The 44,147-nt window shown below is 72.8% G+C and carries 44 protein-coding genes (1 of these 44 only partly in view); 18 read left to right on the top strand and 26 right to left on the bottom strand.

From position 1 onward, the window contains the following. Positions 1-331: the 5' portion of a hypothetical protein gene (locus tag ACFE76_RS05680; protein WP_375430778.1), read on the bottom strand. Its footprint begins 317 nt before the window's first position; only the first 331 of its 648 coding nucleotides appear in the window; the start codon lies at positions 329-331; its stop codon lies off the left edge, out of view. Between the two features lie 340 nt (positions 332-671). On the opposite strand from ACFE76_RS05680, the gene ACFE76_RS05685 reads away from it, so the two are divergent. After that, the gene (locus ACFE76_RS05685) at positions 672-1,151 is read left to right on the top strand and encodes a DUF309 domain-containing protein (protein ID WP_375430779.1); all 480 of its coding nucleotides are present in this window, start codon (positions 672-674) and stop codon (positions 1,149-1,151) included. A 20-nt stretch (positions 1,152-1,171) separates the two neighbouring features. Here ACFE76_RS05685 and ACFE76_RS05690 read toward each other — a convergent pair whose 3' ends face one another. Continuing rightward, positions 1,172-1,645 (bottom strand): GNAT family N-acetyltransferase, encoded by a 474-nt coding sequence (locus ACFE76_RS05690; protein WP_375430780.1) that lies wholly within the window; start codon positions 1,643-1,645, stop codon positions 1,172-1,174. A gap of 175 nt (positions 1,646-1,820) precedes the next feature. Between ACFE76_RS05690 and ACFE76_RS05695 the strand changes: the two genes are divergently transcribed. After that, positions 1,821-3,623, top strand: coding sequence for an alkaline phosphatase D family protein (locus ACFE76_RS05695; RefSeq protein ID WP_375430781.1), 1,803 nt, complete (start codon positions 1,821-1,823; stop codon positions 3,621-3,623). Between the two features lie 18 nt (positions 3,624-3,641). Here ACFE76_RS05695 and ACFE76_RS05700 read toward each other — a convergent pair whose 3' ends face one another. After that, positions 3,642-4,565: an NlpC/P60 family protein gene (locus ACFE76_RS05700; RefSeq protein ID WP_375430782.1), complete on the bottom strand. Its 924-nt coding sequence runs from the start codon at positions 4,563-4,565 to the stop codon at positions 3,642-3,644. A 363-nt stretch (positions 4,566-4,928) separates the two neighbouring features. Here ACFE76_RS05700 and ACFE76_RS05705 point away from each other — a divergent pair, with 363 nt between their 5' ends. Further along, complete coding sequence (locus tag ACFE76_RS05705; protein ID WP_375430783.1) at positions 4,929-6,149, top strand: GAF domain-containing protein; 1,221 nt, start codon at positions 4,929-4,931, stop codon at positions 6,147-6,149. Here the strand turns inward: ACFE76_RS05705 and ACFE76_RS05710 are convergent. After that, a complete protein-coding gene (locus ACFE76_RS05710; protein WP_375430784.1) occupies positions 6,123-6,716 on the bottom strand; it encodes a dihydrofolate reductase family protein in 594 nt (197 codons plus the stop codon). The two genes, ACFE76_RS05705 and ACFE76_RS05710, sit on opposite strands and share 27 nt — an antisense overlap. A 105-nt stretch (positions 6,717-6,821) precedes the next feature. Here ACFE76_RS05710 and ACFE76_RS05715 point away from each other — a divergent pair, with 105 nt between their 5' ends. Further along, complete coding sequence (locus tag ACFE76_RS05715; RefSeq protein ID WP_375430785.1) at positions 6,822-7,673, top strand: SMP-30/gluconolactonase/LRE family protein; 852 nt, start codon at positions 6,822-6,824, stop codon at positions 7,671-7,673. Positions 7,674-7,909: 236 nt separating this feature from the next. On the opposite strand, the gene ACFE76_RS05720 is transcribed toward ACFE76_RS05715, so the two are convergent. Both ACFE76_RS05720 and ACFE76_RS05725 read right to left on the bottom strand, forming a co-directional pair. Beyond that, entirely contained in the window at positions 7,910-8,818 is a 909-nt protein-coding gene (locus ACFE76_RS05720; protein ID WP_375430786.1) for a TIGR03619 family F420-dependent LLM class oxidoreductase, read from the bottom strand. 130 nt (positions 8,819-8,948) lie between these two features. Next, the gene (locus ACFE76_RS05725; RefSeq protein WP_375430787.1) at positions 8,949-9,944 is read right to left on the bottom strand and encodes an NAD-dependent epimerase/dehydratase family protein; all 996 of its coding nucleotides are present in this window, start codon (positions 9,942-9,944) and stop codon (positions 8,949-8,951) included. A gap of 59 nt (positions 9,945-10,003) precedes the next feature. Here ACFE76_RS05725 and ACFE76_RS05730 point away from each other — a divergent pair, with 59 nt between their 5' ends. Then, positions 10,004-11,395 (top strand): hypothetical protein, encoded by a 1,392-nt coding sequence (locus tag ACFE76_RS05730; protein WP_375430788.1) that lies wholly within the window; start codon positions 10,004-10,006, stop codon positions 11,393-11,395. On the opposite strand, the gene ACFE76_RS05735 is transcribed toward ACFE76_RS05730, so the two are convergent. The 4 genes from ACFE76_RS05735 to ACFE76_RS05750 are packed head-to-tail and all read right to left on the bottom strand — an operon-like array spanning position 11,380 to position 14,946. Beyond that, positions 11,380-11,796, bottom strand: a complete 417-nt coding sequence (locus tag ACFE76_RS05735; protein WP_375430789.1) for a hypothetical protein — start codon at positions 11,794-11,796, stop codon at positions 11,380-11,382. The two genes, ACFE76_RS05730 and ACFE76_RS05735, sit on opposite strands and share 16 nt — an antisense overlap. After that, positions 11,793-13,001, bottom strand: a complete 1,209-nt coding sequence (locus ACFE76_RS05740) for a molybdopterin-dependent oxidoreductase (RefSeq protein WP_375430790.1) — start codon at positions 12,999-13,001, stop codon at positions 11,793-11,795. The genes ACFE76_RS05735 and ACFE76_RS05740 overlap by 4 nt, the downstream gene beginning before the upstream one ends. A gap of 48 nt (positions 13,002-13,049) precedes the next feature. After that, positions 13,050-14,237 carry a sensor histidine kinase gene (locus tag ACFE76_RS05745; RefSeq protein ID WP_375430791.1) on the bottom strand — a complete coding sequence of 396 codons (1,188 nt, stop codon included), beginning with the start codon at positions 14,235-14,237 and terminating at the stop codon, positions 13,050-13,052. Then, positions 14,230-14,946: a response regulator transcription factor gene (locus ACFE76_RS05750; protein ID WP_375430792.1), complete on the bottom strand. Its 717-nt coding sequence runs from the start codon at positions 14,944-14,946 to the stop codon at positions 14,230-14,232. The genes ACFE76_RS05745 and ACFE76_RS05750 overlap by 8 nt, the downstream gene beginning before the upstream one ends. An 84-nt stretch (positions 14,947-15,030) precedes the next feature. On the opposite strand from ACFE76_RS05750, the gene ACFE76_RS05755 reads away from it, so the two are divergent. Together ACFE76_RS05755 and ACFE76_RS05760 are read left to right on the top strand one after the other, a co-directional pair. Further along, positions 15,031-15,732, top strand: a complete 702-nt coding sequence (locus ACFE76_RS05755) for a glycosyltransferase family 2 protein (RefSeq protein ID WP_375430793.1) — start codon at positions 15,031-15,033, stop codon at positions 15,730-15,732. Continuing rightward, entirely contained in the window at positions 15,729-17,021 is a 1,293-nt protein-coding gene (locus ACFE76_RS05760; RefSeq protein ID WP_375430794.1) for a DUF2064 domain-containing protein, read from the top strand. Before ACFE76_RS05755 ends, ACFE76_RS05760 begins: the two co-directional genes overlap by 4 nt. 16 nt (positions 17,022-17,037) lie before the next feature. Here the strand turns inward: ACFE76_RS05760 and ACFE76_RS05765 are convergent, their stop codons facing one another. The 9 genes from ACFE76_RS05765 to ACFE76_RS05805 form a co-directional block, all read right to left on the bottom strand. Further along, positions 17,038-18,702 carry an ATP-binding cassette domain-containing protein gene (locus ACFE76_RS05765; protein ID WP_375430795.1) on the bottom strand — a complete coding sequence of 555 codons (1,665 nt, stop codon included), beginning with the start codon at positions 18,700-18,702 and terminating at the stop codon, positions 17,038-17,040. Further along, the gene (locus ACFE76_RS05770; RefSeq protein WP_375430796.1) at positions 18,699-19,685 is read right to left on the bottom strand and encodes an ABC transporter permease; all 987 of its coding nucleotides are present in this window, start codon (positions 19,683-19,685) and stop codon (positions 18,699-18,701) included. The genes ACFE76_RS05765 and ACFE76_RS05770 overlap by 4 nt, the downstream gene beginning before the upstream one ends. 11 nt (positions 19,686-19,696) lie before the next feature. Further along, on the bottom strand, positions 19,697-20,554 hold the full coding sequence (locus ACFE76_RS05775) for an ABC transporter permease (protein ID WP_375430797.1): 858 nt from the start codon (positions 20,552-20,554) through the stop codon (positions 19,697-19,699). Position 20,555: 1 nt separating this feature from the next. Further along, positions 20,556-22,133: an ABC transporter substrate-binding protein gene (locus ACFE76_RS05780; RefSeq protein ID WP_375430798.1), complete on the bottom strand. Its 1,578-nt coding sequence runs from the start codon at positions 22,131-22,133 to the stop codon at positions 20,556-20,558. Between the two features lie 114 nt (positions 22,134-22,247). After that, positions 22,248-23,057, bottom strand: a complete 810-nt coding sequence (locus ACFE76_RS05785) for an SDR family NAD(P)-dependent oxidoreductase (protein ID WP_375430799.1) — start codon at positions 23,055-23,057, stop codon at positions 22,248-22,250. Continuing rightward, positions 23,054-23,908, bottom strand: a complete 855-nt coding sequence (locus ACFE76_RS05790) for an N-acyl homoserine lactonase family protein (protein WP_375430800.1) — start codon at positions 23,906-23,908, stop codon at positions 23,054-23,056. Before ACFE76_RS05790 ends, ACFE76_RS05785 begins: the two co-directional genes overlap by 4 nt. 8 nt (positions 23,909-23,916) lie before the next feature. Next, positions 23,917-25,119: a diaminopropionate ammonia-lyase gene (locus ACFE76_RS05795; RefSeq protein WP_375430801.1), complete on the bottom strand. Its 1,203-nt coding sequence runs from the start codon at positions 25,117-25,119 to the stop codon at positions 23,917-23,919. Further along, on the bottom strand, positions 25,116-25,862 hold the full coding sequence (locus ACFE76_RS05800) for an SDR family NAD(P)-dependent oxidoreductase (protein WP_375430802.1): 747 nt from the start codon (positions 25,860-25,862) through the stop codon (positions 25,116-25,118). The genes ACFE76_RS05795 and ACFE76_RS05800 overlap by 4 nt, the downstream gene beginning before the upstream one ends. Further along, positions 25,859-26,296: a heme-binding protein gene (locus ACFE76_RS05805; RefSeq protein ID WP_375430803.1), complete on the bottom strand. Its 438-nt coding sequence runs from the start codon at positions 26,294-26,296 to the stop codon at positions 25,859-25,861. The genes ACFE76_RS05800 and ACFE76_RS05805 overlap by 4 nt, the downstream gene beginning before the upstream one ends. Positions 26,297-26,351: 55 nt before the next feature. Between ACFE76_RS05805 and ACFE76_RS05810 the strand changes: the two genes are divergently transcribed. The 3 genes from ACFE76_RS05810 to ACFE76_RS05820 are packed head-to-tail and all read left to right on the top strand — an operon-like array spanning position 26,352 to position 29,843. Further along, positions 26,352-27,836, top strand: a complete 1,485-nt coding sequence (locus tag ACFE76_RS05810; protein ID WP_375430804.1) for a gamma-glutamyltransferase — start codon at positions 26,352-26,354, stop codon at positions 27,834-27,836. Next, positions 27,833-29,074, top strand: coding sequence for a M20 family metallopeptidase (locus ACFE76_RS05815; RefSeq protein ID WP_375430805.1), 1,242 nt, complete (start codon positions 27,833-27,835; stop codon positions 29,072-29,074). Before ACFE76_RS05810 ends, ACFE76_RS05815 begins: the two co-directional genes overlap by 4 nt. Before the next feature lie 58 nt (positions 29,075-29,132). Beyond that, entirely contained in the window at positions 29,133-29,843 is a 711-nt protein-coding gene (locus ACFE76_RS05820) for a GntR family transcriptional regulator (protein ID WP_375430806.1), read from the top strand. Positions 29,844-29,872: 29 nt separating this feature from the next. On the opposite strand, the gene ACFE76_RS05825 is transcribed toward ACFE76_RS05820, so the two are convergent. The 3 genes from ACFE76_RS05825 to ACFE76_RS05835 form a co-directional block, all read right to left on the bottom strand. Next, positions 29,873-30,820, bottom strand: coding sequence for a hypothetical protein (locus tag ACFE76_RS05825; RefSeq protein WP_375430807.1), 948 nt, complete (start codon positions 30,818-30,820; stop codon positions 29,873-29,875). 215 nt (positions 30,821-31,035) lie between these two features. After that, positions 31,036-32,517, bottom strand: a complete 1,482-nt coding sequence (locus ACFE76_RS05830; RefSeq protein WP_375430808.1) for a flavin-containing monooxygenase — start codon at positions 32,515-32,517, stop codon at positions 31,036-31,038. Positions 32,518-32,648: 131 nt separating this feature from the next. Next, entirely contained in the window at positions 32,649-33,530 is an 882-nt protein-coding gene (locus ACFE76_RS05835; RefSeq protein ID WP_375430809.1) for a helix-turn-helix domain-containing protein, read from the bottom strand. Between the two features lie 73 nt (positions 33,531-33,603). Between ACFE76_RS05835 and ACFE76_RS05840 the strand changes: the two genes are divergently transcribed. Genes ACFE76_RS05840 through ACFE76_RS05850 form a run of 3 tightly spaced genes read left to right on the top strand, consistent with a single transcriptional unit; the run spans position 33,604 to position 36,385 of the window. After that, positions 33,604-34,932, top strand: a complete 1,329-nt coding sequence (locus ACFE76_RS05840; protein WP_375430810.1) for a cytochrome P450 — start codon at positions 33,604-33,606, stop codon at positions 34,930-34,932. Then, a complete protein-coding gene (locus ACFE76_RS05845; RefSeq protein WP_375430811.1) occupies positions 34,929-35,126 on the top strand; it encodes a ferredoxin in 198 nt (65 codons plus the stop codon). Before ACFE76_RS05840 ends, ACFE76_RS05845 begins: the two co-directional genes overlap by 4 nt. Next, positions 35,123-36,385, top strand: a complete 1,263-nt coding sequence (locus tag ACFE76_RS05850) for an NAD(P)/FAD-dependent oxidoreductase (protein ID WP_375430812.1) — start codon at positions 35,123-35,125, stop codon at positions 36,383-36,385. The genes ACFE76_RS05845 and ACFE76_RS05850 overlap by 4 nt, the downstream gene beginning before the upstream one ends. A gap of 17 nt (positions 36,386-36,402) precedes the next feature. Here the strand turns inward: ACFE76_RS05850 and ACFE76_RS05855 are convergent, their stop codons facing one another. Continuing rightward, a complete protein-coding gene (locus tag ACFE76_RS05855; RefSeq protein WP_375430813.1) occupies positions 36,403-37,275 on the bottom strand; it encodes a helix-turn-helix domain-containing protein in 873 nt (290 codons plus the stop codon). A gap of 100 nt (positions 37,276-37,375) precedes the next feature. Between ACFE76_RS05855 and ACFE76_RS05860 the strand changes: the two genes are divergently transcribed. Next, a complete protein-coding gene (locus tag ACFE76_RS05860; protein WP_375430814.1) occupies positions 37,376-38,335 on the top strand; it encodes a phytanoyl-CoA dioxygenase family protein in 960 nt (319 codons plus the stop codon). A gap of 4 nt (positions 38,336-38,339) precedes the next feature. Here ACFE76_RS05860 and ACFE76_RS05865 read toward each other — a convergent pair whose 3' ends face one another. Continuing rightward, on the bottom strand, positions 38,340-39,188 hold the full coding sequence (locus tag ACFE76_RS05865) for a phytanoyl-CoA dioxygenase family protein (RefSeq protein WP_375430815.1): 849 nt from the start codon (positions 39,186-39,188) through the stop codon (positions 38,340-38,342). 87 nt (positions 39,189-39,275) lie between these two features. Here ACFE76_RS05865 and ACFE76_RS05870 point away from each other — a divergent pair, with 87 nt between their 5' ends. Further along, entirely contained in the window at positions 39,276-40,115 is an 840-nt protein-coding gene (locus tag ACFE76_RS05870) for a helix-turn-helix domain-containing protein (protein WP_375430816.1), read from the top strand. Here ACFE76_RS05870 and ppk2 read toward each other — a convergent pair. Continuing rightward, the gene (gene ppk2, locus ACFE76_RS05875) at positions 40,073-40,900 is read right to left on the bottom strand and encodes a polyphosphate kinase 2 (protein WP_375430817.1); all 828 of its coding nucleotides are present in this window, start codon (positions 40,898-40,900) and stop codon (positions 40,073-40,075) included. The genes ACFE76_RS05870 and ppk2 overlap by 43 nt on opposite strands. Before the next feature lie 104 nt (positions 40,901-41,004). After that, positions 41,005-41,742: an SDR family NAD(P)-dependent oxidoreductase gene (locus ACFE76_RS05880; RefSeq protein WP_375430818.1), complete on the bottom strand. Its 738-nt coding sequence runs from the start codon at positions 41,740-41,742 to the stop codon at positions 41,005-41,007. A gap of 44 nt (positions 41,743-41,786) precedes the next feature. Between ACFE76_RS05880 and ACFE76_RS05885 the strand changes: the two genes are divergently transcribed. From ACFE76_RS05885 to ACFE76_RS05895, 3 genes are all read left to right on the top strand, one after another. Continuing rightward, the gene (locus ACFE76_RS05885) at positions 41,787-42,881 is read left to right on the top strand and encodes a methylenetetrahydrofolate reductase C-terminal domain-containing protein (RefSeq protein WP_375430819.1); all 1,095 of its coding nucleotides are present in this window, start codon (positions 41,787-41,789) and stop codon (positions 42,879-42,881) included. Positions 42,882-43,036: 155 nt separating this feature from the next. Next, on the top strand, positions 43,037-43,324 hold the full coding sequence (locus ACFE76_RS05890; protein WP_375430820.1) for a hypothetical protein: 288 nt from the start codon (positions 43,037-43,039) through the stop codon (positions 43,322-43,324). Then, positions 43,321-44,147 (top strand): DUF222 domain-containing protein (locus ACFE76_RS05895; RefSeq protein WP_375430821.1); only part of this gene is annotated, 827 nt, incomplete at its 3' end. The genes ACFE76_RS05890 and ACFE76_RS05895, both read left to right, overlap by 4 nt.

Genomic DNA, 44,147 nt, shown 5'->3' on the forward strand with positions numbered 1-44,147 from the left:
AGTCGGTGTCGCGATGCATGTCAACGGTGTAACTGCCCTCGTCAGGCGGTACCTGGGCAGCGGCGTCGACCATGCGGTCGTCACCCGGCTCGTAGTAGGCACGACCGGCGGGAGTCACCTCGCTCTCGTCGAGGTAGCGGGCAAGATCCGGACGCAGGCCTTCGGGCGGCAGATCCTGCGGCATGTCCTCACCGGGCTGGCGAGGCAAGGCCTCGTGCGGTGCTCGGTCCTCCCCAAAGACCCCTTCCGCATGCGTGTCGGAAACCTCCGGCGGTTCCTGGTCGAGCAGCTTCTCGTCCGCTTCCGCCGGTTCTTCCTGAGCCGCGTTCACCTCCGCACGGTCGTCCCCGTTCGGCTCAACCTCAGCCGGCTCGTCCGAACCCGACTCCACCTCGGTCGGCTCTCCATTCGCAGACTCGTCCTTGCCCGGACCAACCTCAGCCGGTTCCACCGCCGCAGCGGGGCACAGGTCCGGTAACGCCGACCCCATAGTCGTCCGGGGGCGTCGAGACCAAGGTCGGCAGGCCGCAGCCGCGGCAGAACCGCGCCTGCGGATCGGTCGCCTGCGTCCCGCAGTTGGAGCAGTACATCGGCGCCCTACCCCCCGCCTCGAGCCGTGGCCTCATCGTAAGCGCCACCCGTCCCGTCAAGGGTGCGAGGAGGATGGTCGGGTGACCGTACCCCGCGAACGCGACGACCAGGGTCGGGCCCGGAACGCCCGGCCCCGCGACGCGCTCGGCCGACCGTTGCCGCGCGGCGCCGAGGGGGTGGCGCGGATCCCCGACGAGCTGGTGCTGCCGCCGCTGCCCTCGCTGGCCGAGGCCCAGCGGCTGCTGGACGACGGGCTGCCGTTCCATGCGCACGAGATCCTCGAGGGCACCTGGAAGGCGGCGGCGCCGGCCGAGCGCGACCTCTGGCAGGGGCTGGCCCAGCTCGCGGTCGGCTACACCCATCTGTTGCGCGGGAACGCGGCCGGCGCGACGACCCTGCTGCAGCGGGCGCGGCGCCGGCTCGCGGACTACGCCGACCGACCACCGTACGACATCGACGTCGACGGCCTCACCCGTTGGGCCGACGACGTGCTGGCCGGGCTGGCCGCGGCTTCTCTGTCCACCCCCGCGCCGCCGCGGCTCCGTACCGCCGACGCCTGAGCCCTCGTGCCGGGGAACGGCTACCCGTCGACCGAAGGTGCTGACGGCGGACCCAGCCGCGGGTGCTCAAGCGGCCAGTCCTCGGTGATCCAGCGCGGGACCAGTGCGTCGAGCGCAGCCGCCACCGCAGTGCCGACGTACTCCTCGCGCACCCACCACGAGATCTCGGCGTCAAAGCCGGGCAGCTCGGTCGGGTCGACGTACACACAGCCGATCAGCACGGACTCCGCTTCGTCGAAGACGGCGTAGTTGAACGACTCGTGCGCCTCGATCTCGTCGGCGTGCCGTTGCAGGTCCTCTTCGTCCTGTTCCCGGGTCATCGTGGGCGGCGGCCAGCCCCAGGCCGCGCCGTAGATCGACCACAGCCGCTGCTGCGACCCCATCACCGCGGGCATGTCCAGGTCGACGTCGGCGGCCCGGATCGGTCGCAGGTGGTGCTGCGGGGTCAGCTCGACGCGGACCGGATGCTGCCAGGCGCTCGGAAGCCAGCTCACGGGTTCATGGTGACAGGCCCTCGCCGCCCGCGGAACCCAGCGCGCGGCGAACAGGCCATGCCGTGCCGTCTGACGGGCACAGGGGTCGCACGTACCGAAAGTGTCGTGAGTGTCGTGGTGCGTCGTTCGTCCCGCGGCCATGCGGCGTTCACGTCAGCCGGACAGGCTGGCGGCTGTGACCACTTCCCTCGCTCCCAGCCGTCGCGCGGTCCTCAAGGGCGCGGCGATCGCGGCGGCGGCGGCCGCCGGCTCGTCGGTCTTCCGCACCTTCGACGAGGAGGCGGCTGCCGCTCCCGCCCACCGCGGCGTCTTCGGCTACGGCGTGGCGAGCGGCGACCCGACCGGGGACAGCGTCGTGATCTGGACCCGCGCGACCCCGCCGGCCCACCGGGGTGAACCGGTCGCCACGCCCGGCAGCGGCCGCGGCGCCCCGCTGCGGGTGCACTGGCAGATCGCCCGCGACCGCGACTTCTCCCGCGTCGTCGACCAGGGCGTCGTGGTCACCAGCCCGCGCAGCGACCACACGGTGAAGGTCGACATCAACGGCCTCAACCCGTACACGCGCTACTACTACCGCTTTCGCGCCGCTGGCGACGTCAGTGCCGTCGGCCGCACCCAGACCGCGCCCGACACCCGGCACCGGACGCACGCGCTCCGGTTCGCGCTGGTCTCCTGCAGCAACTACACCGGCGGCTACTTCGGGGCCTACCGGGCGCTCGGCAAGCGCGACGACCTCGACTTCGTCCTGCACGTCGGCGACTACATCTACGAGTACGGCAACGGCGCAGACCGCTACGGCCCCATCGACCTGGTCGGCCGTCGCGACGCCGTCCCGGACACCGAGACCATCGACCTGGAGGGCTACCGACTGCGGCACGCCCTGCACAAGGCCGACCCCGACCTGCAGGCCGCCCACCGCCGGCACCCGTGGATCACGATCTTTGACGACCACGAGGTGGCCAACAACGCCTGGAAGTCCGGAGCGGAGAACCACACACCGGGCACCGAGGGTGCCTTCCTGCGCCGTCGTCGGCAGGCGTACGAGGCCTACCTGGAGTGGATGCCGTTCCGGCTGCCCGAGCAGCAGCGGGTCCCGCACCGGGGCATCCGCTTCTTCCGTCGCTTCACCTTCGGCGACCTGGCCGACCTGTCGGTGCTGGAGACCCGCCAGAACCGGAGCGCGCAGATCGGCGTCGGCCCGGGCTCGGTCCCCGGCGGCGGCTTCATCCCGGCCGGCATCGCCGAGGTGGACGCGCAGCTGGCCGACCCGTCCCGGCACCTGCCCGAGCCTGAGCAGCTGGAGTGGCTCAAGCGGGGCGTCGAGCACACCTCGCGGCGCTGGCACCTGATCGGCAACCAGGTCATCCTGACCCCCGTCCGCTTCCCCGGGGCGGTGTTCGGGGCGCCGGCCGACCAGAGGCTGCTGAACTCCGACCAGTGGGACGGCTACCAGGCCGACCAGACCGCGCTGCTCTCCCACCTGGCGGCTCAGCCGCGCCGGGCGGGCGACGCCGTCGTGCTCACCGGTGACATCCACTCCTCCTGGGCGATGGACCTGCCCGCTGACCGCGACGGAGCCGACTACACCCCAGCCGGGGTCGAGTTCGTCTGCCCCTCGGTGACCAGCGACGGCTTCTACGAGGCTGTCCGGGCGGCTCAGCCGAACGTTCCGGCGCCGCAGCTCGTCGCGACCACGGCTCAGCTGGCGGGCGCGGTGACGGCGACGAACCCGTGGGTCCGCTACCTCGACGGCGTCGGGCACGGGTTCACCCTCATCGACGTCACGCCGGAGCGGGTGCAGGCCGACTATCACCTGACGCCGCTGCCGACGGTCGCGCGGCCCGACCCCCGGATCGACGCCGAGGTGGAGCCGACGTACGCCAGCAGCTGGCAGACCCTCGCCGGCAGCCGTCAGGTGAGCGCCACCACCGAGCCGATCGGCGAACGCGCCGACCACCCGGTGCACCGGCACCGCTAGGTCGCGTCGCCGCCCGTCTCAGCTGGGACGGACGGCGCCAGCGTAGGGCATGTAGCTCATCTTGATGTACTGCACCTTCTTGCCCGGCCGGGGCGCGTGGATGACCATCCCGTCGCCGACGTACATCGCCACGTGGCTGGGGCGCTGACCGTAGAAGAAGACGAGGTCACCGGCCCGCAGCTGGGACTTGGCAATCCGGTGGCCCTGTGCGTACTGCTGCTGAGAGGTCCGGGGCAGCGCGACGCCGGCCGCCTTCCAGGCGGCCAGGACCAGGCCGGAGCAGTCGTAGCTGTTGGGGCCCACGGCGCCGTAGCGGTAGGGCTTGCCGAGCTGGGACTCGGCGAAGGCAAGAGCCCGCTTGCCCTTGCTGGCACTGCTCACGGAGGTGCCACCACCCGCACCGCCGCTCGACCCTCCACCGGACGCGGTACCGGTGCCACTGGCCAGGTAGGTGATGGAGACCCAACGGAGGTGCCCGTCGTAGGAGATCTGGGCAAAGCCGCGACTGAGCTTGCCGGTGAGGGAGATCCGGCTGCCGGCACGCAGCGTGCCGACCACCTTCCGGGTCTTGCCGGGTCCGGTGCGGATGTTGAGGGTCTCGGTCGCTACCTTGACCCCGGCGGTGGGGATCCTCGTCGGAGCAGACGGCAGGTCGGTGCCGGTCAGGTTGAGGTAGCGGGCGGCCATGGCGGCCGACGACCCGCCGAAGTCGACCTTGACCCAGCCGGCCTTCGGGCGGGAGATCACGCTGATCCGCTGGCCGCGGACGAGCTCGCCGACGACCCGGTGGCTCGTGCCCGCACCGGAGCGGATGTTGACCGTCGTGGTGGCCACGGCTGGTGGCGACGCGGCGAAAGCGGTCCCGCCCGTCAGAGCGACGACGACCGCACCGGACACCGCGACGCCGCCGGTCATCCCTACTATCCGCACGAGTTTGAACACGTTATTCCCGTCAACATCAGCATTCACTGCAGTCACAGTGGTTACGAAAGTAGCGATGCCAATTCGTTACCGCAAGAGATTCACGGCGTAAGAATTACCGTTCGATAAAGAACATCAGTGGAATTCCATCGGTGTTATTCGCCCGCTGCATCAGTTGTTCGTCTCGCTCGTCGACCCCTGTGCGCGGTCGACGACACGGGCTCGGCGTGGTTGACACCTCAAGTCGGGAGTCGCAGAATTGTTCTACTCAGAAGTAGATCCGGTCCCGCGGGGGCCCCGGCCGGACCCGGAACGCGAGGCCCCGCCATGTCCCACCCCGTGCTCGACTCAGTCTCGGACAGCGCCTGGGGCTCGGCTGTCGGCGTGCCCGCCCGTGACGCGCGATGGGCCCAGCTCACCCAGGCGATCTGCGTGATGGGGCGCGAGCTGAGTGTCGCCGGCCGGCTGGAGCGGACGGTCCACGCCGCAGCGGACACCACTGACGCCAAGTGGGCGGCGATCGTGCTCTACCACCCGAGAACGGGCCAGGCCGACCGGATCGTGTACAGCGCGTCCGACCCCGACGAGGTGGCCGCCTCGCAGGATGCCCTCCTCACCCTGGGTGCCGCCTACCTGAACGCGGCAAAGGTGCCGCTCGGGCCGAGCGAGGACGACGAGCCTGAGATGGCACAGCGCTTCATGGCGGTCCCGATCCACACCGGCTTTGGGCTCTACGGCACGATCTGTGTGATGTATCCGCGCAGCGCGGACCATTTCCATGAGGACGACCGACACCTGCTCGCGACCCTCGCCGACACCACCGGCGTGGGGGTCGACTGCGCCACGGCCTTCGAGGAGTCCGAACGACGCGGTGACTGGCTGAGCGCCTCGACCGAGGTCGGGCGGCAGCTGCTGACGCTGGCGGACGGGGTGGTCGGGATCGCCCAGAACATCGCCGAACACGTGCTGCGGCTGGCAGCGGCGGCGACCGTGACCATCGTCGTCCCCAGCTTCGACGACCCTGAGGTGCTCGAGGTACGCGTCGCCGCCGGACTGGGGGCCGAGGAGCTGGCCCACCGTAGCTATCCCGGGCCCGGCAGCTTCGACCAAGCCGCGATGAACGGCAACGAGGGCCAGCTGCGGATGGCCGGCGAGCTCTACTGTCTGCACGCCGAGATCCAGCCGGAGCGCCCGCTTGCTCAGGTGCTGTCTGTCCCCTTCGGGTCTCCCGGCCAACGGCTCGGCGCCATCGTCGCCAGCCGGCGCGCCGACCAGCCGCTCTTCGCCGACGCCGACCTGCGGATGGCCGAAGACTTCGCCCGCCAGGCCGGACTGGCGCTCGAGCTGGCCGAGGCCCGGGTCACCCACGAGCACCTGGAGGTGCAGCGGGAACGCGAGCGGATCGCCCGGCTCCTGCAGGACAACGTGATCCAGCGGCTCTTCTCGGTCGGCCTGAAGCTGCAGACCGCCGAGCCGGCCGTCACCGACACGGCCGTCCGGGAACGGCTCAGCTCCGCCATCGGCGACATCGACGAGACCATCCGCGAGGTACGCGACTCCCTCAGCCCGCCCGGCCGGTCAGCGCTGGCTTCCGTGGGCCCCTGAGCCACCCGCGGCTGGCGCGTCCACCCGCCGGTAGTGCAGGTAGACCACTCCGTTGTCGTAGGCCTCGCTTGCCACGAGCGTCAAGGTGCCCGGCGCGATCTCCTCGGTGAAGAGTCGCGGCCCCGAGCCGCGCGCGGTCGGGTACGTGAACAGGTGCAGCGCGTCGACCAGGCCGTCGGCCAGCAGCGCCCGGACCAGGGTGCCGCTGCCGCTGACGTAGAGGTCGCCGTCGACGCGGGCCTTGAGCGACCGGACGGCCTCGGGATCGTAGCCGCCGAGCACCTCGGTGTTGCGCCAGGTCGGTTCGGCGAGCGTCTTCGAGACGACGTACTTGGTGGTGTCGTTGAAGAAGGGCGCCCCCGGATCGTCCTCCACGGTCCGGTTCGACCAGCCCTGCTCGAACATCTCGTAGGTCAGCCGGCCGAGCAGGATGCCGCGGCACGGCGCGGTCACCGCCGCGACGGCTTCGCCCATCCGGGGGTCGAAGCCGTACGGTGCGGTCCAGGTCGGGGTGTCGATCACCCCGTCCAGGCTGATGAACTCGTGTACGTGCAGGGCTCCCACCATCCACCTCCAGATCGTTGCTGTCAGGCTGCAGACCGTGCCCCGACCCGAGAATCATCGGCTGCGGGGTGCTTCATCGATCCAGAGCCCCCCAGGGGAAGGACGGCCATGACGGCAGCAGAGCGGGTGACCGGCAGGGTGACCTACCACGGCGAGGGCGCGGTGTGGTTCGACGGCTGGGGCGGTCTGCGCCTGGTCGACCTGCTCGCCGGCGCCGTGCTGAGCCTCGACGAGACGACCGGCGCGATCAGCCGGATCGACGTCGGGTCGCCGGTCGCGGCGTGCGTACGACCGCGGGTCGGCGGCGGTTTCGTCGTGGCGACCGAGCGGGAGCTGGCCCTGTGGGGGCCGGACGGGCGGGAGTGGACCTCGCCGCCGCTGTGGGAGGCACCCGTCCGCTTCAACGAGGGCAGCTGCGACCCGGCCGGCCGGTTTCTCTGCGGGTCGATGGCCTACGACGGCGCCCCCGGTGCGGGCACGATGTGGCGGCTCAACCGGGACCGTAGCGTCGAGCCGCTCTTCGGCGACGTCACGATCTCGAACGGGCTCGGCTTCACCGCCGACGGATCGCGCGCCTACTACACCGACACCACCACGCGGCGGATCGACGTCTTCGACCTGTCCGACGGCGAGCTCACCGGACGGCGGCCGTTCGTGACGGTGGCCGAGGGGCCGGGCAACCCGGACGGGCTGACCGTGGACGCGGACGGCGGGGTCTGGACGGCCCTCTACGGCGGCGGAGCCGTGCACCACTACGACGCGGCCGGCCGGCTCACCGACGTGATCGAGGTGGACGCCACCCAGGTCACCTCCTGCACCCTCGGCGGGCCGGATCTGACCACGCTCTACATCACCACCTCGCGGGAGAACCTCGGCCCGGACGATCAGCCCGCCGCCGGCTCGATCTTCCGCGCCGACGCAGCCGTGCCCGGCCTGCCCGTCCTGACCTGCGCGCTCTGAGCGGACGCGCACGATGGTCTACGGGCGGCGGCTCCTCGCCGGTGACGCCGTCGACGGACTTGCGCAGCAGGTCGGCGTGTCCGCCCCGGCAAGGTGCTCGAGCTCGGTAACGGCCGGCGGCGGTTCCCAGGGCGAGCCGATGGTGTCCAGCCCGGCGATCTCGGTCGGCGTGGAAGCAGTCACGAAGCCACGCCAGGACCGACGCCGGTCAGTCCGCGTCCGGAGGCGAGGCGACCTCAGCCTGGGCTGAGCTGGGGCACGACGTCCGCGGCGAACGCCTCGAGCTGCTCGACGTAGCTGGCCGGGTCCGGCGTACCGAGGTCGACGACCAGGTGCGCGACCCCGGCCTGCTCGTAGCGGCCGATCGCGTCGACGACCTGGGCCGTACTGCCCTCGAGCAGGGCGCCGACGTCACCGCCACCGGCCGGCGGGGCGGGGTCCAGCCGGGTACGGATCCGCAGGCTCACCTCGAAGTCCGACCGCGCCCCGTGCTGCCGGATGGTCGCCAGTCCCGCCTCGATCTCGGCCGGCGACAACCCGTACGCGTGCCACCCGTCGCCGTAGCGGGCCGCCCGGCGCAGCGCCGGCGGGCTGTCCCCGCCGACCAGCAGCGGGATGCCGACGACCGGACGGGGCGCGAAGAGGACGTCGTCGAAGTCGTGCCGGCGGCCGTGGTGCACCGGCGGCGTGGTCTCCAGGAGCGTGCGGAGCGCGACGAGATGCTCGTCCGCCACCTCACCGCGGTGCGCGTAGTCGGCCCCGACCAGCGCGTACTCGCGCTCGACCCAGCCGACGCCGACGCCCAGCAGCAACCGCTCACCGCTCAGGTGGTGGAGTGTGGCCACCTGCTTGGCCATCAGGTGCAGCTCACGCTGCGGCAGCACCAGGACGGAGGTGCCGAGCCGGATCGTGCTGGTCCGGCCCGCCACGAACGCGAGCGTGACCAGGCTCTCCAGCAGGGCTCCCGTCGGGTCGTAGTGGTCGTCGGCCGGGTCGCTGAGCGAGGTCATGTCGGTGGGCAGCACGACGTGGTCGGAGGTCCAGAGCGAGGCGTAGCCGAGCTCCTCCGCAGCCAGCGCGACCGCCAGCACCGCGTCCCGGTGCGCGAGCGGGCCGAAGTTGCGCAGGTTCACTCCGACGATCACCGCTCCTCCTTCCCGACACCGGCCACCGAGCCCTGACTGCCATCCTCCTGCGGAACGACCCTCCCTGAAAAGCGACCCCGAGACGAAGGTTTTTGGTCCGCTCCGACCGTTTTCGGGCTTCTCGGGGTCGTTAATCAGGGACGCGCAGCTCGGCCAGCGCGCTGAGCGGCCGGACGGCGCGCCAGCCGAGCACCCGTTCGGCGGCGGAGCAGTCGGCGGTGATGTGCCGGACGTCGCCGAGCCGGTAGGCGCCCGTGACCACCGGCTCCGGGCCGCCGAGGACGCGGCTCATCTCTGCCGCCATCTGGCCGATGGTCGTCACGTCGGGTGAGCCGATGTTCAGTGGCGTCACCCCGGGCGCCAGCTCGGCGTCCGACCCACCGTCCAGCGCGGCGACCACCGCGCCGGCCACGTCGTGCACGTGGACGAAGTTGCGACGCTGCCCGCCGTCCTCGAACACCCGCGGCGCCTCCCCCCGGGCGAGGGCGCTGGCGAAGAGCGACGCCACCCCGGCGTACGGGGTGTCCCGCGGCATCCCGGGTCCGTACACGTTGTGGAAACGCAGCGCCGCGACCGAGCCGCCGGTCTCGCGGCACCAGGAGGCGGCCAGGTGCTCGCCGTGCACCTTGGTGGCGGCGTAGACGTTGCGTGGGTCGAGGGCGGCGTCCTCGGGCACGAGCCCCGGCACCAGGTCGGACCCGCACTGCGGGCACAGCGGGTCGAAGCGGCCGGCGTCGAGGTCGAGGACCTGACGCGCGGGCGGGTGCGTCGGCCCGTGCTGCGGACAGGCGTACGCGCCCTCGCCGTAGACGACCATCGACGACGCGTAGACGATCCGGCCAAGACCTGCGGCCGCCGCCGCCCGGAGCACCACGGCGGTGCCGAGGTCGTTCTGCCGGACGTAGTCGTCGATGTCGTCGAGGTCGAGCCCCAGCCCGACCTTGGCCGCCAGGTGCGCCAGGCCGTCGCAGCCCTCGAGCGCGGCCGCGAGCCGGCACCGGTCGGTGATGTCGTCCCGAGGATCTGTGGCGCGGTCGAAGACGACCGGCTCATGCCCCTGCCGGCGCAGCTGCTCGACCACGCTACGGCCGATGAAGCCCGCCCCGCCGGTCACCAACACCTTCATCCGCGGTCCACGGGACGAGGATAGGGGCTCCGACGTCGGGCTGAGGGGAAGGAGCGAGCGTGCCGATCGCGATCGACCCGCTCCCGGACGCCCCCGTCAGCACGGGGCGCCGCGCCGACCCGCTGGCGCTGGCGGCCGGGCTGGCCCTGATCGCGGTCGCGGCCGTCGTCGGTCGGCTGCTGGTGGACCGCGGCGACGAGATCCTGCTGCCGACGCCGCCGCTGCTCGCGTTCTGGCACCCGCACGCCGGGGCGGGCACGCCGCTCACGCTGCTCTGCGTCGTGGTCGGGCTGCGGCTGCAGCAGGTCGCGGCCAGGCTGAGCTGGCGACGGCTGCTGCTGTGCGGCTGGCTGCTGGCCGTGTCCTGGCTCTGCTCGCTCGCCCTGATCGACGGCTTCCGGCGCGGCTGGGTCGCCATCCTGCTCGACCCCAACGAGTACCTGCACGACCTGCCCCGGATCACCGACCCGGCGGAGTTCCTGCGGACGTTCACCCACGTCATCGCCTTCGGCGACGGCGTCACCGGCGACGACGTCTGGACCACGCACGTCGCCGCGCACCCCCCGCTGGCCACCCTGGTCTTCTGGGCGCTCGACCGGGTCGGGCTCGGCGGCGGCTTCTGGGCCGGTGCGCTGTGCATCCTGGTCGCCTCGACGGCCGCGGTCGCGATGCCGGTCACGCTGCGCGGGCTCGGCGCCCCCGACGCGGCCCGTCGGCTGGTCCCGTTCGCCGCCCTGTTCCCGGGCTCGGTCTGGATGGCCGTCTCCGCGGACGGGCTGTTCGCCGGCGCCGCCGCGTCCGGGCTGGCCCTGGTCTGCCGCGGGGCGGCCCGCCGCCGGTACGGCTCGGCGCTGGCCGGCGGACTGCTGCTCGGCGCCGCGGTCTTCCTCAGCTACGGCCTGGTGCTCTTCGGCGTGGTGGCGCTCGTCGCCCTCGGTCTGACCGTCCGCCGGCTCGGCTGGCGTGCGGTCCGGGGTCCGTGGCTGGTCGCCGTCGCGGCCGCGCTCGCCGTGGCGGCGGCCCACCTGGCGCTCGGCTTCAATTGGTTCACCGGCCTGGCCGAGCTGCGCGTCCGCTACTACCAGGGGGTCGCGTCGCAGCGGCCGTTCTCCTACTTCGTCTACGCCAACCCGGCCGCCTGGCTGGTCAGCTGCTCGCCGCTGCTGGCCGTCGGCGTGGGTCGAGCCCTCGCGACGCTCGTCCTCAGTCGCCGCGGCCCGTGGACCCAGGACCGGGTGGTGGCGCTGATCTGCCTCGCGGGTGTCGGCGCAGCCGCCCTGGCCGACGTCTCGGCGCTGTCCAAGGCCGAGACCGAACGGATCTGGCTCGGCTTCGGGGTGGCCGCCTACGCCGGAGTGGCCCTGCTGCGTGGCCGGACGGCCGCCTGGGCGCTGGTGGCCGCGGCCGGCTGGGCGATCGCGGTCAACCACCTGCTCTACACCGGTTGGTGATCGCGGCGTGGTCGATCCCGTACCAGCAGCGCGACCACGACCAGCCCCAGCGCCGCCAGCCCGACCGCGAGGGCGACCAGCGGGCTCACCGCGAGCACGGTCGGATTCTGCCGCTGCACCCGGGCGCCCACGATGACGGCGGTGACCAGCAGCAGACAGACCAGCCCGAACCGGCCCGCCCAGCCGGCCGCGCTCGACCGCGCGGCCAGCCGTCGGACCAGCAGCCAGCCGAGCAGCACCTCGAGCGGGGCGAGCAGCGCGTCGTGCAGCACGATGCCAAGCACCCCCCAGCGCAGGATCGGCCAGAACTGGGCGACCGGCAGCCGGCTGACCAAGGCGTACAGGCCGAAGAGTCCGGCGACGACGCCGACCGCGCCCAGCACGAACCGGGACGCGGTCACGGCAGCAGCCCCTCGATCCGCTGCACCCACTTGGTCTGCAGCACGCCGGGCCGGTTGGGCGCGATGATTCGCGCCGGATAGCCGTGGTCGGCCTCGAGCACGCATGAGTTCAGCGCCGTGGCGAGCAGCGTGTCCTCGTGGTCGGCGAACGCCGGCGGCAGCGTCGAGACGCTGTAGGAGGACCCCTCCTCGAGCGAGGTCACCCGCGCCGCCCAGCCGCCGCTGCCGCCGACCAGCGCGAGCAGGTCGCGGATCCGGACGCCGGTCCAGCTCGCCATCACGCTCCAGCCCTCGACGCAGGCGATCGGCAGCCGGACGGTGGTGCTCGGCATCGCGGTGAGCTCGGCGAGGGTCAGTGTCCGGACCGCTCCGGTCGCGCCGACCAGCGTCAGGGTCCAGCTGGTCGCGGCGTCAGCCACGTCGACCCCGGCCAGAGCAGCGGTGTTGTTGATCGGCACGCCGCGCACGTTGTGCTGTCGCGGCTGCCGTGGCGCGAGCACAGCCAGCCGGCTCAGCGGGGTAAACGACTGGCCGACCGTCAGCAGGGTCAGCACCCCGCTGACCGCGAGCACGCCCCGGACGAAGCCCCGCCGCTCGCTGGTCTGCGGCTCAGACGGCTCAGATCCCTGTGCCTGTGGGGAAGTAGCCTCATTCCGTCCCGCCCGGGTGAGGTGCCGACGGATCACCGGCAGCTTGACCGCAACGTGCACGAGCAGGGCGCCGATCATGATCCAGCCGAGCGCGTAGTGCACCGGGACGAACCCGAAGCCGAAGACGTACCACTGGTTGATGTTGAGCAGCCCGGTCGACAGCTCGAAGAACGCCGCCCCGACCAGGACGCCGATCGAGCCGCGTTCGAGCAGCACCGGCAGCCCGTCGAGGTCGGGCCTGGGCAGCGCGGGGGACGCGAAGAGCCGCGGGTAGGCGGCAAAGACCTTGCCGAGCAGCAGCGGGATGGCCGCGATGCCGGTCGCGACGTGCAGGCCCTGGCTCAGCCGATAGCCCCAGCTCGGCCACGGCACCAGCCCGACGCCGGTGACGCTCTGGGCGTTGTGGCTGATCAGCCCGGTCACGAAGCAGATGACCACGGCGATGCCCAGCCACCGGCCGAGGCGGGCGACCACGACCGCGTCGTGCACGGGTGAGCGAAAGTCCTCGGTGCGCGGCGGCCGCAGCCGCAGGACGGCGCCGAGGACGGGGAACACCTGACCGACACTAGGCACGCTCGGCCGCCCTGTCTGCCCCTGCGCCGGTTACCGCTCGCGAACGTCCGCCCCCTGAGCGCGGCGCAGGCCCGGCGGAGGCAGCTGCAGCTCGAAGCGGCAGCCGCCGTCGACGTTGCGGACCCCGATCGAACCGGCGTGCGACTCGACGACGCTGCGGGTGATCGCCAGCCCCAGACCGGCGCCGCCGTCGTCGCCGCTGCGGGAGGGCGTACCCCGCCAGCCGGTGTCGAAGACCCGGCCGAGGTTGGCGTCCGGGATGCCGCCGCAGCCGTCCATCACCGCGACCTGGACGGCGCCCTCGCGCGAGCGTGCCGCCTCCAGCCGGACGGCCAGGCCGGGTTCGGTGTGCCGGACCGCGTTGGCCACCAGGTTGGCCAGCGCCCGGGCCAGGTCGTCGGACGAGCCCAGCACCGCGAGCCGGTCGTCCACGGGCAGGTCGACCTCGAGCCGGACCTCGGCGGCAGCGGCCGCCGGCCCGAGCTCTGACGCGACGTCGGTGAGCAGCTCGGTCAGCGAGACGAGCACCGGCGGCCGGCTCGGTCGCGCCCCCTGCACCCGGGACAGCGCGAACAGGTCGTCGACGAGGCCGGCCATCCGGGCGACCGTGGACCGCAGGTGGGACAGCGCCCGCGGGACGTCGGCGATGATGCCGTCCTCCAGGGCCTCGGCGAGCGCCCGTAGCCCCGACAGCGGCGTCCGCAAGTCGTGCGACATGAAGGCCACCAGCTCGCGCCGGGCCTCCTCGGCCGCCCGTTCCCGGGCGCGGGACTCAGCCAGCGTCCGCCGCGTCTCGGCCAGCTCGGCGATCAGCCGGGCGAGCTCCTGGGGGGCGGCGCTCCGGTCCCGGCCAGGAGCAGGGGCCGTGTCCGAGCGGTCCAGCGCCGAGCTGTCGGCCACGAGCTGGCTGAGGCCGACCCCGACGGCGCGTGAAGCCGTCGTGATCCGCCAGGTCACCCACCAGGCACCACCGACCGCGAGAGTCAGCGAGGTGGCCAGCCCGATCAGGATCACCCCGGCGTCGTGCGGGGAGAGGAACATGTACCCGACGTTGACCAGGGACGCGGCGACCACCGCCAGCACCGGCAGCAGGGTGGCGACCATCAGCAGGTAGCGCATCGAGCGCCGGCGTCCGGTCTGCAGCAGGACCGCGCCGAGCAGCCCCACCACCAGACAGCTGCCCAGGCTCAGCCCGAGGACGACGACCAGGTCATGCATCGTCGACCCCCAGCTCGTCGACCCGCGCCAGCCGGTAACCCGCGCGGCCGACCGTGAGCACCAGCTCGGGCGAGGACGGGTCGCGTTCGACCTTCTCGCGCAGCCGCCGGACGTGGACGGTGACGGTCGAGGTGTCACCGAAGTCCCAGCCCCAGACCCGGCGCAGCAGCTCGGCCTTGGAGAAGGTCTGACCCCGGTGCCGGGCCAGGAAGGCGACCAGGTCGAGCTCGCGCGTGGTCAGCAGCAGAGGCTCCCCGTCGCGGCGTACCTCCCGAGCCGCCAGGTCGAGGGTCAGCGGTCCGACCTGGATCGGGGCCTCGGCCACCGGGGTCACCGCGAGCCGCTCGCTGCGGCGCAGCAGCGCCTCGACCCGCAGCACCAGCTCGCGCGGCGAGAACGGTTTGACCACGTAGTCGTCGGCCCCGGTCTCGAAGCCGACCAGCCGGTCCTCCTCCTCACCCGCCGCGGACAGCATGATCACCGGGGCGGTCCCGCCGGCGCGGCGGTGCCGCCGCAACAGCTCGAGCCCGGAGAGGCCGGGCAGCATCAGGTCGAGGATGACCAGGTCCGGCGCGCTCCGCGACCAGACGTGGGCTGCCTCGCTGCCGTCCGCGCTCCAGACCACCCGGTGCCCGGCCCGGCCGAGGTAGGCGAGCACCACCTCGGCGATGACGCGGTCGTCCTCAACGACCAAGATGCCGGCAGCCACGCTTGGCACTCTAGAGCCGACGCGTACCGAAAGGCCGAATTGCGTACACTCCAGGAGCCGACGCAAGCCCCCAGGTCGGTGCCGGTGATCGCGCGGAGCCTGAGGCAGACGGTGGACCAGATGTTCGAGCAGGCGCCGGACTGCGACGTCGTGCTGCCCTGCCTCGACGAGGCGGACGCGCTGCCGTGGGTGCTCGGCCGGATGCCGCCGGGCTTTCGGCCGATCGTGGTCGACAACGGGTCGACCGACGGGTCGGTCGAGATCGCCGAGGGCCTCGGCGCGACGGTGGTCCGGGCCACCCAGCGGGGGTACGGCGCGGCCTGCCACGCGGGGCTGCTGGCGGCCACGGCTCGGCTGGTGGCGGTGATGGACGCCGACGCCAGCCTCGACCCGCGCCAGCTGCCCGAGCTGGTGGCGCCCGTACGCGGGGGCTCGGCCGACCTGGTGGTGGGGGCTCGCCGGCTGGTGAGCCGCCGCAGCCAGAGCTGGACGCTCCGGCTGGCCAACGCCGAGATGGCCAGGCGGCTGCGCCGTCGGACGGGGCTGACCCTGCGCGACCTCGGACCGATGCGGGCGGCGGTGCGGCTGCCGCTGCTGGCGCTGGACCTGCAGGACCGGCGTTCGGGCTATCCCGTGGAGACCGTCGTGCGCGCCGCCGACGCCGGTTGGCGGGTCACGGCGGTCGACGTCGACTACCTGCCCCGCCGCGGCCGGTCCAAGGTGACCGGGACCCCGCTCGGCGCCTGGCGGGCCGTCCGCGACATGAGCGCGGTGCTGGCCCGGTGACCGGTGGACCCCGCGCCGACACCGTCATCGTGCTCGCCAAGCAGCCGCGGCCGGGACGGGTGAAGACGCGGCTGCAGACCCGCTTCACCCCCGACGAGGCCGCCGAGCTCGCGGCCGCGTCGCTGCAGGACACCCTCGACGTGGTGCGGCGGGCGGCCCCCGGGCGCCGGGTCCTGGCCTTCGACGGCGACCCGGCGGGCTGGGACGACGGCTTCGAGGTGGTGCCCCAGCGGGCCGGCACCTTGAACGACCGGCTGGACGTGGCGTTCGCGGCGGTCTGGACCGAGACCCGATCCCGCCGGACCGACCGGGCGCTGCTGATCGGGATGGACACCCCACAGGTCCGCCCGGCCCACCTGGAGGTGAGCTGGGACGGCGCGGACGCGCTGCTCGGCCTGAGCGAGGACGGCGGGTTCTGGGCGATCGGCCTGCGCGCCGGCCACCCCGCCGACATCTTCGCCGGCGTCCCGATGTCGACGGACCGGACGGGCTCGGCCCAGCTGGCCCGGCTGTTCGACCTCGGTCTGCAGGTACGGCTGCTGCCTCCGCTGCGCGACGTCGACACCCCGGCGGACGCCGAGGCGGTGGCCACGGCCAACCCCGGGCTGGCGTTCTCCCGCTGCTGGTCAGCCCTGGTCGGGGCACGGCTCGAGCAGAGCAGCGACCGGCTGTTCGACTCCGCGTACGCCGGCCAGGCCACGGTCACGAGCGAGACCGTCCGCGACGCCGACCCGTCCGCCCTGGTGCTGGACGTCGGGCGGTGGTCGGCCGAGGCCGACGGCGTCGACGAGATGGTCGTCTCCCGGTGCGAGCCGCCCGTCCTCGACCTGGGCTGCGGGCCCGGTCGGATGGTCCGGGCCCTGAGCCGTTCCGGCCGGGCGGCCTTGGGCGTCGACATGTCACAGGTCGCCGTGGAGACCACCCGGACCCGCGGCGGTCCGGCGCTGCGTCGGCAGGTGAGCGAGACGCTGCCCGCCGAGGGCCGCTGGGGCACGGCGCTGCTGATGGACAGCAACCTGGGGATCGGCGGCGACGCGTCCGCGCTGCTACGCCGCTGCCGCGACCTCGTCGCGCCCGGCGGGCTGATCATCTGCGAGGTCGACCCCGAACCCGAACGCCACGAGGTGCACCAGGTCGTGCTGCGGGCGCCCGGCGTCAGCTCGGTCCCGATCGCCTGGTCCCAGGTCGGCGCCACCGCCTTGATGCGGCTGGCCGTCAGCCTGGATCTGGTGCTGAACGAGGAGTGGGTCGCCGGCGGCCGCGCCTTCGTCGCCCTCCGGCTGCGCTGAGCGCACCAACGCCCGGTCAGCTGCCGGTGGCAGACCGGTAGATCGTCGGCGAGGCGGCGATCAGGTCGCGGGTGTAGGCATGCTGCGGGTCGGCGAACACAGCCTCGACGCTGCCGCGCTCCACGATCTCCCCGGCGTACATCACCGCGAGGTCCTCGGCGATCCGCCGGGCGACGGCGAGGTCGTGGGTGACCATCAAGATCGCGACGCCGAGAGTCACCCGCAGCTCGTCCAACAGGTCGAGCACCCGGGCGGCGAGGGAGGCGTCCAGCGCGCTGACCGGCTCGTCGCAGACCAGGATCTGGGGCGAGGACGCCAGCGCCCGGGCGATCGCGGCGCGCTGCCGCTGTCCGCCGGACAGCTCGCGCGGCCGAGCACGACCCATCCGCGGATCGAGACCCACGCGCTCCAGCAGGTCGGCGGCCGCCGCCGCACTGTCAGTGCGGGAGAGGCCGCGGGTCCGCAGCCGTTCGACGAGCTGGGAGTTGACGCTCAGCCAGGGGGTGAGGGACGACCCGGCGTCCTGGAAGACGAGCTGCGGCCGCGCCGAGCCGGTGACCTCGACCGTCCCGGAGTCGGGCTTGGTCAGCCCGGTGGCGATCCGCAGCAGGGTCGACTTGCCGCAGCCGCTCTCCCCCACCAGGGCCAGCGACCCGCCGGGGGGTACGGCCAGCGAGACCCCGCCGACGGCGGTGAAGACGTCCCCACGACGACCGCCCTGGCGGGGAAAGGTCTTGACGATGTCGTGCACCGCGAGCACGGGCGCCGGGTCGGGCCCGTCGACTTGTGGCGTGGGAGCGAGCGGCCGCTCCCGCGTCACCACCTTGTTCACGTCGAGCCGGGCGGCCAGCAGCCGCCGGGTGTAGTCGTGCTGCGGGTGCGCCAGCACCTCCGCGGCCGGGCCGAGCTCGCAGATCTCGCCGGCGTACATGACGGCGATCCGGTCGGCGATCTGGGCGGCGACGCCGAGGTCGTGGGTGATCAGCACGATCGAGCAGCCGTGCTCCTGTCGAAGCCGGGCGAACAGGGCGATGATCTGTGCCTGCACCCGGACGTCCAGCGCGGTCGTCGGCTCGTCAGCCACGAGCAGCACCGGGGTGCCGTCCCGAGCCGCGGTCAGCTCGGCGATCCGGCGGGCGTCCTCGCCGGTCCCCTGCGGCGGCCGGACGTCGGTGCTGATCGCGCCGGCGATGCTGGCCCGTTGCCGCAGCCCGCCGGACAGCACGTGCGGCCACTGCCGCATCCGCATCTCCGGCTCGGGCACCCCGCAGTCGGTGAGGGCGAGCACCCCGCGGGCCTCGTCGGCCCCGCGTTCGCACACCTGGTCACCGATCCGCATCGTCGGGTCGAGCGAGGTCAGCGGGTCCTGGAAGACGGCCCCGATCAGGTTCCGGCGCACCTCGCGACGGCTGCCGTCCTCCCCGTCGATCATGTCCACCCCGGCCACCTGGACCGAACCGGTCACGGTGGTCCGGCGACTGACGGGCGGCAGGCCCATCAGGCAGCTCGCGAACACGCTCTTGCCCGAACCGGACTCGCCCACCAGTGCGACGATCTCGCCCGCGGCGATGTCCAGGCTGACCCCCTTCAGCGCCGCCAACGTCCCGTCCCCGGTCTCGAACTCGACCCGCAGGTCGCGGACCTGGACGACACGACCCGCACCCACGACGGTGCCGCTCACCGGGCCCGCCGTAGCCGCGGGTCGACGGCCAGCTGCAGCATGTCGACGACGAAGTTGATCACCACGTAGACCACCCCCAGGACGAGCACGACACCGGTGATGGCCGGGAAGTCGGCCGCCCCGATCGAGTTGGCGAGATAGCCCCCGACACCGGGCCAGGAGAAGACCAGCTCGACCACGATCGAGCCGGAGAAGAGCGCACCGACCTGCAGCCCGGCCATCGACAGGGCCGGGTTGGCCGAGTTGCGTAGCGCGTGCCGGCGGTTGACCTGGGACCAGGTGAAGCCCTTGGCGTGGGCCGAGCGGATGAACTCACTGCCCAGCACCCGCCGCAGCGAGCCACGCAGCGTCCGGCCGATGGCCACGGTCGAGCCGACCGCGAGCACGGCGGCCGGCAGCACGATGTGGTGCAGGGCGTCCAGCCAGCCCGGCAGGTCCCCGCCGAGCAGGGTGTCGACGAGCAGGAAGCCGGTGGGCTTGGAGCTGGAGAACTCCCCGCTGCGGCCGCCGGCCGGAAACCAGCCCAGGTTGCGGTAGAGCACCAGGATCGCCACGATCGCGACCAGGAAGGTCGCCGACGAGGAGCCCGCGACGGTGAGCAGCCGGACCACGCCGGAGACCCAGCCGCCCCGCGCGCTGAGGACGCCGAGCAGCAGTCCGCCCAGGACGGCGATCACGGTGGCGACGGCGACGAGCTCGAGGGTGGCCGGCAGGTAGCGCAGCACGTCGGCGCTGACCGGGTTGCGGGTCCGCAGCGACGTGCCGGCATCGCCGTGCAGCAGCCGGCCCAGGAAGTGCACGTACTGCAGCGCGAACGGGTCGTCCAGCCCGAGCCGGGTCCGGGTCGCGGCGACCACCTCCGGCGTCGCGTTACGGCCCACGAGCAGCCGGACCGGGTCGGCGGGCAGCGTCCGCTGGATGAAGAAGACGGCCAGGGTCAACACCAGGAGCACCCCGACCAGCGAGGCGATGCGAAGGAGCACGAGCCGCAGCATCAGGCGTCCGCCAGCTCTTGCAGGCCGTCCCCGGCGAAGTTGGCCAGCACCGCGACCGCGAACAGGGCGACGGCGGGCGCGAGCGCGATCCAGGGGGCGTTGAACAGGTACGTCAGGCCGTTGGCCGACATGCTGCCGATCTCGGCCGCCGGCGCCGGGGAGCCGAGACCGATGAAGGACAGCCCAGCCAGCACCAGCAACACCGACCCGATGTCCAGCGAGGCCGCCACCAGCACCGGGCCCAGGCTGCCCGGCAGCACGTGGACCAGCGCCCGCCGGACGGCGGAAAAGCCGCCGAGCCGGGCCGCGTCGACGTGCGGCAGCTGCATCACGGTCCGGGTCTGGCCGCGTACGATCCGGGCGTACCAGGGCCACCAGGTCACGGCCACGGCGAGCAGGGTGTTGCGCAGGCTCGGGCCGAGCGCGGCCACCACCATGAGCGCGACCAGCGTGCCGGGCAGGGCGAGGGCCGCGTCGGTCAGCCGCATCAAGACGGTGTCGACCACCCCGCCGGCGATGCCGGCGACCAGGCCGATCGTGCCCCCGACCAAGGCGCCCAGCACGATCACCGCGAGCGCACCGAACCAGCTCGTCCGCAGCCCGAGGAGCACCCGGGAGAAGACGTCCCGGCCCTGGCTGTCGGTACCCAGCCAGAAGTGCCCGCCGGGAGCCACGAACGGGTCACCGACGATGTCACGGGCCGTGTGCGGCAGGACCGCCGGCACCGCCAGCAAGAGCAGCGTGAGGACGACGACCGCCACGAGGGCGACCCGCTCGAGCAGACCGACCTGGGTCCGGCGCAGCCCGCTGAGCAGCGGCAGCCGGCGGCGGGGTGGGGCAACGGTCTCGGTCGTCACCTCAGGGCGTCTCGGTGAGGTTCTTCAGCACCAATGTCCCAGGCGTCGGCAGCCAGTGCCCGAAGCCGGAGATGCCAGACCGGGCCACGAAGACGTCCTGCATGTCAGCCAGCGTGATGTAGCCGACCTGGTTGTGCAAGAGGTCGCCGGCCTTTCCGTAGTCCTCGGCGGACTTCGCCGGGTCGAGCTCGGCGAGGCCGTCGTCCATCAGGGTGTCGGCCTCCTTCGAGCCTGTGAGCAGGTAGTTGAGCCCGCCGCTGCCCTGGGACTGGTCGGAGTAGAAGAACAGCCGCCCCCAGGCGTCGGGGTGGGCCGAGTCGGGATAGGACGCCTCGTAGAGCAGGTCGGGCGCCTTGCTCGGGTCCTTGCTGAAGCCGTAGTAGTCCGCGCCCTGGGTGGGCACCACCGTGACGTCGACGCCGAGCTGCTGCCACTGAGCCTGCAGCGCCTGGGCGACCTGCTCGTCCTGGGAGAGGCCGGCGATGTAGCCGAGGGTGATCGTCTTGCCCGCGGCCAGGGTCTTCAGCGCGGCGGGATCATAGGTCCAGCTGTCGGCGGCCAACCCGTCGGGCAGGCTGGCGACCGGGTACATCTGCGTGGACGGCGTGGCGTAGCTGCCCCAGACCTGCTTGACCAGCGCGTCCCGGTCGATCGCTGCCCGCAGCGACTCGCGCAGCTTGAGGTCGGCCATGGTACCGGTGGAGTTGACGTGCAGCCATGCCTTCTGGAGCAACGGCTGGGCCTCGATGTGGAACTTGTCCTGGCCGGCAAAGCTTTGCACGGTGGCGATCGGCTGACCGCTGATCACGTCCAGGTCGCCGCCTTGGAGCTGCAGCACCTGGGTCGCGACGTCCGGGATGATCTTGAACGACACACTGCCGAAGTGCGGCTTGGCGCCCCAGTAGGTGTCGTTGCGGGTCAGCGTGTACTCGGTACCGGTGTTGACGGAGGAGACCACGTACGGGCCGGTGCCGGCGGTGTGGGTCTTGAGGTAGGCCACGGCCGAGTCGGACTTGTGTTCGTCCAGCACCTTGGGGTCGAAGATCTTCGGTCCGAACGGGCTGGCCAGCAGCGACGCAAAGGACGCGACCGGAGTCTTCAGCTGGATCACGAACGTGGCCGGGTCGGGGGTGTCGTAGCTCTTGACGCTGCCCACCATGTACGCCATCTGCGAGGCGACCTTCTTGTCGGTCGTCCGCTCGAAGCTCTGCTTCACCGCGGCGGAGTCCATCGTGGTGCCGTCGGCGAACTTCACGTCGGTCCGCAGCTTGAACGTGTAGGTCAGGCCGTCCGCCGAGACCGCGTAGCTCGCCGCCAGCAGCGGAACGATGGTGGCGGTCGAGTCGGGAGCGTAGTCGAGCAGACCCTCATAGACCGAGGTCAGCACCGGGCTGCCCTGGTACCCGATGGTCGGGTCGAGCGTGGTCAGGTCGCTTGACAGCGCCATGTGCAGGGTGGCTGAGCCGTCACCGCCCGTCCCGCTGGGGCTGTCGGACGTCCCGCCCGCCCCGCTGCACGCGGCGGTCGCGGTGAGGAGAGCGGTGACGACGACCGCCACGATCCAGGATGGTCTCTTCATGGGTCCCCCGTGTTGGTCGGCCGACGCAAACTTGATTATTTATAATATAGTACACTTATGACCATTGGGTAACACCCAGGTACCGGTCTCGCGCGACGCCTCAGCGACGAGCGGTCAGCCCACGCTCCAGCCGCCGTCGATGACCAGCTTCTGGCCGGTGACGTAGCTGCTCAGACCCGAGGCCAGATAGACAAAGCCGTCCGCGACGGCCGCAGCCGAGCCCAGCCGGCCCAGTGGGATCCGTCGCTCGAAGCCCGCCTGCTCGTCGGCGGGCGTCGTCCCCGCTCCGGCCGCCCGGTCGACGAACAGCTGCTGCAGCATGTCGGAGTCGATCTGGCCAGGACAGACGCAGTTGACCCGGATGCCAGCCGGCGCCAGGTCGGCCGCCATCGACTCCGCCAGTCCGATCAGCCCGAACTTCGAGGCCGAGTAAGCCGCGTTGCCGGCCCCGCCGCGCAGCCCGAACAGCGACGAGGTGAAGATCACCGAACCTGGCTGCCCGCCGCTCACCAGCCGGCCGGCGAACTCGCGGGCGGTCAGGAACGCTCCGGTCAGGTTGACCTCGATCAGCCGGGCGAACTCCGCCGGCGTGATCGCGAGCGCCGGCTTGAGGATGAGGATGCCGGCGTTGGCGACCACCACGTCGCAGCGGCCCAACGTCGCCTCGATCAGGTTGGCCGCCCTCGCCACGCTGTCGGCCTGGGTCACGTCCATCTCGACCGCCAGCGTCGCGGTGCCGTACGCCGCCGCGACCTCGTCGGCGGCCAGGGAGACCCCGGCGGGATCGACGTCGGCGAGGGCGACCGAGGCCCCGTGGGCGGCGAAGGCGCTGGCCACCTCGCGGCCGATCCCGCGGCCGGCCCCGGTCACGACCGCGACTCGTCCGGCGAGCAGCCCCGGAGGCGGCGGGGACGGGTCGCTCATCGGTGGCCTCCGGGTGGGTGGCGGATCGCGTTCAGGACGACCTGGTCGTGCCCCGGGATCAGTCGGGCGTCGGTCTCCCGGGTCCGGGCCAGCAGCAGCGCCAGCGACTCCTCGGCCTGCTGCTCGTCGGCGGCGGTCCCGCCCGCGCACGAGCCGCAGGGCACGTCGTCCAGCAGGTTCTGGGCAAGGTCGGTAGCGTCGGCGGTGAAGATCCACGAGCCCGTCCCGGGCAGGGTCACCCAGCACGAGAGGTGGCCCGGGGTGTGCCCGGGTGTCGGCAGCAGCGCGACGCCCGGCGCCACCTCGGTCTCGGCGTCGACGGTCTGCCACTGGGTGCCGGGCGCCGTCCAGTCGCGAGCGTCGAAGCCGGCGTCGAACGGGGCGCCGCTGCGCGCCCAGGCCAGCTCGTCGGCGTGCACGGCGACCGGGACGCCCGCCGCGGCCAGGGTCGCGATCCCGCCGGAGTGGTCCCAGTGGAAGTGGCTGACGACGGCGAGGCTGAGGTCGCCGGGCTGCAGGCCGAGCGGCGCCAGGGCGGCGACCAGCGGGTCACCGGGCAGGCCCCAGGTGCAACGGTCGGCCGGCGGGCTGGGACGCAGGTGCCAGGGCCGTTCGTCGAGCGGTTCCGTCGCCGCCTCCCCACCGCGGTAGACCCGCTCCACCTCGGCGGACTCGTGGTTGGCCCGACTCATCCCGGTGTCGAACAGCACCCAGCCCGCGTCGGTCTCGACCAGGGCGCCGAAGAGCGGCTCCCAGTAGTAGTGCTCCGGGTCACCGCCGACCAGGGAGAGCGCCTTGCTCACCCGCTCGGCGCCGTACTGCAGCACGAAGAGCCGTTTCGCGGTGGCCACGACGCGGCTCAGTCCTGGCTGCGGGGAGCGACGTCGGCGGGCGGGCGGCCGACGACGGCGGCGTAGTTCTCGGGGTCGGTGGCCCCCTCGGTGTCGACCAGCAGCACGGACGCGTCCGCGGTCAGCCCGAGAGACTCCCGCAGCTCGGGCTGGTCAGCGGCCGCGAGCAGAGCACCCAGGGTTGCGGCGCCGGACTCCCCCGCGACGATCCCGGCGGCGGCGAACGCACGCATCGCCTCGTCGGTCCAGCGGTCGTCGATGGCGACGAAGACGTCGGTCCCCGCCTGCAGGATCGGCCAGACCAGCTCCGAGGGCAGCCCGCAGTTCAGCCCGGCCATGGTGGAGCGGTGGGGACCGGGCACCTCCATCATCTGGCCCGCGCGGGCCGAGGCCATCAGGCAGTTGGCCGTCGACGGCTCCACCACCACGGTCCGGACGGGCGTGCCCTCGGGGCCGGTGCGGCCGCGGTAGTGCCGCAGCCCGGCCGCGGCGAAGGCCCCCACCCCGGACTGGAACGCGACCACGGTCGGCGCGGTCAGCCCGCGGCGCGCGATCTCGTCGTCGACCTCGTGGAACATGGTGGAGTAGCCCTCGACGACCGCGCGCGGGACGGCGGCGTAGCCCGGCCACGACGTGTCGGAGACCACGAGCGCGGTGGGGCCGGCGAGCAGCGCCGACGCAGCGATCGCGTCGTCGTACGTGCCGTCGACCACCCGCACCTCGGCTCCCTCGGAGGCGATCCCCTCGATCCGGGCCCGCGCCGTGCCGACCGGCACCAGGATCGTGCTCGCGGCGCCCAGCAACCGAGCCATCCGGGCGACCCCGCGGCCGTGGTTGCCGTCCGTGGCTGCGACCAGGGTGACGCCGGCGCCGTCGAGGGCGTCGCGGGCCGCCTCCAGGGTCAGGTCACCGACGTCGCGGCCCAACCAGCCGGCGACGGCGTTCATCGTCGCCCAGCTCGCGCCGAGGATCTTGAACGACGGCAGACCCAGTCGGTACGACTCGTCCTTCACCAGCAAAGACGCCACCCCAAGTCGCGCGGCGAGCTCGCCGACGTCGTGCAGCGCGGTGGGTGCGTAGCCGGGCAGGGTCGCGTGCCGCTCGAGCGGTCGGCGGCTGACGGCGCCGAAGCCGAGGTCGGGCACGGTGGCCGCGGCGGCCTGGTTGACGTACCAGCTGACGCCGGCGGACACGGTGGGCGCGGTGCTCATACGGCCGTGTACCCGCCGTCGACCACCAGCGCCTGGCCGGTGAGGTAGCCCGAGGCGGGCGACAGCAAGAACAGCAGCAGCCCGCTGAGCTCGTCGCTCCGAGCCTGGCGGCGCAGCGGGATGCTGTCGGTCAGCGCCGCCAACGCCGCCGCCGGGTCAGGTTGGTGAGCCCAGTAGGCGTCGTTGAAGGGCGTGTCCACCCAGCCCGGACAGATCGCGTTCACGGTGACCCCCTGCGGTCCGAGCTCGTCGGCCAGCGACCGCACCAGCCCGACCAGCCCCGCCTTGGTGGCATGGTAGGCCGGCATCCCCGCGTGGCCGCGCAGCGCACCGGTCGAGGACGTGAGCACGATCCGGCCCTGCGCGGCGCGCACGAGGTACGGGGCCGCAGCCTGGCAGACCAGGAACGGCGCTCGCAGGTTGACCGCCGTGCTGTGGTCCCACTCCGCGGCGGTCCACTCGGCCAGCGGACGGGCCGCGAGCACGGCCGCGTTGTAGAAGACGGCGTCCAGGGTGCCGTGCCCGAGCTCGACGGCCGCGGTCACCGCGGCTGAGGCGGCGCCCGCCTCAGCGAAGTCCACGGCCAGGAAGCGCAGTGCGCCGGGCAGCTCCTCGCCCACCAGCCGCTCGGCCGCCTCGGCGTTCCGGTCGGCCAGCAGCACGTCGTCGCCGCGCAGCCGGAAGGCCCGGATGGCGGCCGCGCCGATGCCGGACGCGCCGCCGGCCACCAGGATCGTCGTCATCGGACGGTCGCCAGGCCTGCGCTGAGGACGGCCTTCTCGGCGCACGCCTCGTCGACGACGGACTTGGCGCCGCTGACGCCGACGCCACCGATCAGGTGACCGTCGAGGAAGACCGGCACCCCGCCCGGAAAGACGACGGCTCGACCGTCCAGGGTCGACGCGAGGCCCCAGTCGCTCGCGCCCGGCGTCGAGCTGGCGACCCAGGCTCCGGTCGGCAGCCCGAAGGCGACTGCCGTGTAGGCCTTGTCCAAGGCGAGTGAGCTGGCGCCGAGCTGGGCGCCGTCCATCCGGAGCGCCGCGACCAGGTTGCCGCCGCGGTCGAGCACCGCCACGGCCAGCGCCACCTCGACCGCGGCCGCCTCCGCCTTGAGCCCGGTCAGGACCTGCTCGGCCAGCGCGAGCGTCATGTCGGGGGTCGAGACGGTCGAAGTCATATATGCTTTATAATTCATCCCGTCAGCGCAGTCAACCGAGACGGACGAGGACGAGATGCCCGCAACCACCCGGACTCCAGTGGCCCAGCAGCGTGGCCGGCTCGGCGCGGTCTCCGCGGCTCACCCGCTGGCCGCCGCCGCCGGCACCGACGTGCTCCGGCAGGGAGGCAACGCCGTGGACGCCGTCGTCGCAGCGTCCGCCGTCGTCTGCGTCTTGATGCCGGAGGCCGCCTCGCTGGGTGGCGACCTGCTGGCTCTGGTCCGGCGGCCGGACGGCACCACGGTCGCGGTCAACGGCACCGGCGCCAGCGCCCTCGAGGCGACGCCCGATCTGTGGCTGACGGGTGGCGGCTCCGTCACCACGCCGGGCCTGGTCGCCGCGTGGGCGGCGATGCACGGATCGGCCGGCCGGCTGCCGCTCGGCGCCGTGCTCGCACCGGCCCTCGGCCTCGCCCGCGACGGGGTGGCCCTGACGCAGTCGCTCTCGGTGGCCGTCACGGCCCAGCGGGCACGGCTGCTGACGGGCGGCGCCCAGGCCTGGGACCTGGTGCACCGACGCGTGGGTGAGCGGTGGCGGCAGCCGGAGCTGGCGGACCTGCTGCAGGCGGTCGGCGACGACGGCCCGGACGCCTTCTACCGTGGGCCGGCGGCCGTGGCGGTGGCCGGCGCGGTCCGACGCAACGGCGGCTGGCTCGACGAAGCCGACCTGGCTGCGCACACCACCGACGTCCGGCAGCCGGTGACCGTCCGCTGGGGCGGCGCTGCGGTCCACGTCCAGCCGCCGATGACCCAGGGCGTGCTGCTGGCGATGGCGCTGCACGAGCTGGAGTCGGTCTGGCTCGGCACTGCGGAGCAGCCGGCCGACGACGACGCACTGGCTCACCTGCTGGTCGAGCTGACCGAGGCGGTGTTCGCCCACCGCTCCGACTGCGGCCGCGGAGCCGAGCTGCTGTCCGAGCCGCTGCCGGTGGACCCCGAGCGTGCGGCGCACCGCGGCGGTCCCCGGGCGTACCTGCATACCGCCGGGGTGGCGGCCGCCGATGCCGACGGCCTCGTGGTGTCGTCACTGGTCAGCGTGTTCGACGACTTCGGCTCCGCGGTCTACGTCCCCGAGCTCGGTCTCACCCTCAACAACCGGGCGGCGGGCTTCACCGACGGCGCCAACGCGCCCGGGCGCGGCCGCAAGCCGGTGCACACTCTGGCGCCCGCCCTGGTCGAGGGCCGTACGGTGCTGGCGCTGGCCACCCCGGGCGCGGACGGGCAGGTCCAGACCCTGCTCCAGATCCTCGTTGCCCTGCGGCAGGGGCCGCTCACGCTGAGCGAGGCGGTGGCCGCGCTCCGCTGGCGTACCGAGGGCGGCGCCCTGCTGTTGGAGGACGGCCATCCCGCGCTCGCCGGGCTGGCCGCACGCGGCCACGACGTCATCGTCCGTCCGGCCGGCGACCCGGTGTTCGGGGGGGTGGTCGGTGCGGGCGTGGACGACGACGGACCGTTCTGCGTGTCCGACTGGCGCCGCCAGGTCAGCTCGGCCGTCGCATGAGCCCCGCCGACCTCACCAACACGGCCGACCTCACCGCGACGGCCGACCTCGTCCGCGACTTCACGTCCGAGGTCGCCTCGTCGGTGGTCGAGCGCTGCGCCGACCTGGTGGCCGCACCGAGCGTCAACCCGCCCGGGGACACCCGCGAGATGGCCGACCTGGTCCGGGCCGCCCTCACCGCGGCTGGCCTGGCGGCCCGGTTGGAACGCGACGTCGAACAGATGCCGTCGGTCGTCTGTGAGCTGGACTCCGGGCGGCCGGGGCCGCACCTGGTGCTCAACGTGCACCTGGACACCATGCCGCCGGGCGATGAGAGCCTCTGGACGGTCCCGGTCTGGCAGCTGACCCGGACCGACGGACGGCTGTACGGGCTCGGCATGGGCAACATGAAGGGTGCGGTCGCCGCCATGGTCAGCGCGGTGGAGCTGCTGCACCGGACGCGCGACCGGTGGTGCGGCCGGGTCACCTTCCTGGCCGTCAGCGACGAGGTGGTCTTCGGCGAGCACGGCGCGGCCCACCTGCTGCGGCAGCACCCCGACTTCGCCGGCGACGGGCTGATCTGCGGCGAGGGGCCGGGGTTCAAGCGGCTGGCCGTGGCCGAGAAGGGGGTGCTCTGGTTGCGCCTCACCGCCCGCGCTGACGGCGGGCACTCCTCCGCCGTCCAGCGCGGGACGTCGGCCACGGCCCGGCTGGCCCGCGCCCTGGTCGCGGTCGACGACCTGAACGGGCGACCGTCGGCGTTGCCACCCGAGCTGGCCGCCTCCTGGAGCGCCGCCGTCGAGCGTGAGCTCGCCCTGAGCGTCAACGCCGGCACGGTCGCGGGCGGCACGTTCGTCGGCCAGATCGCCACCCGCGCCGAGGCTGAGCTCGATCTCCGACTCCCGCCCGGGCTCAGCGCCGACGACGCGCAAGCCCTGGTCGAGACCGTGCTCGGGGACCTCGACGAGGTCGAGGTGAAGCGCATCAAGGGCTGGGACCCCAACTGGACCGACCCGGCCTCACCGCTCGCCCGGTCGTGGGTGGGTGCGACCCGGGCCCTGCTCGGCCGCGACACCACGATGGCCGTCCGCCTGCCCGCGAGCGACGCGAGCCGGTGGCGGCAGCGTCAGGTGCCGGCGCTCTGCTACGGACCGCAACCGACTTGGTCGGCCGGTATCGACGACTACGCCGAGGAGCAGGAGGTGCTCGACTGCGTCGGCCTCTACGCGCTGACGGCGCTGCACTTTCTACGAATCTGAACACGTCGCCTCGACGCCTCTCCCTAGTGTCCCGATCACCACCGAGTTCGGAGTATTTGTGACCACCCGAGGATCTCTCGACGGCCCCGCCGCACCGGCGCAGGCGCTGCCGCTGCTGTCGGGCGCCAGCACCCTGCCCTCGATGCTCTTCGACCTGCTCGAAGAGGCGATCATCACCGGCATGCTCGAACCGGGCGGCCGCATCCACGCTGACGACCTGGCGACCCACTACGGCATCAGCCGGATCCCGATCCGGGAGGCGCTGCGCTCGCTGCACGAGGCCGGCTGGGTCGACATCAAGCCGCGCTACGGCGTCCGGGTGCGCGAGCGGACCGAGCAGGAGCTGACCGAGCTGTTCGAGTTCCGGGCGCTGGTGGAGGGGCACGTGGCGCGCTGGGCCGCCGAGCGCCGCACGGACGCCGACCTCACCCTGCTCGAACGGACCGTCCGGGCCGGGGAGAAGGCTCAGCGCTCCCGGGACCACGTCGCCGTGATCAGCTCCTCGAACTCCGCCTTCTACGACACCCTGACGACCGCCGCCCACAACTCGGTGCTGAAGACGACCGCCGTCGGCCTGCGCAAGCGGGCCCGGTTCTACTTCTCCACCGTCGAGGACCAGCTGGGCAGTGACTGGATCGAGGTGCACCGCAGCCTCGCCCAGGCCGTCCGCGAGGCCCAGCCCGACCACGCCGCCCGGATCGCCGCAGCCCACATCGTCGAGACCGGCGCTGCCGTCCGCGGCTTGCTCTTCCATCCCGCCGCCCCCTGACCCCAGGGCACGAGGCGCCCCGTGAGCCGTCATGCGCCCGGCCGGCGGGGCGCACCGGGGCTGGTGAGGCGCACGGCCCTCGCCGAGCCGCGTCGCAGAGCTCGACGGATCCGCTCCGCGAACAATTCGAGCTGCGCCAGGTCGGCCGACCCCCAGCGCACCAGCTCCCAGCCCAGGTCACGCAACGCGTCCTCACGCCGCTTCTCGAAGTACACGGCGTCGGAGGCAGCCATCCCGGGCGCCAGCAACCGGTCGTACTTGCCGCGTCCGTCGAACTCGCCGAGCGTGCGCTGGTCTCTCCAGGCGAAGTCAACCCGTCCGACGAACTCACCCCACCCGTCCAACAACTCGAACTGCAGGTCCGTGGGCGCCAGTCCCAGCTGGGTGAGGATCACCCGGCTCTCGGACTCTCCTGCGCTCTCGCTGCGCGCGTCCAGCAGAGCCGCGGTACGCCGCGCGGCTGGCAGCCCTCGCCAGCCGCGTGCGGCGTCCAACGAACCTGCGAGCTCGGCAGGGCGCAGCCCGAGCCGAAGAGCCGCGTCCCCCGCCGCTACCGCCTGCGTCAGCGGCAGCGTCCGACCGAGGTCCAGCACCGTACGGGCCAGCGAGGTGACCGGGAGCCCGTCGACCGAGATGACGTCAGAAGCGTCCAGCGGCGCGACGTGGACGTGCACTCCGCCTCGACGCTTGCCGCTACCCGGCGGTTGCCGGGTCACCCGGACGTGCTGCAGCTGCTCGCCCCGGACCGGTAGCCCGTGCAGGACGCCGGCCGACAGGTGGCTCACCACCGCACCCTCCGCCAGCAGCGGCAGGGTGGCCTCGACCAGCTGCCGATGTCGTGCGGCCGGGTCGACCGCACAGTCGTCTGCGGGCAGGTAGTGGCCGCGCCGCAGTCGTACCACGTCGCCCTGCCGCTCGAGCCGAGCCAGCTCGTGGGACGTGAAGCCGGCAAAACGGGGGGCGGAAAGGACGCTCATGGAGCCAGCCGACCATGGCGGATCGCGGTACGCGAGGGCCGCCGCGAAGCTGTGGATGACGGCTAGACACTGCGAAACCTGTGGACAACCAGCCGTGCGACCCGCCAGCCGTCATGCGCCCGGCCAGCGGGGCGCACCGGGACCGGCGGGGCGCATGGGGACCGGCGGGGCGCATGGCGCTCCGGGACCGGCCATCCGACCCCGGCACACGAATCTCAGGTAACGGTCCGGCGGGTCCGGCGGCCGAGGGTGCTGACCCGGCGCAGCAGCCGGGTGAGGACGGCGTACAGGGTCTCGCAGTCGGGCCACTGGGTCACGACCTTGCCGCTGGCGGCGGTGTAGTAGTTGTCGGTCGCGGTGAAGGAGGTGCGGGCGATCAGGCGTTGCAGCCAGCGGTTGTAGAGCCGGGTGACGTCGGCGCGCACCTCGACCGAGCTCAGGCCGCCGGGGCCGAGCCGGGCGATCTCGCGAGCGGCGTACTCGGCCTGGCGTTCGAGGTTGAACATGATCAGGCCGCCGTTGGTGTTCGGCCCGTACAGCAGGAAGAAGTTCGGGAAGCCGGGCACGGTGATGCCGAGGAACGCGTACGGCTCGCCGTCCCAGACGTCGTGCAGCCGGACGCCGTCGCGACCGACGACCTCCAAGGTGCTGAGGTAGCTCGCCGCAGCGAAGCCGGTGGCCAGGACGAGCGTGTCCACCTCGCGCTCGACGCCGGCGGTGTCGATCACGCTCGTCTCGGTGCAGGCGGCGAGGGCGTGCGGCACGAGCTCGACGTCGTCGCGGACGAGGGACTCGAAGAACTGGCTGGACAGGATCGCCCGCTTGCCGCCGAACGGGTAGCGCGGCGTGACCGCGTCGGCCAGGTCGGGCCGGTCGGCGAAGACGTCGGCGATGTGGGCCAGCGCGGCCTCGCGCGCGGCGGTGTTGGCCCGGGTGCCCGGACGGAAGAAGGCGCCGGCCACCTCCCGGCGCTCCTGCCGCAGGTAGAGCCGCAGCCGGTGCGCGCGCCAGACGCCGGGCAGCCGGAAGACCGCTCGCTCCCGCTTGGTCAGGTCGCGGTCGTTCTTGGGCAGCAGCCAGCCGGGCTGGCGCTGGAACACGTGCACCCGCGCAGCGGTCCCGGCGATGGTGGGGACGACCTGGGCGGCGCTCGAGCCCGTGCCCATCACCGCGACCCGCTGGCCGCTGAGGTCGACCGACTCGTCCCAGGCCGCGGTGTGCAGCGTCGTGCCCCCGAAGGTGTCGAGCCCCGGCAGGTGCGGCACCCGGGGGGCGCTGAACATGCCGACCGCGCTGATCACGGCGTCGAACCGGTGCTCGGTGCCGTCGGCCTCGCTCAGCACGTAGCCCGAGGTGGCCTCGTCCCAGGTGACGCCGGCGACGGTACGGCCGAACCGGAAGTGCGGTGTCAGCGCGAAACGCTCCATCAGGTGGTCGACGTAGGCCTGCAGCTCGGGCCGGCGGACGTGGGTCCGCGTCCAGTCGTACGGCGCGAACGAAAAGCAGTAGAGGTGTGCCGGTGCGTCGGTCTCGGCCCCCGGGTAGCGGTTGTCCCACCACGTCCCGCCAGGCCCCTCGGACCGCTCGAAGACGACGAAGTCTGTGATCCCGCGCCGCCGGAGGTTGACCGCCGCCGCGATCCCGCCGAAGCCGCCGCCGATCACCGCGACCGTCGGCGATCCATGGTGACGAGGCACGGGCTGCTCCCTCCGAACGCTGACAATGAAAATACTTTATACGAACAGGTCAGGAAGTTGTACTCCGGTGCTGTCGCAGGCCCAGCCGGGTCGTCGGGGGCACCGTGGTCCCGGTGCCGGATCACGAAGGGTCAGCCACCAACCGGCGGCCTGCTGTCGTCGCTCCACCGCGACCGCTGTCGAAACTCCCGCGGCGTCAGCTGGGTCGAGGCCCGGAAGCGGCGGGACAGGTGGTGCTCGTCGGCGAACCCCACGATCTCGGCGACTTGGCGCAGCGGCAACGTCGAGTAGCGGAGCAGGTCGCGGGTGGCGCCCACCCGGCGGTCCGTGCGGTAGTGGGCAGGGGTGGTGCCCACGGCTCGACGGAACGCCTTCCGCCAGGTCTCGTACGGCATCCCGACCTCGGCAGCCACCGCCGTCAGGTCGAGGCGTTCGGCCAGGTCGGCCTCGAGGCGCTGCCGGCTGACGTCGAGCCAGTCCTCCCCGTCGGAGGTCGGCGCGTGGAGCGACGTGGCGTCGGCGACCTCGACCAGCAGCTGCAGCACCCGGCAGGCCTCGTCCTGCAGGGCGGCGGCCGAGCGTGGCGGACGAGCCAACCGGAAGGCGTCGAAGCGCCCGACCCAGTACGGCAGCCGGTCGAGGGTCCGGACCGGTTGGCCGGGGTCGAGCAACCGCTGGTCGCGGGCGAGGTCGAAGAGCGGGCCTTCGACGACCAGGAAACGCACGTCCCAGCGCCGGCCGGACGGCGGTCCGTACCAGTGCGGCACGCCGGCGCACACGGTGATCAGCGAACCCGCTCGGACGCGTTGCCGGCTGCCGGTCCGGCCGTCGAGATAGCTGCCCTCGCCGCCGGTGACCAGGATCAGCGAGTGCTCCGGCAGTGCGCGCACCGTCCGCACGCCGATCCCCCGGCCCTGCCGCACCCGGCCGGTCAGCCGGATCCGACCCAGGCCGGGGCCGTAGTCGGCCCGACCCGCCAGCTGGACGTCCTCGGGTTCGTCCACCACTACCACCCGCCGACCATAACGTGCACGTTCGACCATCGCGGCCCTGGGCAGGTCGAGGGTCGCGGCCTAGCCTCTGCCCATGCTGCCCGCTCCTCCCCGACTCGATCCCGTCGTCGCCGCTGCCCTGCCGCCCTACGCTGGCGACCCGCTCCGCTTCCTGACTCAGGTGGCGGCGGAGGGTGATGTGGTGGGTTACCGGTTCGGCGAGGAAGAGCGGGTGCTGGTCAGCGACCCCGCGGCCGTGCACGAGGTGCTGACGGCTTGGCCGGAGGAGAGCCGCTGGACCCCGATCACCCGGGCCGCCGCGCCGATGCTGGGCGACGGGCTCATCCTGGCGGTGGCCCCGAACTGGCGGCCCCGCCGGCTCGTCGTGCAGCGTGAGCTGACCTACCGCGCGGTCCGACGCTTCGCCGAGACCATCGTCGGCAACACGGAACGCACCGTTCGCGGCTGGCTCGCGGAGGAACGGCTCGACCTGCAGGCCGCGCTCGGCCGGCTCACCCTGGTGAACCTCGGCGACACCGTCTTCGGGTCCGACTTCGACGACTTCACCGACACCCTGCTCCAGACCTTGCGCGCCTCCCAGGTGGCCATCGACGCGGCCGTGGCCGGCCGTTTCGACGCGGGCGAGCGGGCCGCGCTCGACCGGGCGACGGCCGAGCTGGACGTCGTCGTGCAGCGACTGGTCGCCCAGCGGTTGGTGGAGCCGACGACCGGGGAGGACCTGCTGGCCGTGCTCGTCCGGGCCCTCGAGAGCGGCGACCCGGCCTTCAGCCGGTCCTGGCTCCGGGACGAGGCGGTGATGCTGATCACCGCCGGCCACGAGACCACGGCGTTCACGACGACGATGGCACTGCACACCTTGGCGCACGAGCCGGACACCGCCGCCCGGCTGCGTACCGAGCTCGTCGACGCCCTCGACCGCGGGGTCGCCCCGGCGCAGCTCGCCGACGAGGTCCCGCTCACCCGGCACGTCGTGCAGGAGACGCTGCGGCTGTTTCCTCCGCTGCCCGCGCTGCACCGGACCGCCGTCGCCGACGTCGAGCTGGACGGTCACCTGATCGAGGCGGGCACGCTCGTGGTGGTCAGCCCGTACGTGCTGCAGCGAGACCCGCGATCCTGGCCGGTCCCGGAGCGCTTCGATCCGGACCGCTTCTCCGAGGGACGTCGACGCGAGCTGCCCCGGCACGCCTACCTGCCCTTCGGCGCCGGCTCACGGATCTGCGCAGGCAACCACTTCGCGCTGCTCGAGGCCGCGCTGATCGTCGCGCTGGTCACTCTCGAGACCGACCTCGAAGCGGTCGGCCATCCGCCCCGGCTGGTCGACAGCGGGACGGCCCTGCGTGCGGACGGGCCGGTGCCGGTGCGGGTCCGGGCCACCGCCAGCCGCGAAGGAGCCGTCGCATGACGTTCCGAGTGGTCGTCGACTGGGACGTGTGCCAGGACCACGGGCAGTGCGTGTTCTCCGCGCCGGATGTGTTCCGGATCGGCGCCGAGGGTCGGCTGGAGCTGTTGCTCGAGGTCGCGGAGGAGTCCCGGCGCGACTCCTGCGAGGAGGCCGCCGACGTGTGCCCCGTCCAGGCCATCCGGATCGAGGGGTGACCGCGCCGACGCCGCGGGTCCTGGTCGTCGGGGCCGGGCTGGCCGGGCTCCGGACGGCGGAGGCCCTGCGTGCGGCCGGCTACGCCGGGGAGCTGCTCGTGGTGGGCGACGAGCCCTGGGCGCCGTACAACCGACCGCCGCTGAGCAAGCAGTCGCTGCGGGACGGCGTCGAGCACGCTGGTCTCGCCTTCCGGCCGCGCAGCGCGACGGCCGACGTCTCCTGGCGGCTCGGAGCACCGGTCACCGGTGTCGATCTGGCGGGCCGGGTCGCGACGCTCGCGGACGGCACGGACCTCGGCTTCGACGCGCTGGTCGCGGCCACGGGAGTGTCGCCCCGCCGGCTGCAGGTCCCCGGCCCGGCCCCGGCCGCCGCAGCCGGACGGCACGTCGTCCGGACGCTGGACGACGCGGCCGCGCTCCGACGCCGCCTGACCCCGGACGCGCGGGTCGTCGTGGTCGGAGCCGGCTTCATCGGCTGCGAGGTGGCGGTCACCGCCCGCGCCCTGGGCTGTGCGGTCAGCTGCGTCGCCGTGGATGCTCACCCGATGCTGCGGCCGCTCGGCGTCGAGCTCGCAGCCGAGCTGCAGCGTCGGCACACCGCGCTCGGCATCGACTTCCACCTCGGCACTGGGGTCGAGCGACTCACCGGCGAGTCGGTGGTGACGGGCGTCGAGCTCTCCGACGGCACGGAGCTGCCCGCCGACCTCGTCGTCGAGGCCGTCGGCTCGCGTCCCAACACCGACTGGCTGGACGGTCACGGGCTCGACCTCGCCGACGGGGTACTGACCGACGTCGGGCTGCGTCCGCTGGTGGTGGACGCAGCCTTCGGCGAGCCGGGTCCGCTCCGGGGCGTCACGGTCGTCGGCGACCTGGCCCGGTTCCCCAACCGGAGGTTCTCCGACGCCGCCTACCGGGTGGAGCACTGGAGCACCCCGACGGACACGGCACGCCGCGCGGCAGCCGTCCTGGTCGCCGAGCTGCGCGACCCCGACGACACGGCCGTCGTCGACGCCTCATGGGAGACGGTGCCGTCCTTCTGGAGTGACCAGGGTGCGATCAGACTGCAGTCCTACGGGATGCCGGGACTGGCGCCGCCGGACGGGATCCGGCTGCTGCAGGGCCGGCTGGACGACGAGTGCGTGGTCGGCTACTTCTGCGACGACGACCTGGTGGGCGTCGTCGGCCTCGGGCTGGCGGGGGCGCTCGCCGGATTCCGGACCCAGGTCGGCCGACGCTTCCGGTTGCCCGCGCTGCGCTGATCGAGGAACCCTACGTCTCAGCTCCAGCCGGCGGCCTGCTGCTGGACTCGCCGGTAGGTGGCGGGCGGCGGCAGTCCGGCGTCGGCACAGGCGGCGTAGAGCCGGCTGGCCGAGCCGAAGCCTGCGGCGTGGGCGACGGTCTCGACGGTCAGCGCGCTGGTGATCAGCAGTCGCTGGGCCTCCGCTAGCCGGCACGAGGTCAGGTACTCACCGATCGTGGAGCCCACGGCCTGACGAAACAGCTGCATCGCGTAGTGCGGGTTGAGGTGCACCGCGGCGGCGACCTCGGCGACCGAGAGCGGGTCCCGGAACCGGGTGGCGACGACGGCGGCCATCGCCGCGGCGCGGGACCGGGTCCGGGCCGTACCGGGCCGGTCGGTCGTGGCGGTCTCGTCGCCGGGCCGGGCCAGCCGCAGCAGGCGGTGCAGGTAGGCCTCCATCTCCAGCAGGGCGATCTCGGTCAGCGCCGGGTCGGTCGCGGCCAGGTCGCCGGACCACCGGACAAAGCGGGGCTCGCTGGGCCCCGCCGTCTCCAGCGCGGCTGCGGTGACCAACGGCTGGCCGCTGAGCAGCTCGGTGATCCTCGGCTCGGCCAGCCGCCAGCCGAGCACGACGGCCAGCGGCAGGGTCAGCCAGCGGGCGTACGAGCCCTCCTCCGTCGCGACCACCTGGTGCGGCAGCGCGGCCCAGAAGACGCTCGTGGTGCCCGCGGGCAGGACGACCCGACGGCCGCCGAAGAGATAGTCGAGCTGGCCGCGCACCACCACGTTGACCTCGATGTCGTCGTGCCGGTGCGCTCGGCGCATCGGCAGCGCCCGTCCGCTCCAGCACGTCAGGCCGAAGACCTGGTCGTCGGTCCGCAGCGAACCGACGTGGCGGGAGTCAGACATCTGAGGATCCAGGAGAGGGAGGGGATTTCTCGGGAGGCGCTGGGCGGTTCGTCGGGCCTAGGGTCGAAGAACAACCAACCACACCACGAAGGATCCCGCCATGTCCCTGGCTCTCGCGCCGAACCCCTCGAGGCCCGCCGGCCCGGCCGCTCCAGCCTCGCCGTACCACCTGACCGCCGAGCAGGTCGAGTTCTTCGACACCAACGGCTACCTCGTGCTGCGTGGCTGGATCCCCGCCGACCTGCTCGGCCACCTGCAGGACGCGGCGACGGCCTGGATCGCCACCGGCCACGCCCTCGCGGCGGACGACCCGGCCCAGGCCGACTTCCAGTACGCCTCCCGACCGAGCGGTGAGGTGATGTACCGGATCGACTACCTGCACGCCAAGGGCCGGGCCGAGTCGTTGGCGCTGCTCGGCGCCCCCGAGATGCTGGGCATCGCCGAGTCGCTCTGCGGACCGAGCTTCGTGCCGACGTACGAGTCGCTGGTCTTCAAGAACGAGGGCGACGGCGCCCCGATCCCCTGGCACCAGGACGCCGTCCACCCGCGCCGGCACCGGATCGTCAACGTGGACGTCTATCTCGACTCCTCCCGCGCCGGTGAGGGTGCGCTGCGGGTCGTGCCGGGTTCCCAGACGCAGAAGAACGACGTCTGCCTGGTCCGCGACGAGCACGGCTGGACCCCGCCCGGAGCGGTCCAGGTCGAGCTGGAGCCCGGCGACGTCCTGCTCCACGACGTGATGGTCGTGCACGGCTCAGAGCCCGTCCGCGACAACCCGTTGCGGCGCACCATCTACTACGAGTTCCGCCCGGCCGAGCAGATCCTGAGCGAGGGCCCGTGGGACCGGGACTGGGTGGACGCCCGGATGCGGCTGATGCCGGTCGCGCTGGCCGAGCACGCCCGACTGCGGCCCGACGCCGCGGAGTTCGCCTGGCAGCCCGCCGAGGACCTGCGCCCGGACTCCTCGGGTGACCGGGAGGTCGAGCTGCGGCTGGCGCACCTGGTGAGCAGCCCCGGTTCCTTCTGCAGCGCGGGCGACGTCGCCTTGCCTCCCGCCTGAGGCGTCACAGGCCGTCGTCGGGCCGCCAGTGGTCCTGCCAGCGCCAGTCGATCGGGTCCCGGCTGCGCTGGTAGCGGATGTCGGTGGAGAGCCGCATCGTGCCGTCGGCGGCGACGTTGTCCGTCGCGGCGTGCACGAGGTGGGCCGAGTGGACGACCACGTCACCGGCGGCGTAGTCGGCCAGCAGCCAGCGGCTGTCGTACTGATCGGCCATCGCGGGCAGGTCCGCGGTCATCCAGGCGGCGCGCCGGTGCTTCCCGGCGGCCTCCTCGGCCATGATCTGGTGGTGGCTGCCCTCCAGGTAGGTGAGGCCGCCCAGCTCCACCGGGCAGTCGCCGAGCGGGAACCAGGCCGACAGCAGACGGTCGGTCCCCTCGCGGAGGTAGACGAGGTCGTAGTGGGCCTGGGTGGCGGTGCCGACCCCGTTCTCGCCGGGCCGGGTGTGCCGCAGGATCTTGCGCCGGTGCAGGTGGACCTCGTCGGCGAGGAACCAGGCGAACCAGCTCTGCAGGACGGGCTGGGCGCACAGCGCCTGGTACTGCGGCGAGGGGATCACCGTGCCGAAGAGGGCGTGCCGCAAGGCGGCCTGGTCGACCGGGGTGACGGCCGCCGATCCGTCGACGGCCGGCCGGCTCTCGTCCCAGAGGCCGCAGCCGCGCAACGACTCGAAGTAGAAAGCCCGGAAGGCCCAGAGCGGGTCCGGGTCGAGCAAGCCCGGCAAGAAGAGATAGCCCTGCTCCTGCAGTCGACGCCACAGCGCGTCCCGGTCGGTGCGCTCGGCGGTCGGCGTCGGGTGCAGCTCGCCGAGCCGACGTGGACTTTCCTCGAGGACATAGCCGTTGGACGTGATCACCACACCCATGCTGGGCGGTTCTTCTCTTCGCGACCATGGAGGATCGACCAGATGATCATGGACTTTCGTGAGGAATGATCGATGATCATGAGCGAGTACGCGTGGGCGCACTACCTGCCGGCGTCGGCCGCCCTGCGCGACAGCGGCCTGTCCTGCCGCGGTGCGGGCGAGCAACGGGCCTGGCCCGGCATGGGTGCCCGGCGGCTCTCGACGGCCGGGCTGGTGATCGTCGCTGAGGGCCGCGGCTGGTACGCGGGACCGCCCTGCCCCGAGCCGGTCGAGGTGGCCGCGCCGGCGGTGATCTGGCTCCATCCCGGGGTCGAGCACCGCTACGCGCCCGACGCAGCCGGTTGGCGGGAACGCTGGGTGCTCTTCGAGGGCACGGCGGTCAGGGCGTACGAGGCGCTGCGGGCCTGGCGCCGCGACCAGCCCGTACGCCCCGCCACGGCCGAGCTCGACGAAGCGGTAGCGCCGCTGTTCGCCGGACTACGCGCCGGGACGGCCACGCCCGGCCGGCGGGCCGAGCTGCTCGGGGCGACGCTGACCGCAGCCGTGATCGGGCTGGCCGGCGCCGAGCCCGAACGTCGGGCCGACTCGGCGGCCGACATGGTGGTGGCGTCGGCGTTCACGCCCGCCTCCGTCGCTGAGCGGGCACGGTCGGCCGGCCTCTCGACCGAGCAGCTGCGCCGCGAGGTGGCTGAGCAGACCTCGCTGTCGGTGCACGAGCTGGTGATCCGGACCCGCGTGGCCCGAGCCCAGCAGCTGCTCGCCCAGACCGGTCTGGGCGTCGCCGAGATCGCTCGACAGGTCGGCTACGACGACGCGGCCTACTTCTCCCGGCTGTTCACCGCCCGGGTGGGTCTCGCGCCCTCAGCCTTCCGACATCAGGTCGGCGGGATCAGCTCGGCTGCGTGGTCGGGGACGTAGGTCGACGTGTCCCGCGAGGGCCGGTCGTAGCCGGTGTGGACGGGGACGCGCTTGGGCAGGTGGACCGGCGGCGTCGGCACGTCGACGTACGGGATCGTCGACAGCAGGTGGGCCATCATATTCACCCGGGCATGCTTCTTGCGCTCGGACTCCACCACGAACCACGGGCTCTCCGGGGTGTCCGTCCGGCTCATCATCTCGTCCTTGGCCCGCGAGTACGCCTCCCAGCGCTTGACCGACTCGACGTCGGTCGGGCTGAGCTTCCACCGGCGTACCGGGTCGTCCAGCCGGGAGCGGAAGCGGCGCAGCTGTTCGGCGTCGGAGACCGAGAACCAGTACTTGCGCAGCAGGATGCCCTCATCGATCAGCAGCTGCTCGAAGACCGGCGCCTGCTGGAGGAACAGCTCGTGCTGCTCGGGCGTGCAGTAGCCCATCACCGCCTCCACGCCGGCCCGGTTGTACCAGGACCGGTCGAAGAGCACGATCTCCCCGCGCGAGGGCAGCCGGGCGACGTAGCGCTGGAAGTACCACTCACCCTGCTCGCGCTCGGTCGGCGTCGGCAAGGCGGCCACTCGGGCGACGCGCGGGTTGAGGTACTCGGTCACCCGCTTGATGGTGCCGCCCTTGCCGGCCGCGTCCCGGCCCTCGAACAGCACCACGACCCGGGCGCCGGTCGTCCGGACCCACTCCTGCATCCGGACCAGCTCGGCCTGCAGCCGGAAGACCTCGGCCTCGTAGAGCTCACGCGGGAGCTGGTGACCGGCGGCCGGGTTCTTCGGACTCATCAGGTGACCGTAGCCGTTGGCGCCCCGGACTCAGGCGCCCCGGACTAAGGCGCCCCGGACTCAGGCGCCCCGGACTCAGGCGCCCCGGACTCAGGCGCCCCGGCTCAGGCCGACGGAAGCTCGGCCAGCTCGGGCTGCTCCGGGCCGTGTGGAAGGTCGATCCGCTCCTCACCGGTGACCAGGGCGCGCAGGATGACCCGACCGACGTAGTCCGCGCTGTGCGCCACCATGCCGGGCCGGAGCTCTTGGCCGGCCACGAGCGTGCCCTCCCCGAACTCGGTGGCGGTGATCGAGGGCAGCACGAGGGAGACCGCGACCCGGTCGCCCTCGAGCTCCCGCCGCCAGACGGCGCTCAGCATGTTGACGGCGGACTTGGTCGAGGCGTACGCGCCGACGCCCGGCAGCACCATGGTGGTGGTCCCCGAGCTGATGTTGACGATCCGGCCCGCGCCGCTCGCCCGCAGCGCCGGCAGGGCGGCCTGGGTCATGCCGACCAGGCTCAGCACGTTGAGGTCGAGGACGCGCCGGAACTCCTCGAGGTCGAGCCGGTCCAGCGGCCGGTGCAGGCTGACGCCCGCGTTGTTCACCAGGCCGTCGATCCGGCCGTGCCGCGCCAGGGTCGCGTCGACGAGGGCCGCCCGCTGGCCGGCGTCGGTCACGTCGGTCACCACCGCGAGCGCTCCGCCGAGGTCGTCGCTCAGCTGCTCGAGCCGGTCGGCCCGTCGGGCCGCCAGCACCGGATGTGCGCCGGCGTCGTGCAGCACCCGGGCCGCAGCCTCGCCGATGCCGGAGGACGCACCCGTGACGATCACGATCTTGCCCTTCAGGTGCCACGGTTCCATGAGGTCGACCTTAGGTCGGGCTGTCGTGCTGGGATCATCGGAGCGTGACCGACCCTGCCGCACTCGCCGCGACGGACTGCCCGAAGCAGATGGTGCACGGCCCCTGTGGCGGGGTGCACGCTGATGGCTCGTGCGAGCTCGGTGACCGCCGGTGCTCGTTCGTGGACGGGCCAGTGGTCCCGCGGCAGCCGCTGACGCCTGCACCGGTGGTCGGTGAGGCGCCGAGCTCGGATGGGGCCGAGCTGCGGACGCTGCTCGCCGCCGGCCGGGTGGTGGTCGCGGACTTCCCGGCGGCCGCGCTCAGCACCGAATCGGTGGCCGCGACGGCCGCGGTGCTGCGCGGACGGGTGCACGCGGTGCTGGCCGGGGACTCCCCGCGCAGCCGGGTCCAGTTCCCGCCCGCGTTCCGCGCCGGCCTGATCCAGGCGGCGGGGCTACGGGTGTGGGCCGGGCTCAACTGCCGCGACCGCAACCGGGTGGCCCTCGAGGGCGAGGTTGCCGCCCTGGCTGCCGTCGGGGTCGCGGCGGTGCACTGCGTCACCGGTGACCACACCGCCACGGGTTCTCGCCCGGACGCGGCTCCCGTCTTCGACCTGGACTCGACCCAGCTCGCCGAGCTCTGCGCGGCCGCCGGTCTGCTGACCTCGGTCGGCGAGTCGCCGGCCACTCCCCCGACCGAACACCGGCCGGCTCGCCTGGTCGAAAAGCTCACGACCGGCGCCGAGGTCTGCTTCGTCAACCACTGCGGCGGCGCCGCCGAGGTCGGCCGCTTCGTCGGCGCCGTCCGTACGCTCGGCGTCGACCCGCGGTTCGTCCCCTGCGTCCCGATCGTCCTCGACCACGCCAGTGCCGCGCTGCTGGCGTCCTTCCCGTCGCTCGTGCTGCCGGCCGGCTACCTCGACCGGGTCCTCGCCGCCGCCGACCCATGGGCCGTCGGGATCGCCGCAGCCGTCGAGCTGGCGGAGTCCTACCTCGCGATTGACGGCGTCGCCGGGGTCAACCTGTCCGGAGGTGGCGCGCCCGGCGAGGAAGTCAGCTTCGCCGGCGCTCTCGCCGAGATCAGTACGCGGCTGGCGGGGGAAACTGTTGCTCCGATGTCTGTCAAGGGGTTTCAGGCGGTGAGGAGCCAGACGCGGTAGTGCTGGGCGAGGGCGGTGAGGGTGAGGTTCTTGGCTTGTCGTGCAGGCCGGAGGTCGGCGTAGTCGCGCAGCGAGACGGGCAGTCGGTGGAAGAGTCAGGGCTCCGCGACCTCTTCCCATCATGACTGTCAGTGGGCTTCTCTAGAATTGCTCACATGTTCGAAGCAGCGTCTACGGGTCCCGGCGGGTCGCCGGTCGACCTGACGCGCTGCTCGGTCGGTCAGCTGGCCGGTCTGTTCGAGCGGAACCACCGGGCGTTGATGCAGGCCGAGTGCCAGGCGTTGATGTTGGCGGCGGCGTGGGCGGACGCCCACGAGGTGGACGTGGACGCCGGGGACTATCAGCCGTTGATCGAGCGGGCCTGCTTCGTGGGTGGGGACGGGACCCCGGCGGTGTCGGAGTTCTGCGCTGCTGAGCTGGGGCGTTGCAGGCGACGGGGATGATCGCGGCGCAACGGTTGATCGCCGACGCCCTGGATGTGCGTTACCGGCTGCCGCGGTTGTGGGTTCAGGTGCAGTCCGGGCAGGTGAAGGGCTGGCAGGCGCGGAAAATCGCCCAGATGACCCATCAGCTGTCGTGGGAAGCGGCCGTGGACGTGGATGCGGCGGTCACCGGCTATGTCGGGACGCTGCCGTGGCCGCGGTTCGAGAAAGTCCTCGAGGCGGCAATCATCGACGCCGACCCCTCCCAGGCTGAGGAACGGGAACAGCGGGCCCAGACGGCGCGGGATGTGTGGGCTGGTCGGACTGAGGACGGTTTGCGGACGGTGGTGGCCCGCGCCCTCCAAGGCGACGCCACCTTGTTGATGGCGACCGTGAACCGGATCGCCGAGATCCTCGCCGCGGACGGCGACGTGGCCCCGGTGGGGGTGCTGCGGTCGAAAGCGTTCGGCATCCTCAGCGAACCGGCGGTCGCCCTGCAGCTGCTGATCGACCACCAACACGACCGGCCCGCCCCCGACCAACCGGTCGAGCCCCAACCTGAGGACGAGGGGCCGGGGGACGCTGAGCCGGAGGACGGCGAGCCGACCGGGTCCGAGCCTGGGCCGCAGGAGGGCCATCGGTCGCTGGACCTGAGCCCGCTCCCGCTGCCCGCGGACCTCTCGGCGGCGCGGCCGCGGGTGACGTTGACCTTCCACGTCAGTTCCGACACTGTCCTGGACGGGCACGGGATGATTCGGCCCGAAGAGGGTGAGGCGTGGACGTTGGATGAGTTCCTGGCCTGGTTGACCGCCCACCAATGCCACCTCACCATCCGACCAGTGGT

Origin of the sequence: uncultured Friedmanniella sp. (assembly GCF_964244005.1) — a bacterium.
Lineage (GTDB): Bacteria > Actinomycetota > Actinomycetes > Propionibacteriales > Propionibacteriaceae > Microlunatus.

Bases quoted from the DNA above. Each gene is read 5' to 3' on its own strand.
- ACFE76_RS05710 (WP_375430784.1), bottom strand. From the start codon at position 6,716: ATGGTGGGAGCCCTGCACGTACACGAGTTCATCAGCCTGGACGGGGTG.
- ACFE76_RS05715 (WP_375430785.1), top strand. From the start codon at position 6,822: ATGACGGCAGCAGAGCGGGTGACCGGCAGGGTGACCTACCACGGCGAG.
- ACFE76_RS05725 (WP_375430787.1), bottom strand. From the start codon at position 9,944: ATGAAGGTGTTGGTGACCGGCGGGGCGGGCTTCATCGGCCGTAGCGTG.
- ACFE76_RS05745 (WP_375430791.1), bottom strand. From the start codon at position 14,237: ATGCATGACCTGGTCGTCGTCCTCGGGCTGAGCCTGGGCAGCTGTCTG.
- ACFE76_RS05780 (WP_375430798.1), bottom strand. From the start codon at position 22,133: ATGAAGAGACCATCCTGGATCGTGGCGGTCGTCGTCACCGCTCTCCTC.
- ACFE76_RS05785 (WP_375430799.1), bottom strand. From the start codon at position 23,057: ATGAGCGACCCGTCCCCGCCGCCTCCGGGGCTGCTCGCCGGACGAGTC.
- ACFE76_RS05795 (WP_375430801.1), bottom strand. From the start codon at position 25,119: ATGAGCACCGCGCCCACCGTGTCCGCCGGCGTCAGCTGGTACGTCAAC.
- ACFE76_RS05800 (WP_375430802.1), bottom strand. From the start codon at position 25,862: ATGACGACGATCCTGGTGGCCGGCGGCGCGTCCGGCATCGGCGCGGCC.
- ACFE76_RS05805 (WP_375430803.1), bottom strand. From the start codon at position 26,296: ATGACTTCGACCGTCTCGACCCCCGACATGACGCTCGCGCTGGCCGAG.
- ACFE76_RS05810 (WP_375430804.1), top strand. From the start codon at position 26,352: ATGCCCGCAACCACCCGGACTCCAGTGGCCCAGCAGCGTGGCCGGCTC.
- ACFE76_RS05815 (WP_375430805.1), top strand. From the start codon at position 27,833: ATGAGCCCCGCCGACCTCACCAACACGGCCGACCTCACCGCGACGGCC.
- ACFE76_RS05825 (WP_375430807.1), bottom strand. From the start codon at position 30,820: ATGAGCGTCCTTTCCGCCCCCCGTTTTGCCGGCTTCACGTCCCACGAG.
- ACFE76_RS05840 (WP_375430810.1), top strand. From the start codon at position 33,604: ATGCTGCCCGCTCCTCCCCGACTCGATCCCGTCGTCGCCGCTGCCCTG.
- ACFE76_RS05845 (WP_375430811.1), top strand. From the start codon at position 34,929: ATGACGTTCCGAGTGGTCGTCGACTGGGACGTGTGCCAGGACCACGGG.
- ACFE76_RS05855 (WP_375430813.1), bottom strand. From the start codon at position 37,275: ATGTCTGACTCCCGCCACGTCGGTTCGCTGCGGACCGACGACCAGGTC.
- ACFE76_RS05860 (WP_375430814.1), top strand. From the start codon at position 37,376: ATGTCCCTGGCTCTCGCGCCGAACCCCTCGAGGCCCGCCGGCCCGGCC.
- ACFE76_RS05870 (WP_375430816.1), top strand. From the start codon at position 39,276: ATGAGCGAGTACGCGTGGGCGCACTACCTGCCGGCGTCGGCCGCCCTG.
- ppk2 (WP_375430817.1), bottom strand. From the start codon at position 40,900: ATGAGTCCGAAGAACCCGGCCGCCGGTCACCAGCTCCCGCGTGAGCTC.
- ACFE76_RS05880 (WP_375430818.1), bottom strand. From the start codon at position 41,742: ATGGAACCGTGGCACCTGAAGGGCAAGATCGTGATCGTCACGGGTGCG.
- ACFE76_RS05890 (WP_375430820.1), top strand. From the start codon at position 43,037: ATGTTCGAAGCAGCGTCTACGGGTCCCGGCGGGTCGCCGGTCGACCTG.